The sequence below is a fragment of the Bacillus sp. MT94 genome, from assembly GCF_058792475.1.
This window is the reverse complement of record NZ_JBXAEZ010000001.1, coordinates 1043606-1101276: the sequence shown is the minus strand read 5'-3', so window position 1 is coordinate 1101276 and position 57671 is coordinate 1043606. Positions and strand designations below refer to the sequence as shown.

The 57671-nt window shown below is 33.0% G+C and carries 47 protein-coding genes and 1 pseudogene (1 of these 48 cut by a window edge); 34 read left to right on the top strand and 14 right to left on the bottom strand.

Annotation, left to right across the window (positions count from 1 at the left end):
• On the top strand, positions 1-405 hold the 3' portion of the coding sequence (locus tag AC1Q51_RS05330) for a Pr6Pr family membrane protein (protein ID WP_492331419.1). Its footprint begins 219 nt before the window's first position; only the last 405 of its 624 coding nucleotides appear in the window; the start codon falls outside the window, past its left edge; the stop codon is at positions 403-405.
• 48 nt (positions 406-453) lie between these two features.
• Here AC1Q51_RS05330 and AC1Q51_RS05325 read toward each other — a convergent pair whose 3' ends face one another.
• Entirely contained in the window at positions 454-786 is a 333-nt protein-coding gene (locus tag AC1Q51_RS05325; RefSeq protein WP_016512695.1) for a DUF3889 domain-containing protein, read from the bottom strand.
• 145 nt (positions 787-931) lie between these two features.
• Here AC1Q51_RS05325 and sleB point away from each other — a divergent pair, with 145 nt between their 5' ends.
• From sleB to AC1Q51_RS05290, 7 genes are all read left to right on the top strand, one after another.
• Positions 932-1711: a spore cortex-lytic enzyme gene (sleB, locus tag AC1Q51_RS05320; RefSeq protein ID WP_001249053.1), complete on the top strand. Its 780-nt coding sequence runs from the start codon at positions 932-934 to the stop codon at positions 1709-1711.
• A gap of 15 nt (positions 1712-1726) precedes the next feature.
• On the top strand, positions 1727-3067 hold the full coding sequence (gene ypeB, locus AC1Q51_RS05315; protein ID WP_492331418.1) for a germination protein YpeB: 1341 nt from the start codon (positions 1727-1729) through the stop codon (positions 3065-3067).
• 26 nt (positions 3068-3093) lie between these two features.
• Positions 3094-3690: a YhcN/YlaJ family sporulation lipoprotein gene (locus AC1Q51_RS05310; RefSeq protein ID WP_000854060.1), complete on the top strand. Its 597-nt coding sequence runs from the start codon at positions 3094-3096 to the stop codon at positions 3688-3690.
• A gap of 106 nt (positions 3691-3796) precedes the next feature.
• Positions 3797-4153, top strand: coding sequence for a hypothetical protein (locus AC1Q51_RS05305; RefSeq protein ID WP_016512697.1), 357 nt, complete (start codon positions 3797-3799; stop codon positions 4151-4153).
• Positions 4154-4164: 11 nt separating this feature from the next.
• Positions 4165-4677, top strand: coding sequence for a GNAT family N-acetyltransferase (locus AC1Q51_RS05300; RefSeq protein ID WP_072938688.1), 513 nt, complete (start codon positions 4165-4167; stop codon positions 4675-4677).
• 104 nt (positions 4678-4781) lie between these two features.
• Complete coding sequence (locus AC1Q51_RS05295) at positions 4782-5837, top strand: aromatic acid exporter family protein (RefSeq protein ID WP_492331417.1); 1056 nt, start codon at positions 4782-4784, stop codon at positions 5835-5837.
• Positions 5838-5866: 29 nt separating this feature from the next.
• Complete coding sequence (locus tag AC1Q51_RS05290) at positions 5867-6403, top strand: DUF1697 domain-containing protein (protein WP_492331416.1); 537 nt, start codon at positions 5867-5869, stop codon at positions 6401-6403.
• 44 nt (positions 6404-6447) lie between these two features.
• Here AC1Q51_RS05290 and AC1Q51_RS05285 read toward each other — a convergent pair whose 3' ends face one another.
• On the bottom strand, positions 6448-6852 hold the full coding sequence (locus tag AC1Q51_RS05285; RefSeq protein ID WP_065483919.1) for a hypothetical protein: 405 nt from the start codon (positions 6850-6852) through the stop codon (positions 6448-6450).
• 209 nt (positions 6853-7061) lie between these two features.
• On the opposite strand from AC1Q51_RS05285, the gene AC1Q51_RS05280 reads away from it, so the two are divergent.
• The gene (locus AC1Q51_RS05280; protein WP_000025622.1) at positions 7062-8231 is read left to right on the top strand and encodes a ParM/StbA family protein; all 1170 of its coding nucleotides are present in this window, start codon (positions 7062-7064) and stop codon (positions 8229-8231) included.
• A gap of 11 nt (positions 8232-8242) precedes the next feature.
• Positions 8243-8578, top strand: coding sequence for a hypothetical protein (locus tag AC1Q51_RS05275; protein ID WP_001257761.1), 336 nt, complete (start codon positions 8243-8245; stop codon positions 8576-8578).
• Positions 8579-8695: 117 nt separating this feature from the next.
• On the opposite strand, the gene mleBCA is transcribed toward AC1Q51_RS05275, so the two are convergent.
• A complete protein-coding gene (mleBCA, locus tag AC1Q51_RS05270) occupies positions 8696-9550 on the bottom strand; it encodes a BCA family alpha/beta fold macrolide esterase (protein ID WP_492331415.1) in 855 nt (284 codons plus the stop codon).
• Between the two features lie 256 nt (positions 9551-9806).
• Here mleBCA and AC1Q51_RS05265 point away from each other — a divergent pair, with 256 nt between their 5' ends.
• On the top strand, positions 9807-10733 hold the full coding sequence (locus AC1Q51_RS05265; RefSeq protein ID WP_492331414.1) for an NADP-dependent oxidoreductase: 927 nt from the start codon (positions 9807-9809) through the stop codon (positions 10731-10733).
• 127 nt (positions 10734-10860) lie between these two features.
• Here AC1Q51_RS05265 and pdxR read toward each other — a convergent pair whose 3' ends face one another.
• A complete protein-coding gene (pdxR, locus tag AC1Q51_RS05260) occupies positions 10861-12294 on the bottom strand; it encodes a MocR-like pyridoxine biosynthesis transcription factor PdxR (RefSeq protein WP_000706779.1) in 1434 nt (477 codons plus the stop codon).
• Positions 12295-12442: 148 nt separating this feature from the next.
• On the opposite strand from pdxR, the gene AC1Q51_RS05255 reads away from it, so the two are divergent.
• Positions 12443-13360, top strand: coding sequence for a DMT family transporter (locus AC1Q51_RS05255; RefSeq protein WP_000234339.1), 918 nt, complete (start codon positions 12443-12445; stop codon positions 13358-13360).
• Between the two features lie 85 nt (positions 13361-13445).
• On the opposite strand, the gene secY is transcribed toward AC1Q51_RS05255, so the two are convergent.
• The gene (gene secY / locus AC1Q51_RS05250; protein ID WP_492331413.1) at positions 13446-14750 is read right to left on the bottom strand and encodes a preprotein translocase subunit SecY; all 1305 of its coding nucleotides are present in this window, start codon (positions 14748-14750) and stop codon (positions 13446-13448) included.
• 579 nt (positions 14751-15329) lie between these two features.
• On the opposite strand from secY, the gene AC1Q51_RS05245 reads away from it, so the two are divergent.
• From AC1Q51_RS05245 to AC1Q51_RS05210, 8 genes are all read left to right on the top strand, one after another.
• Positions 15330-15818, top strand: coding sequence for an AraC family transcriptional regulator (locus AC1Q51_RS05245; protein WP_000869614.1), 489 nt, complete (start codon positions 15330-15332; stop codon positions 15816-15818).
• A gap of 117 nt (positions 15819-15935) precedes the next feature.
• The gene (locus tag AC1Q51_RS05240; RefSeq protein WP_000379380.1) at positions 15936-16451 is read left to right on the top strand and encodes a DinB family protein; all 516 of its coding nucleotides are present in this window, start codon (positions 15936-15938) and stop codon (positions 16449-16451) included.
• Positions 16452-16978: 527 nt separating this feature from the next.
• Entirely contained in the window at positions 16979-18931 is a 1953-nt protein-coding gene (locus AC1Q51_RS05235; protein ID WP_492331412.1) for a bifunctional metallophosphatase/5'-nucleotidase, read from the top strand.
• Between the two features lie 331 nt (positions 18932-19262).
• Complete coding sequence (locus AC1Q51_RS05230) at positions 19263-20966, top strand: M4 family metallopeptidase (protein WP_492331411.1); 1704 nt, start codon at positions 19263-19265, stop codon at positions 20964-20966.
• A 480-nt stretch (positions 20967-21446) separates the two neighbouring features.
• Entirely contained in the window at positions 21447-24005 is a 2559-nt protein-coding gene (gene pulA / locus AC1Q51_RS05225) for a type I pullulanase (protein WP_492331410.1), read from the top strand.
• Positions 24006-24876: 871 nt separating this feature from the next.
• On the top strand, positions 24877-25854 hold the full coding sequence (locus tag AC1Q51_RS05220; RefSeq protein WP_016512704.1) for a SagB/ThcOx family dehydrogenase: 978 nt from the start codon (positions 24877-24879) through the stop codon (positions 25852-25854).
• 32 nt (positions 25855-25886) lie between these two features.
• Positions 25887-32903 (top strand): amino acid adenylation domain-containing protein, encoded by a 7017-nt coding sequence (locus AC1Q51_RS05215; RefSeq protein WP_492331409.1) that lies wholly within the window; start codon positions 25887-25889, stop codon positions 32901-32903.
• Between the two features lie 55 nt (positions 32904-32958).
• Positions 32959-34413, top strand: a complete 1455-nt coding sequence (locus tag AC1Q51_RS05210) for an aromatic-L-amino-acid decarboxylase (protein ID WP_000162820.1) — start codon at positions 32959-32961, stop codon at positions 34411-34413.
• Positions 34414-34524: 111 nt separating this feature from the next.
• On the opposite strand, the gene AC1Q51_RS05205 is transcribed toward AC1Q51_RS05210, so the two are convergent.
• Complete coding sequence (locus AC1Q51_RS05205) at positions 34525-35481, bottom strand: alpha/beta hydrolase (RefSeq protein ID WP_000857937.1); 957 nt, start codon at positions 35479-35481, stop codon at positions 34525-34527.
• Between the two features lie 659 nt (positions 35482-36140).
• Positions 36141-37142 (bottom strand): annotated as a pseudogene (locus AC1Q51_RS05200) (alpha/beta hydrolase).
• A 578-nt stretch (positions 37143-37720) separates the two neighbouring features.
• Between AC1Q51_RS05200 and AC1Q51_RS05195 the strand changes: the two are divergent.
• On the top strand, positions 37721-39151 hold the full coding sequence (locus AC1Q51_RS05195; RefSeq protein ID WP_016512707.1) for an ABC transporter permease: 1431 nt from the start codon (positions 37721-37723) through the stop codon (positions 39149-39151).
• An 11-nt stretch (positions 39152-39162) separates the two neighbouring features.
• The gene (locus tag AC1Q51_RS05190; protein ID WP_000447851.1) at positions 39163-39840 is read left to right on the top strand and encodes an ABC transporter ATP-binding protein; all 678 of its coding nucleotides are present in this window, start codon (positions 39163-39165) and stop codon (positions 39838-39840) included.
• Between the two features lie 679 nt (positions 39841-40519).
• Here the strand turns inward: AC1Q51_RS05190 and AC1Q51_RS05185 are convergent.
• The 3 genes from AC1Q51_RS05185 to AC1Q51_RS05175 form a co-directional block, all read right to left on the bottom strand.
• The gene (locus AC1Q51_RS05185; protein WP_016512709.1) at positions 40520-41056 is read right to left on the bottom strand and encodes a DinB family protein; all 537 of its coding nucleotides are present in this window, start codon (positions 41054-41056) and stop codon (positions 40520-40522) included.
• A 208-nt stretch (positions 41057-41264) separates the two neighbouring features.
• Complete coding sequence (locus AC1Q51_RS05180; RefSeq protein ID WP_080126416.1) at positions 41265-42716, bottom strand: sensor histidine kinase; 1452 nt, start codon at positions 42714-42716, stop codon at positions 41265-41267.
• Between the two features lie 13 nt (positions 42717-42729).
• Positions 42730-43395 (bottom strand): response regulator transcription factor, encoded by a 666-nt coding sequence (locus tag AC1Q51_RS05175; RefSeq protein ID WP_000800746.1) that lies wholly within the window; start codon positions 43393-43395, stop codon positions 42730-42732.
• A 447-nt stretch (positions 43396-43842) separates the two neighbouring features.
• On the opposite strand from AC1Q51_RS05175, the gene AC1Q51_RS05170 reads away from it, so the two are divergent.
• From AC1Q51_RS05170 to AC1Q51_RS05155, 4 genes are all read left to right on the top strand, one after another.
• Positions 43843-44535: an HAD family hydrolase gene (locus AC1Q51_RS05170; protein WP_492331408.1), complete on the top strand. Its 693-nt coding sequence runs from the start codon at positions 43843-43845 to the stop codon at positions 44533-44535.
• A gap of 156 nt (positions 44536-44691) precedes the next feature.
• On the top strand, positions 44692-45060 hold the full coding sequence (locus AC1Q51_RS05165) for a DUF4180 domain-containing protein (RefSeq protein ID WP_090977891.1): 369 nt from the start codon (positions 44692-44694) through the stop codon (positions 45058-45060).
• Between the two features lie 108 nt (positions 45061-45168).
• Positions 45169-45672 carry a MepB family protein gene (locus AC1Q51_RS05160; RefSeq protein WP_142338390.1) on the top strand — a complete coding sequence of 168 codons (504 nt, stop codon included), beginning with the start codon at positions 45169-45171 and terminating at the stop codon, positions 45670-45672.
• Between the two features lie 190 nt (positions 45673-45862).
• Positions 45863-46630 (top strand): arylamine N-acetyltransferase family protein, encoded by a 768-nt coding sequence (locus AC1Q51_RS05155; protein ID WP_098235432.1) that lies wholly within the window; start codon positions 45863-45865, stop codon positions 46628-46630.
• Between the two features lie 20 nt (positions 46631-46650).
• Here AC1Q51_RS05155 and AC1Q51_RS05150 read toward each other — a convergent pair whose 3' ends face one another.
• A complete protein-coding gene (locus AC1Q51_RS05150; protein ID WP_001147158.1) occupies positions 46651-46833 on the bottom strand; it encodes a hypothetical protein in 183 nt (60 codons plus the stop codon).
• Positions 46834-46976: 143 nt separating this feature from the next.
• On the opposite strand from AC1Q51_RS05150, the gene AC1Q51_RS05145 reads away from it, so the two are divergent.
• The 4 genes from AC1Q51_RS05145 to AC1Q51_RS05130 all read left to right on the top strand — a co-directional run bounded on the left by AC1Q51_RS05145 (position 46977) and on the right by AC1Q51_RS05130 (position 50550).
• On the top strand, positions 46977-47630 hold the full coding sequence (locus tag AC1Q51_RS05145; protein ID WP_000110846.1) for a YdeI/OmpD-associated family protein: 654 nt from the start codon (positions 46977-46979) through the stop codon (positions 47628-47630).
• Positions 47631-47756: 126 nt separating this feature from the next.
• A complete protein-coding gene (locus tag AC1Q51_RS05140) occupies positions 47757-48872 on the top strand; it encodes an NAD(P)/FAD-dependent oxidoreductase (protein WP_000844382.1) in 1116 nt (371 codons plus the stop codon).
• Positions 48873-49088: 216 nt separating this feature from the next.
• Positions 49089-49529 carry an NUDIX hydrolase gene (locus tag AC1Q51_RS05135; protein WP_001202588.1) on the top strand — a complete coding sequence of 147 codons (441 nt, stop codon included), beginning with the start codon at positions 49089-49091 and terminating at the stop codon, positions 49527-49529.
• Between the two features lie 361 nt (positions 49530-49890).
• Entirely contained in the window at positions 49891-50550 is a 660-nt protein-coding gene (locus AC1Q51_RS05130; protein ID WP_097846080.1) for a protein kinase family protein, read from the top strand.
• Positions 50551-50827: 277 nt separating this feature from the next.
• On the opposite strand, the gene AC1Q51_RS05125 is transcribed toward AC1Q51_RS05130, so the two are convergent.
• Positions 50828-52045, bottom strand: coding sequence for a macrolide family glycosyltransferase (locus AC1Q51_RS05125; protein ID WP_088338180.1), 1218 nt, complete (start codon positions 52043-52045; stop codon positions 50828-50830).
• Positions 52046-52815: 770 nt separating this feature from the next.
• On the opposite strand from AC1Q51_RS05125, the gene AC1Q51_RS05120 reads away from it, so the two are divergent.
• Positions 52816-53985: a serine hydrolase domain-containing protein gene (locus AC1Q51_RS05120; protein ID WP_000702510.1), complete on the top strand. Its 1170-nt coding sequence runs from the start codon at positions 52816-52818 to the stop codon at positions 53983-53985.
• A gap of 215 nt (positions 53986-54200) precedes the next feature.
• On the opposite strand, the gene AC1Q51_RS05115 is transcribed toward AC1Q51_RS05120, so the two are convergent.
• Positions 54201-54380 (bottom strand): hypothetical protein, encoded by a 180-nt coding sequence (locus AC1Q51_RS05115; RefSeq protein WP_000026312.1) that lies wholly within the window; start codon positions 54378-54380, stop codon positions 54201-54203.
• A 91-nt stretch (positions 54381-54471) separates the two neighbouring features.
• Complete coding sequence (locus AC1Q51_RS05110; protein WP_000587696.1) at positions 54472-54729, bottom strand: hypothetical protein; 258 nt, start codon at positions 54727-54729, stop codon at positions 54472-54474.
• Positions 54730-54864: 135 nt separating this feature from the next.
• On the opposite strand from AC1Q51_RS05110, the gene AC1Q51_RS05105 reads away from it, so the two are divergent.
• The 3 genes from AC1Q51_RS05105 (at position 54865) to AC1Q51_RS05095 (ending at position 57656) form a co-directional block, all read left to right on the top strand.
• Positions 54865-56295, top strand: a complete 1431-nt coding sequence (locus tag AC1Q51_RS05105; protein WP_090977894.1) for a PQQ-dependent sugar dehydrogenase — start codon at positions 54865-54867, stop codon at positions 56293-56295.
• Between the two features lie 192 nt (positions 56296-56487).
• Positions 56488-57060 (top strand): hypothetical protein, encoded by a 573-nt coding sequence (locus tag AC1Q51_RS05100; protein ID WP_001079228.1) that lies wholly within the window; start codon positions 56488-56490, stop codon positions 57058-57060.
• Positions 57061-57092: 32 nt separating this feature from the next.
• The gene (locus AC1Q51_RS05095; RefSeq protein ID WP_090977896.1) at positions 57093-57656 is read left to right on the top strand and encodes a GNAT family N-acetyltransferase; all 564 of its coding nucleotides are present in this window, start codon (positions 57093-57095) and stop codon (positions 57654-57656) included.
• Positions 57657-57671 lie beyond the last annotated feature (15 nt).

Genomic DNA, 57671 nt, shown 5'->3' with positions numbered 1-57671 from the left:
ATACTTCGTGGTGCGGCAACGGTATACATACTTACGACAGGACTCGTTTATTTTTTGTTACTAAGAGGGTTAGAAGAGTCACTTCAAACGGCAATACCATGGGTAAATACTGTGCTACATTATATCATGCCGATTGCAATGCTTTTAGATTGGATTTTAAATCCACCTATTAAGAAAATCACTTGGAAACAAGCTGCAAGTTGGCTCTTATTCCCGTGTTTTTACGTTGTATATAGCTTAATACGTGGTCCAATCGTGAATTGGTATCCATATCCGTTTTTAGATCCGAGAATAGGTGGATATGGTAAAGTACTTTTATATAGTATAGGGATAGCTGTAGTAATTGGCGCTATTTGTATATTGGTAAGATTTTTAGGGAATCGAAACTTTAGGAAAGAATTTTAGAAATGCAAGGAACCCCACTGTTTCCATTTCTAACAGTGGGGTTTCACTTTATCTACTCGTCTTCTGAAACGACAACTTTATAAATTTCTCCGTCTTCGTTTCAAATTCTACATCAACAAAAACACCATATTCTTTTCCATCTTCACGTAACCACAATTTAAATTTTTCAACAGTTATTTGAACTGTTTTTGGTTTTCTACCTATATGAAGATAGTCAATAATTTCTGCTTTTGGGTATTGTTCTTTCGTCTTTTCTACGGCAAGTTTACCCCATTTGGCATACGGCGGCTGCGCATGAACAATTGATGAGTCTGTATATATATTTGAACATGTTGTTAGGAACAGAATGACGAGTGCGACACGTTTTAACGATTTCTTCATGATGAACTCCTTTCATCCTTTTTTTATATTGTTTACATATTTTTTCAACGATATTAGTTTGGATTTTTTTGTCTTCTTTACATAAAAGCGAGGCTTTTACAAAACATAACCAAGAAATCATTTCCGTAATTAAGGAGGGAAAATTATGCGCCAAAAAGCTATTTTTAAAATAGCAGTTTTACTTGCGTTCATAGGACTGTCTTTAATGGTCAGTAGTATACAACTAAAGAATGTAGAAGCTTTTTCTAATCAAGTTATTCAAAGAGGAGCATCTGGCGAAGATGTCATTGAACTGCAATCTCGTTTGAAATATAACGGATTTTATACGGGAAAAGTGGATGGTGTTTTCGGATGGGGTACATACTGGGCACTTCGGAATTTTCAAGAGAAATTCGGATTACCCGTTGATGGTTTAGCTGGAGCTAAAACGAAGCAAATGCTCGTGAAGGCAACGAAGTATGACAAGTCAACTGCTAATAAAGGGACAACAACGAATAAAGGAAATAGCGGCGGAACTGCACAAGAGAATAAACCACCTCAAAATAAAGGGACAAATGTTCCGAACGGTTATTCTCAAAATGATATTCAGCTTATGGCAAACGCAGTATACGGCGAATCACGTGGTGAACCGTATTTAGGACAAGTTGCAGTAGCTGCCGTTATTTTGAATCGTGTTACAAGTGCGTCATTCCCAAATACTGTTTCAGGTGTAATCTTTGAGCCTAGAGCATTTACAGCAGTAGCCGATGGACAAATATATTTAACGCCAAATGAAACAGCAAAAAAAGCAGTTTTAGATGCGATTAACGGATGGGATCCAACAGGAAATGCTTTATATTATTTCAATCCAGATACTGCGACTAGTAAATGGATTTGGACTCGTCCACAAATTAAAAAAATCGGTAAACATATTTTCTGTAAATAGAGCGGAGGTGGGACAATGTTACGAGGTATTATCATTGTATTATTAACAGTCGGTGTAGTAGGAACAGGCTATTGGGGCTATAAAGAGCACCAAGAGAAAAATGCGGTTTTAATTCGAGCGGAAAATAGCTATCAACGTGCATTCCATGATTTAGCATACGAAGTCGATTTATTACACGATAAAATTGGCACAACACTTGCGATGAATTCACGATCATCTTTATCACCTGCATTAGCGGATGTATGGCGTTTAACATCTGAAGCTCGCTCAGATGTTGGACAACTTCCTTTAACATTAATGCCATTTAATAAAACGGAAGAATTTTTAGCGAATATCGGTGATTTCAGTTACCGTGCAGCCATTCGTGATTTAGAAAAAGAGCCGTTAAATGAGCAAGAATATAAAACGCTACAAACTTTATATTCAAATGCAGGAAATATACAAGATGAACTAAGAAAAGTACAACATCTTGTTTTGAAAAATAATTTACGCTGGATGGATGTAGAAATGGCACTTGCATCAAATCGTGATCCAGCAGATAACACAATTATTGATGGATTGAAAACTGTAGAGAAAAACGTAACATCATATTCTTCTACAAACTTCGGACCGACCTTTACAAGTGCGCAAAAAAATAAAAAAGGCGGATTTGAAGCGGAAGGAAAGGCAATTTCTAAAGATGAAGCGGCGAAAATTGCCAAATCGTTTTTAAATTTAAAAGGAAATGAAAAAGTAGATGTAGAGAAAAGTGGAAAAGGTGCGAAAGAATCCTTCTATAGTGTGAAAATTAAAGATGAAGCAATGAACAATGAGTTCTATATGGATATTACCGGAAAAGGCGGATATCCAATTTGGGTTATGAATAACCGCGAAATTAAAGAACAGAAAGTTAGTTTAAACGATGCAGGTAGTAAAGGTTTAAAATTTTTAAAGGACCATAAGTTTAATAATATGGAGCTTTATGATAGCTCTCAATATGATAATGTTGGTGTATTTACGTATGTAGTAAATGAAAATGGAGTACGAATTTATCCAGAAGCAATCCAAATGAAAATTGCTTTAGATGACGGTTCTATCGTAGGGTTCTCCGCAAAAGAATATTTAGCGTCACATCAAAAACGAACAGTTCCATCGGCAAAGCTAACTGCAGCAGAAGCAAGAAAGAAAATCAATCCGGATGTAAAAGTAATGGAAGAACGTAAAGCTGTAGTAGTTAATGATTTGCATAATGAAGTACTTTGCTATGAATTTGTAGGTACTTTAGGAAAAGATACGTACCAAATATTCATTAATGCTAATAGCGGGGCCGAGGAAAAGGTAAAGAAAATGCAAGCTGTTGAAAAAATTTATGATTAAACCTTAAAAGTGAAGTGGTGAAAATAATGAAAACTCTAATATATATATTAATGCTTTGCTTCGTTATAACTGGATGCAGTATTGGAACAAAAGAAAACCCAAACGAAAAGCCGGAACAAAAAAATGTTTCAATGAAAAATGTTAATTATACGAATAAATCAAATAAGCCAAATGAAAAAGCGGCAGATCATTTAGCATCTTTAGCAGCAAGTGTGCCAGGTGTGAATGATGCGACAGCGGTCGTTGTTGGAAAATATGCTATTGTAGGTATAGACGTAAAAGCAAAACTTGATCGAACTCGTGTTGAATCAATTAAATATTCTGTTGCAGAAAGTTTAAAAAATGACCCTGACGGTGCTAATGCAGTCGTTGTAGCAGATGTTGATACGTATGAACGCCTCAAACAAATCGGAAAGCAAATTAAAAAAGGAAAAACAGGTGAAGGTATACTAGATGAATTAGCGGCTATTGTGGGACGAGTAATGCCACAAGTTCCAAATGATATGATTGAAAATCGAGAAACGAATCCAATTAAAGATAATGATAAACAATTACCAAAAGATGAAGAACAAGAGTTAAGAAAAGAACAGGATGATCAATCAAATAATCATTTGAATAAATGAAATTAGCCTCGTACTTAATTGTGCGAGGTTTTTAACTATAATATTAAATATTCAGTTTATTTTTAAGGGAATATATGGTTTAATTATGATGGGAGGGACAACTGTTATGATGAAAAAAAGCGCATGTATATTGTTTAGTTTATGCTTAGGTTTCAGTATGACAGCGTGTGAAAAGAGAAAAGAAGTGAAAAATCAAACAGCAACTTCTTCTACTGTGATGGAAAGGCAACAGAAAGAATCTATCAATATAAATCATTTCTCGAACATAAATGAAGGAATGACTTATACAGAAGTGAAAGATTTAATTGGTTTTGAAGGGGATTTACTTATAGAAGAAGGGGTAGAACATTCTACACAAATTAAACAAATTTTTGCTTGGAAAGGAAACAATCCAAATTCATTTGTTGAAATTACCTTTTTAGATGGAAGAGTGCATTCAAAAGCACAGCAAGGTATAAGTTAATAAGCTAAAAAATGGGAGAGTTTAGCATGAACATACACACAGGAGAAATTCAATTAGTTCCGTATAAGGAGAAATATAAAGAAGTTATACAAACATTTACTTTACCAAGTGAACAAGTTCAGTTTACAGCAGATCCAAGCGCATTACTGGAAAAAGCAAAAAGTGATCGTACAAAAAATGTGATTGTTATTTTAGATTACAATGGCGTACCGGTGGGTCTTTTCGCATTGGAAACGGGAGATAGAGTAAAGGAGTTCACAGATAATGAGGATGCTTTACTTTTAACGTCATTTTCTATTAATCACAATAGACAAAGAAAAGGATTCGCTAAAAAGTCATTGTTATTATTAGAAGAGTTTGTAAAACGCTATTTTCCAATAAAAAATGAAGTTGTACTTGCTGTGAATGAAAGAAATATTCCTGCGCAAAATTTATATGCAAAAGTGGGCTTCGAGGATAAAGGTTTTAGAAGAATGGGACCAATTGGCCAACAAATAATAATGCATTTACCTATAATGAAATAATGAGATAGAAAACTTACTCTTGAATATTCACGTAGTAGGTTTTTTTATTTTAGTAATATATAATATATGTATATAAAATGAAACAGAAATGAAGGATATAAAAAATGAATCAAGATAGAAAATGGAATATCGTTGGGGGAAGAGTCATTAAAACTGGGATTGCAGTTTTTCTTACAGTGTTAGTTTGTGAATTTTTTAACATTCCAACTATTTTTGCTGTAATAACAGCAATTGTTACAATTGAACCAACTGCAACAGACTCAATAAAAAAAGGGCTTATTCGCTTTCCGGCCTCAACAATTGGATCGGCATATGCCATGACGTTCACATTTTTCTTAGGTCATCAAGCAATTTCTTATGCATTAGCTGCGATGTTTACGATCGTTACATGTCAAAAACTAAGGTTACATGCGGGAACATTAGTCGCAACTTTAACTGCTGTAGCTATGATTCCAATTACGGCAGATCATTATTTCACTGCATTTTTAATTCGTTCAGCTACTACATCTACTGGTATTATAGTATCTACTTTAGTGAATTTTTTCATTTTCCCACCACACTACACGAAAACGATTTTTGGATGTACAGAGGATCTATTTGCTAAAACAGCAAATATTATGGAAGAATGGATTACTGCATTAGTTGCAGGAAAAGGTATGAAAAAGGAGACCGCTCAGGATTTATCTAAATTGACTGTATTATTGCATAAGGCGATACAATTTGTTCAATATGAGCAGAAAGATTGGAAATATCATCAACATACAAAGAAGGAAATGAGAAGCTTTTTAACCATGCAGAACCAACTTCATATATTACAGCAAATCATTTACCATATAGATAATTTAGCTCGAGTGTCAATTGAGAATTGTGACTGGTCACAAAGTGAAAGGGAAATATTACAACGAACAATTCATTCTATAATTGCTATATTGAGAAACCGTTGTAATGAAATTGATGAGGAACATTTGAAACTTATTGCTGAATTAGACAAGCAATTTTGGAGTTATAAAAATGATTTAAAAGATTATAAACCAAATCATTATCATCACCATTTTTCAAGTGAGTCTATTATTTTATTTGAGGTATTATCTATTCATGATATGTTAGAAGAATTAAAACAAATATCCGAGAAATATGAGTGGGAAAATCGATTCAATTGATAAGTTTATTTTATTGTGAGGGGAATAATATGACACTTTATATTGCATTACTAAGAGGAATCAATGTCGGTGGACATAAAGTAATCAAAATGGCTGATTTAAAACGAGTGTTTGAATCAATAGGGTTAAAACAAGTGAAAACATATATACAAAGTGGTAATATCGTGTTCGAATCTGAGGAAGATATAAACTTTCTAAAGGACCGAATACAATCTGAAATAAAAAATGAATTTGATTTCGATATTTCAGTCATGCTAAGAACATATGGTGAATTTATAAATATTATTAAACAATGTCCGTATGAAGTTCATTCATTGTTAGAAGGAGAAAGTGTTCATGTTGCTTTTTTAGCTAATGTACTTTCTGAAGAGGAAAGTAGTCAATTGCTTACATTTAAAAGTGAACTTGAAGATTGCTATATAGATGAGAAAGTTGTTTATTTGTTTTTCAAAAATAGCATTCGAAATTCTAAATTAATGAACCAGTTTCAGAAGTTACATACACCAGCTACAGTTAGGAATTGGCGGACTGTGAATAAATTAAAAGCAATTGTAGAGAGTATGTAAATATAAAAAGATGAGGTTTTCTACATGTAGAAAACCTCATCTTTTTACTTATATTGTTTTGCAACTATGAGTTCGACAATAGGATAAATAAAGAATGAAGAGCAAATTGCGATGAACAGAGGGAGGTTTTTTACTCCATCTAAATTAGCCCCCATAGAAAATCCTTCGGAGAAGATTAATAAAAGGAACATTACAACTACAAGAACAAAATACGCAATTTTAAAGCTTTTATATGTAATTTGTTGACCCATCTCATCTTGACTTTCTTCTGATACACCGTGGGGATTTCCCCAAGTAATGTGATTAATTAAATTACTAAGTATTAACGAAATAGCAAAAATCGTACCACCCAAAATAGAACCTTCAGTGATGTATTTATATGTGCCATGTACTAGTATTGCAATTAATGCTAAAACAATGATTATAAAAATAGTTTTTTTAGTATTCAATAAATAATTCCCCCCCTCGATTGTAAAAAACTCTTTACAAATATAAGTATAAAATTGGAAAAGCATCATGTCAAATACTTTTTACATATAATATGTAAGTATGCAATATTTTGGTTTTATGATAAATAAAAAATTACAATACATTTGAATGTAAAAGAATGGGCTCGCATATATTTGGAAGGGATGTCAGATTAATTTAGGGGGTAGTTATGTCTATACTTTTAAAAGCTGGTGCAGATGCAGGAAACAACGGTTTGAAGTTAATGGTGAAAGGGCAAGACCCTATTTTTATTCCGAGTATTTATTCTTTATATATAGGTGAGCCTACAGGACTCTTAGACGAGGTAGATGTTTCATTATCTGAATTAGAAAACCACATTGATGTGACTATAAGTTCGCCATCGTTAATGCTAAATAATGTACGATACATCGTTGGAGAAAAAGTCATTCAAGATCAATTAAAAGGTACTGAGGTAGAGAAGAAATCAAATAAGTCAACGGATGAGTTAATGGTTATTACAATACTATCAGGTTTGGCGGTAAGCGCTATGCGTCAAAGTCCAACTTCTAGCCATATTAATATTCGATATGATTTATCTGTCGCTCTTCCTATGCAGCTTATTACACAAGAAATAGCTGCTGAAAATGCAAAACGTTATATGGGAAATCATAAGGTTATTTTCCATTATCCGAACGGACGCGATGTGACAATTAATGTTTCAATTGAGTATTGTAAATGCCTGCCTGAGGGTGCTTCTGGGACGTGGGGCATTGTATACGATGAAGAAGGAAATGTTGTGAAACATAAAATAGAATGTGAGCAAAATCAAGTTTCTGAAATTGATTTTGTAGATAAAACTCTACTCTCTTTTGATATTGGTGCAGGGACGACAGAAGAAGTCGTTTCATTAGGGGTAAATTTCCGTCCGCAACTAAGTAAAGGTTTATCTTATGGTGTAAAAGAGACGTTACTACAAATCATTACGAGATGGAACCGGAAGTATCCAACTAAGACGATTGATAGTATTACAGAATTCAATCAAATTTATTTAAATGATAAGCATCCGAGAAATACCTTATTAGTTGAGGAATCACAGCCAGCGCTATTAGGTTTAGCAGCACGTGTTGCAACAGATATTATAAATAAAATTGATGATATGAAAGACGATCCATACGTGTTTATTTATGGCGGGGGTGCAGTAATTATTAAAAACAGTTTAAAAATGATTTTAAAGCAAAAAGGACGACTCAAAAATGTAATCTTTGTAGATAATCCGTTATTTACAAATGCACGAGGATTATTAGTTTATACTTGTTCGCCAAAATATAGAGAGCATAAGCAAAAAGAGTTAGGATTTACAAACTTAACGATAAGTTAGTTGGTGGAAGTATGCGATCTAGGCGATATAAACGTGGTGATCGAGTAAAAATCAATATTCATAAATCGGTATCACCTGAAATGCTTGCGTGGCTGAATAAACAATCAAATCCAACTAATTTCTTCTTTTTTGCTGCGCAGCAATTATTTAAACAAGTAGGAGATATTGACGTTTCAAAAGCTTTACCAAGCAGCCATGTTTTCTCATTATATGTGGAGCCTTCATCCTTATTAAAAGTCGAAGTAAACCCTTTTAAAAACATGACACTAGAAGCAAATACATCCACTGAAAATGCAAAAAAAAAATTATGGGAATCTGTTGATCAATTAGATTGTCCATTTTTTTAAACATAGAAAAATATAAGAAGTCCCATCACTATACATACGAATACAGTGATGGGTTTTTGTTTGTAAATGGAAGGGGCACAATACAAATTGTGCCCCTTCTGTTAATTATTTGTTTGTCTAAATTTCAGATGTATGTTTAGAAACCGCAGTAATTATGCTTTCCCAATCATTTGGATGATTTTCATGACCTGCCCCTTTAAGAGTTAATAGTACTGAGTTTGGAATTTCATCAATTAGTGCGAGGCCATGTTCAAATGGGAGTGCTGTATCGTCTGTTCCGTGAATAACCAATGTTGGTGCTTGTATGGAGTGAAGTACACCTTCATATGCATCATCACCTTGAAGTAAAGCGTGATTAAACATACTTAATAAATTGTTTGCGCGTTCTATTTCTTGTTTTACTTGTGTATAAACTCTATTTTCATCAAATATTCGTTCTGATCCACATAATAGACGAGATCCTGAAACTAAATACTCTGCCACATCATTTTTATTTGTCCAATCTATACTTGCGCTCTTTACATGATGTGTTAAAATCCTTTCATCCATTGGGGGTAAATCGCGAGTATTATTATCAGATCCTATTACACTAGTCGCTAGTAAAGTTAGCGTCAAAATTCTTTCGGGATGTTTTACAGCGGCAATTTGAGCAATCATACCACCTAATGACATACCAAAAAGATGGGCTTTATCAATATGATAAGCGTCTAATACCCCGATTGCATCTTCAGCCATATCTGTTACTGAATAATTTGAAGTGCCAGGTTCATATGTAACAGAGCGTCCAACATCGCGGTTATCAAAGCGAATAACAAATTTCCCTGTGTTCGCCAACTGTTCACAAAATTCTTCATCCCAATATATCATTGAACAAGTAGCTCCCATAATTAATAAAATAGCGGGATCATTAGAGTTACCGAAGCTTTCTGTACATATATCAATACCGTTTATTTTCAATATCTTTTCACTCATAAAGTTAGCCCCATTTCTTTTGAATTTAATTAATAATACAGTTTTGAATAATTCTAAGATGTGTGTAAGATTCTTTTTGAAATTCATCCCGCTATTTGCCGGGCAGTAAGAGCCCGATTGGTGAGGAATGATTAAAATTTTAATTTATAATGCTTTTTGCATCATTACCCCCAAAAATAAGTATATGGTAATTCAAGGCAAAAAATTTTGAGAAATAATTGTATGTTATTAAAATAAACAGCAAGGAGGAGAGGAAATGAAAGCAATTGTTATTGAACAATATGGTAGTGTTGAAGAATTAAAAGAAAGACAAGTTTTAAAACCGATTGTTAAGAATAATGAGGTATTAATACGTATTCATGCAACATCTGTTAATCCAGTTGATTGGAAAATAAGAAAAGGTGACTTACAAGAACAGTTACGCTTTTCATTTCCAATCACTTTAGGATTAGATGTAGCTGGAGTTATTGAAGAAGTTGGAGAAGATGTAGAGTGTTTCAATATAGGAAATAAAGTGTTTACGAAACCTGAAAATATAGGAAGCGGCTCTTATGCTGAATTCATTGCAGTACAATTAGATTTAGTATCACATATGCCTAATAATATTAGTTACGAAGAAGCAGCTTCTATTCCTCTTGCAGGACTTACAGCGTGGCAAAGTCTTGTAGATTACGCAAAAATAAAAGAAAATGACCGTGTATTCATTCATGCTGGAGCTGGTGGCGTTGGAAGTTTGGCAATCCAAATCGCAAAATCATTTGGAGCTTTTGTTGCCACGACTGCTAGTAGTAAAAATAAAGAATTTTTACAGTCTTTAGGAGCGGATCTCGTTATTGATTATAAAAAAGATAAATTTGAAGAACTAGTATCAGATTTTGATATTGTGTTAGATACAATAGGTGGCGAAGTGCAAGAAAAAAGTTTTCGAATTATTAAACCTGGTGGTGTTCTAGTTTCCATTGTTCATGAACCACTACAAAAAGTAGAAGGAATAAAATCAGGATTTTTATGGCTAAAACCAAATGGAAAACAATTAGAAGAATTATCAGCTTTAATTGTAAACGGAAAAATCAAACCAATCATAAGTAAAGTGGTGCCATTTAATGAAGCAGGAGTTCGAGAAGCTCATATTTTGAGTGAAGGACAACATGTTAGAGGAAAGATTGTAGTTAAAGTGGAATGATAATAAAGATTACAGCTTATAGAGTAACTAGATTTGAATAACGAAAAAGCTCAACAATAGATAATATCCCATACTATACATTTTCATTTGCGGGTATTATTTATTGTTGGCTATTGTGATATTACTTCTAACAAATACTGTTTCGTATTGTATCGTGTAATTTCTCTAATCCAATTTCCATATCTTTCTCGTTTAACATTGAATAGCTAATTCTTAATTGGTTATCATTTGTTTCGTAATTTAATAGACAAGCTGTTCCTGGTAAAAAAGAGACATCTACTTCATTTGCTTTTTGTAATAAGGTAAAGGGATCTATCGAATCAGGCAGTGTCACCCATAAATTAAAACCGCCATTTGGTATTTCAAAGTTTAGTTCTTTTAATGGCGATAATATATCAATTGTTAAATCACGTCTCATTTGTAAAGCTGTTCGTAATTTTTCTAAATGATTTTTCATACGTTCCGCACGTAAAAACGGTAGAAGTGCCTTTTGTGTTAATAAAGGACTACCGATATCCATCGAACCTTTCACTGCATATAGCCATTCAAAAATAGGGCCACCGGCAATAAGTGCTGCAATACGCAATCCTGGTGCTAACGTTTTACTAAATCCTTTTATATATATTACGTGGCCATCCTTATCAAAACTTTTGATTGGAGGTGGTACTACAGCATCTTCAAAATATATTTCTCCGAAAGAATCATCTTCAATGATAAAAAATTGATATAGCTCCGCTAGTTCTATAAGTTCCATTCTTCGTTCTTTACTCATTACTGTACCTGTCGGGTTTTGGAAGGTCGGATTCGTATACAATAAAACGGGATTTTTACTTTGACAAATATCATCAATTAAGTCGGAGCGAACTCCATGATTATCAAGAGAAACAGGAATGATTTGAACACCTTTATTGATGAAAACATCAAGCGCGGCACTGTAACACGGACTTTCTACTAATACAGTATCTCCAGGTTTTAATAATGTTTGAGCAATTAAATCAATTCCTTGTTGTGCTCCGCTTGTAATTAATAATTGAGATGGGTCCGTCACTAATTTCTGGTGTTCATTTAAGTAATTTGCTATTTCAACTCGCAATTCATAATCGCCTTGAACTGGCCCATAAGTTGCTAACAACATCGGATTTTTATCTAGCAATTTATGCATTTCGTCTGCCAAAAATGGATTTGGTAACAGACGGGGATACAGAATTGCTTGTGAAAAATCATAATATTTACGGTGTTTATTCATTGCATATTGAGAACGCATAACATTAATAGATCTTGATTGTTGCCATTTATACGGTATCGGTTTGAAATCTTTCTTTACACGTTTATATATGTAAGCACCTTTTCCTTGTTCGATGCGTATATACCCTTTCGTTTCTAACTGTTTATAAGCTTTACGAACAGTTAATACATTGATTTGTAAATCTGTGGCCATACAACGTAAAGAAGGAAGGGATTCACCATGTGAAAGCATACCACTTTGTACTCTTTCAACAATTTGCATATATATTTGCTTGTAATACGGTATGTTTGATTCTTTACGCAATACAATCTTCATAGGTTCACCTATTTTTCTTTTTAATTTAATTAAAGCGAAAAATATATAGGGAATCAACTACAACTTGAAGTAACTGTTATATGTACCGATACACTGTTATACACCATAGCCTCTATACTCATTTTAAGAGTAAAAAGGAGGAAGTAAAATGGTCATTTTTAATTACATTTTAGTATGTATTATTTTCGGGACAACATTTTTAACGATTAAAATTGGAATTGAAGCAGGGGCGCCACCGTTGTTTTCAGCAGGAATTCGCTTCTTTTTAGCGGGTATAATCCTTATGATTATTTTTAAATTAAAGCGAAAAGAAATTATGCCACATATATTTTCAAAACGTATTATGTATGCTGGATTTTGTTTAACATTTATGACATTCGCAAGTTTATATTGGTCAGAACAATATATTTCTTCGGGATTAGCTGCTGTTCTTTCTGCTACGGGACCAATGATGATTTTATTAATACAAGCAAAGAGGAATAGGGAGAAATTACAAAAGGAACAACTCGTTGCCTTAGTTATTGCACTAATAGGTGTTATATTTGTTTCTTTACCAGGAATGCATCAACAAGTAAGTTTCATATGGAGTATTGCTTGTATTGTTTTAGTTATAGGAGAGTTATTTTACGGAATAGGCTCTATTCGTTCGAAAGAAATACTTTCAGATTTATCAAATGTATCACCATTTCTTATTAACGGAATTCAAATGTTTTATGGAGGGATTTTACTATTAATCGCATCTATTATTGTAGAACAACCAAATGTAACTGTATTAACTTCATGGAGTGTACAATGGCCTATTTTATATCTCATATTTATCGGATCGATCGGTGGACACGGATTATATTACTGGCTCTTATCAAAAACAAACCCAGTATTTCCATCGACGTGGTTATATGTATCACCATTAATAGCAATTATCGTAGGTTATATCGTATTAGGAGAACCCTTAAATCCTACAATGGGAATGGGAGCTTGTCTTATATTGATTGGTGTATTTTTGGCCAATCGTTCAACACTACGGACTTATTTCAAAAAAGGGCGGTTATTAGAGAAGGAGATGTAGTTTAATAAAGCAACAGCCCTGTATATTACAGGACTGATAAAATCAAAAACACAGTTGGAAAAATAACCAACTGTGTTTTTGATAATTAATTCACTTTTTTAATAAAGCCTTTATAATGACGTTTTACAAGCTGGCTTTCTAAAGTCTTCATGGTTTCTAGTGCTACACCGACAATGATAAGTAAGCTTGTACCACCAATTTGAGCAGAAGGTGGTAACGTAGCAATTTTCGTGAATACGAGCGGTAATATAGAAATTGCACCTAAGAAAATTGCACCAATAAATGTTAAACGGTATAAAATTTTAGTTACATATTGTTCAGTTGCTTTACCAGGACGAATACCAGGAACATATCCATTTTGCTTTTTCAAATTCTCAGCCATTTGTTCAGGATTTACTTGAATAAATGCGTAGAAGTATGTGAAAGCAACGATAAGACCGACATAAATTGTCATTCCAATTGGATGTGCGAAATCAAGATTTGCAACTAACCATTTTGATACGCTTGAATCAGGGAAGAGCTGCGCAATTGTACGCGGCGTCATTAAAAATGCAGAAGCAAAGATAACTGGTATAACACCAGCACTATTTACTTTAAGCGGTAAATGAGTGTTTTTTGCTCCTTGATATTGATTGTTTCCTGAAACAGCTTTTGCATATTGGATCGGTATTTTACGTACAGCTTGTTGAATGTAAATAACACCAACAACTATCGCTAAAATTACGAGTCCAATTAAAACAATTTTTATTATGTGCATAAATAGCTGATCGCCAGCATTTTGGAATTGTTGTAAATAAATTTGATTTGCAACATTTGGAATCGCGGCAACGAGACCTGCGAAGATAATCATCGAAATACCATTACCAACTCCGTTAGCGGTAATTTGTTCGCCTAACCAAAGTAAAAATGCAGTACCTGCAGTTAAAACTGTCGCAATAAATAAGTATGTAGTCCAGCTTTGATCTGTTATTAATTGTCCACCTGCTATATTATTAAAGCCATAAGACATTCCGATGGCCTGTATGAATGCGAGAATGATTGTAAAGTATCGAGTGAATTGAGCTGATTTCTTACGCCCCATTTCTCCTTGCTTTGCCCATTCCGAAAACTTAGGTATAACATCCATTTGTAGTAATTGTACTATGATGGAAGCTGTAATATATGGTGTAATACCTACAGCAAAGATTGAGAAATGTTGCAATGCTCCTCCACCAAATACGTTTAACATACCTAGAACGTTAGCTTGATCTTGTACTTTTAATACCTCTGCGTTAGTATGAGGAACTGGAATAAACGTGCCAATTCGAAAAACGATTAACATCGCTAGTGTAAAAAGGATTTTCCTTCTTATCTCAGCTACTCTCATGAAATTTGAAATCGTACGAAACATTATGTCGCCTCCTATATTTTTATCAGTAAAAACTGATTATTATACCCTATGAAGTAACCACAAACCTCCTTCCGCACTAAATTCATTTGACAAATGGATTTTCATACACTTTGTAGTTTTCACGGATATAAAAATATAAGGTGTTATATAAGCGACCTTTACACTTTACGTAATCATTCAATACCCATAATATATCGAATAAATTAACAAATGTACATACATACGCATTAAAAATGAATAAATAGGGTCATTTTTTACATTTATTTAATGATAAATTGATAGGACATTATACTGGTAAATGCGCTTCGTATATTCCTTTAATCAATTAAAATCCTCCACCTTTTTATTTTCTTACAATTAATATATCGATTTAAAAAGAATGTAAAATCAAATAAAAGTATGAAAGTACATACTACTTTAGTAGTAGTAATAGTAATCAATTATATTTCAATTAAAATTCATCTCCCGCTGATTAAAGTTTCACTTTATATGATTAGAGAATTCTTTTAATTTAAGAAGGAATAAATGTTAAAAAAAGCTAATTAAACAGTGTACATATTTATAGGGGAGAAGATATAAATGAAAGTTGTTATAAAAAAATTACCACCATTAGAAGTAGCGTATATAAGACGAACTGGTAGCTACTTTGAACCGCAAGATCACTGGGGGAAGTTACTGAACTGGTCAATTGAAAATAAACTGTATCCACCAGAGCAATCATTTATCGGAATATCATTAGATAATCCTGAACTTGTTGCAAGTCATAAGTGCCGGCATGATGCATGTGTTACGATTCCTGAAAACTTCGATAAAGAAAAGTATCATGATGTGCAATTTAAAAGATTAGATGGAGGTACATATGGTCTATACCAGTTCTATGATGAACCTCATAAATTAAGTGAAGCGTATCAATACATGTATGCAGAGTGGCTACTAAATAGTGAGTATGGTGCAGATTATGATAGAGATAATTTAGAGTTTTGCTTAAATAATGTTGCTGAAGATCTAGAAGGAAAGTTAAAGGTTGATTTATTTGTGCCAATTAAAAACATACAAAAAAACAAATAACTTCATTTGTGGCTTTAAAATGAAATTGGAATAGTAGTGAAAGAAAATCTGTTTTCGAAGATAATATTTTTAGCGTAGAAATTTAAGTATGTAGGTTGCAATGAAAGGAGAATCCGCATGGATACATTTGTAAATGAAAAGTTTTATGAAACGAGAAATCAATTAGTTGAGGAAATTTCTTTGTTGAGTGATGCTCAATTTAATAGGAAACCAGATAAGGATAAATGGAGTATTGCACAAGTTTGTCATCATTTAGTTTTATTAGATGAGAGAGTGATAACAGTTATTTCCTCAGGGTTAAAAAAGTTAGATAGTACCCAAAATGTGCGTAAAGAAATTCATACTATTTTATTAGATAGAACGAAAAAGTTTATAGCTCCAGAAATGATTGAACCAAGTATAGAACCATTTGAAGTGGAGCAAATGCTCAATATGCTAAACGAATCAAGAAAAGAATTGATGCGTTTCCTGAGTACAATAGAAGATGAGTCTGTATTAGCGAAAAAATCAGTGATGCATCCAGCTCTTGGAGAATTGCCCCTTGATCAGTGGATAGAACTGATCTATTTGCATGAACAGCGTCATATGTTACAAATCAAAGAGATAAAATTGCTTTGTGAAATTGAAAAGTAAAAATTATTCCCTAGTTATTGATACGTATTATAAACAAGGAAAATGGTTGATTCATATTGATTCAGAAGAAAACAAAAATAGAATGAAATTAGTTGAAAGTGACCAATAAGCTTAAGAAAATATGAAACTATCCGATTTTCTGTATAAGTGTAACCCCGTCTTAAATGAAGAGCGGGGTTATTTTTTTTGAAAGTGTTTTTATTTAGAAGGAAATAAATCAGCAACGAAATTCAAAAAATTAATCATCATAACATATTGTATATGCCCGTTTTAATAAATTGAAATAATGATAAATGATATGTTCTTATTTTGAAAGTACACTTCACACGCTTAAGGAAGGAGTATTCTGTCAGAAAACGATAAAATACAATTCTGTTAGGGGATGTATGCAATTTATTCTCTTTATTTTTGCAACAGAACCACCTTCAAAATTATCTTTTGTAGTTGAAGTTTCCTGAATAATAAGTTACATTTTTAAAGTTCAAGCAACTTTATGAAAGTACAAAAAGGGGAGAAATATTATTATTATGCAAAAAATGAAATGGAAGAACTATGTATGTTACTTTGTAATTCTATTACTGCTTGGAACGGCAGTAATAGTCAAACCATCTATCTCTAAGGCTGAGGAATCTGAAGTTAATATTACATTGTTAGGTACTGCAGATATTCATGGTAGATTTATGCCTTGGGATTATGCGCTTGATGGAGCAAATATGAGTGGAAGTTTGACGCAGCTTTATACGGTTATAAAGAAGGTCCGTCAAGAAAATCCAAATACCATATTAGTAGATGCCGGGGATACAATTCAAGGAAACTCAGTAGAATTATTCAACGATAAGCCACAATCGCCAATGATGGTAGCGATGAATACAATGGGGTATGATGCCTGGGCATTTGGAAATCATGAATTCAACTTTGGATTAGATACATTGAAAAAAGTTAGTGAGCAATATAAGGGAAAAACGTTAGCAGGAAATATTTACAAGCGAAATGGAGAGCGCTTTCTTCCTGCATATACAATTGTAGAAAAAGATGGAATTAGAGTTGGGATTATTGGTATGAATACACCAATGATTAGTGATTTTGAAAAAGGGACAGATCACTTAGATGGTTTAGTGGTGAAAAATCCGGTAGAAGAGACGAAAAAGGCAATTAAGGAATTAGAAGGTAAAGTAGATGTAATGGTAGGAGTTATGCATATGGGATTAGAAAATGAGAATGGTATCCCTGGTACTGGTGTTCAAGATATTGCAAATGCTTGTCCGGAACTAAGCGCTATTTTTGCGGCTCACATGCATAAACTTGTAAAAAAAGAAGTTATAAATGGCGTAATTATTACAGAGCCAGATAAATATGGAACACATATTTCACGTATTGACCTTACTTTTACAAAGCAAGATGGGAAGTTGGTTTTTAAAGATAAAACTGCTACCGCTATACCTGTAAAAAATGCTGATGGAACAACGATATTATCTGATCCTACACTTGAAGAAACACTAACACCTTTTCACGAATATGCGAGAGGAGATGCAAATGTTGTAGTCGCTCAATTAAAGGGTAGAAATCTTGTTCCTGAAAATGAAATAAAGGGTATTCCAAGTGTTCAGATTCAAGAAACACCTTTATCAGATTTCTTTCATGAAGTCATGCTCTACTACAGTAAAGCAGATGTAGTAGCCCATCAAATTGATAATGATTATGCCCGTTTGGATACAGGTCCTATTAAGAAAAAAGATATTGCGTACAATTACCAATATGCCTTGGGAGAAATTACAGTATATAAGATTTCTGGAAAAGATTTAAAAGACTATATGGAATGGGCAGCAGGATATTTTAACTCATCTCGTGCCGGAGATGTAACCGTTAGCTTTGATAAAACCCGCCGTGCATCTAAATACAGTACGAACGATTTCTTTGGAGGCGTAAAATACGAAATTGACTTAACAAAACCATACGGAAGCAGAATTACAAATTTACGCTCTATTCGTACAAACAAACCAATCAAAATGAGCGATGTTATGACGCTGGGAATGAATGCATATAGAATGGAGGCTCTTCAGGCAAAAGGGGGAGCTTTAGAGGGGCGTAAGTTTGAACAAATTTGGTCATCTAAACAAGAGAATGCATTCGGAGAAACAGGTGGAACCATTCGTAACCTTGCTATTACATATTTAAAAGAAGTAAAGAACGGTGTATACACACCGAAAGTTATGCATAATTGGAAAATTACTGGTGTAGATTTACATTCTTCAGAGCATAAGGCTGTAGTTGATCTTGTGAATAAAGGGATTTTAGAAATTCCAAAAACAGAAGACGGAAAATACACAAATATAGCATCTATAAATACGAAAGATTCAATTACAAAAGAAGAGATTGTAGCACTCTCACAAAAAGCAAATATTAATCCAAATCAGTTTAAGCATATAAAAACAAAAGGTGAATTTTACAAAAAACTTAGTAGGATTACTAAAAAAATATAAATTATAAGGTTTCTTATAGTAATTGTTATTTTAATAGCATTAAACCCACTCTTAATAGTAAAGAGTGGGTTTTTATGTTGTTATTTAGATGTAAGTGCACTTTTATTAGAATGAATATAGATAATTAACCAATTGGATGAGCGCCTAAAAGGACTCTTTTTTATTCAAATTAATGTTCATATGTGTTCCGTTCATTATTTATAATATTGACCACAATTTATGTAATTTTGCATAATGTTACATAAATTGTGTATTTTCTCTTTTTTCCGACAGAAATAGACAGTATACTTTGTACAAGCTTTCTATTTCAAAAATTATACGAGGTGAAATAATGAAAAACACAAAGACATTAACTAAGGTAGCATTAACAACAGGATTAGCTTTAACAGCTGTGGCACCATATGGGGTAGGTCATGCAGAGGAAACAGATCAGTTACAAGTTCAAATTCAGGAGGAATCGTTCCGTTCGGGTGAACTTACACAACCGTCACAAAAGGCACCAGAAAATGTAGTAAAGGATGCACTTAAGGAGAAAACAGAGCAAGCTCTGTCCCAAAAACAAGTCAATGGAGAAGCAGGAGTAGATTATAAAGTCCTTCAAAAACGTGGTTCGTATGATGGAACTACACTTGTACGTATGCAGCAAACATACGAAGGAAAAGAAGTATATGGCCATCAATTAACTGCACATGTAGATAATAATGGTGTTATTAAAAGTGTTTCAGGTGATAGCGCGCAAAATTTAAAACAAGAAGAATTGAAAAAACCTATTAATCTATCAAAAGATGAAGCAAAACAATTTATTTATACGAAGTACGGGAACGATATCAAGTTTATTACTGAGCCAGAAGTTAAAGAGGTTATTTTTGTTGATGAAAATAATGGACAAGCAAAAAATGCATACCAAGTTACCTTTGAAGCTGCAACACCAAACTATGTTTCTGGTACTTATTTAGTAAATGCACAAAATGGTGATATGTTAAAAAATATGGTACAAGAATCTAACTTAAAAGCCAGTGACAAACTAGTTGGAGCTTTAAAGAAAAGTAAACAAAGCAGTCTTACATCATTAACCGGAACAGGAAAAGATGATTTAGGTATTTCTCGTTCATTTGGTATCTCTAAACAAAGTAATGGTAAATATGCTCTTGCTGATTATACAAGAGGGCAAGGAATTGAAACATATGATGTGAATTACAGAGATATTACTAAAGAAGAAAGCTATTATCCTGGTACATTAGCGACTAGTACTTCGGCAACATTTAACGATCCAAAAGCAGTAAGTGCTCATTACTTAGCAACAAAAGTATTTGATTTTTATAAAGATAAATACAAGCGTAATAGCTTTGATAATAAGGGACAAAAGGTAGTTTCAGTTGTACACGCTTGGGATTCTGAAGAGACGAATGATCCGAAAAATTGGCAGAATGCATTAAGTGCTAATAATGGAAGTATGCTTGTATATGGGGATCCTATTGTTAAAGCATATGACGTAGCTGGACATGAATTTACACACGCTGTTACTTCTAGCGAATCTAACCTTGAATATTTCGGGGAATCTGGTGCGATTAATGAGGCGCTATCTGATATTATGGGAACATCTATTGAGAAATACGTAAATAATGGAAAATTTAACTGGACAATGGGAGAACAAACGGGATCTGTTTTCCGTGATATGGAAAACCCAGCTTCTGTTCCATCTTCACTTGGAGTACCTTATCCAGATGATTACAGTGAATTTAACGATTTTAATGGATGGGATCAAGGCGGTGTTCATTTTAATTCAAGTATTATTAATAAAGTTGCGTATCTCATTGCAAAAGGCGGAACTCATAACGGAGTGACTGTTAAAGGAATTGGTGAAGATAAAATGTTTGATATTTTCTATTATGCAAATACTGATGAGTTAAACATGACTTCTAATTTCAAAGAATTGAGATCAGCATGTATTCGAGTGGCAACTAATAAATATGGTGCAAATACAGCTGAAGTTCAAGCAGTTCAAAAGGCATTTGATGCAGCGAAAATTAAGTAATTTAAAAATATAGTTATCATTCATATATTAATACATTATGAAAAGCAGCTAATATCATTTTAAGGATATTAGCTGTTTTTTTACTTAGCAATTTATTTTTGGAAATAAACTGACTAAGCAATAATTAGGTGCGTTATCTGTAAGAAGTTGCGATAAATAAGGTTTAAAGTGTGTAAAAACAGAAAATTAATAATATATTGACCTCTTGATAGAAAGCCTATAAAATGAAAGCGATAACAAACGATTGCTTTAAAATGATTTCCCTGACCTTTTAGCATTTACAAATATATGAGGGCATACACAAATCTATTTTTTTAAGCATTAATGCAAACGTTTTCGTATTAAAAGGTCATTGAAATACATACGTGAAAATAGCCAATATGGAGGTGAATTAAAAGAGATTTCTAGATTAATTTAAGCAGTGTTATTCAGTGTAAGCATAATAAATCGCTAGTAATATTTGAAGAAAGGGTGTATGTGGTGCAAATTACAAAAAGGTTAATTAACAAATCATTCTTATTACTTACCATAATCGTTATGTTATCATCTGTTTTCTCCTTTCAGAGTGTGAAGGCAATTTCAAATTCGAAAACAACTGACATTATCATTCATTACAAAGAGAAGCTTGGAAATACAAAAGACTGGAATCTTTGGTTATGGGGTGAAAATGCAAATGGTACATCTTATGAATTTACTGGTGAAGATGAATTTGGAAAATACGCTAAGATAAAAATAGACGGTGACTATAATCGTGTAGGATTTATAGTTCGAACAAATGAATGGGAAAAAGATGGTGGAGATCGTTGGATTGAAAATATAAAGGACGGTCGTGCTGAAGTATGGATTCTTTCGGGTGATGAAAAAGTATATAACTCTAAGCCTTCTTCAGATCTCTCAATTCAAAAAGCAACTATTGATAGTTTCCATGAAATTACTGTAACGACTAATGTCCCGTTTAATATTAGGGAAAAGAAAATTGAAATTGAAGGCATTAAAATTAAGAATATTAGTCCTTATGATATAAACAGTGGAGATATTACTAATAAGGTTAAAATAATTACGGAAAAGAAAATTGATTTAAAACAAACATACAAAGTTAAAATAGAAAACTTAGCTGATACGAATACTGAAATTGGTAAAGTCATTCGTAGCGAGGAATTTGATAATTTATTTTATTATAGTGGTAACGATTTAGGGAATACATATACCGCGCAACATACAAAGTTCCGTATATGGGCTCCTACTGCAAGTGAAGCGAAGTTAGTTACATATAAAAAATGGAACGATAAAATAGGTACTGAAATAAACATGCAACAAGGTGAAAAGGGAACTTGGACAGCAGAACTAAAAGGGAACCAAAAAGGGCTCTTTTATACGTATAAGGTCAAAATTGGTGATAAGTGGACTGAAGCAGTTGATCCATATGTGCGTGCTGCTTCTGTAAATGGGGATAAAGGTGCAGTCGTTAATTTAGAAGAAACAAATCCGAAAAAATGGAAAGCAAACAAAAAGCCAAAATTTAAAAATCCGGAAGATGCTATTATTTATGAGTTACATGTACGCGATCTTTCCATCCAACCTGAAAGTGGTATTAAACAGAAAGGGAAGTATTTAGGTGTAACAGAAAAAGGAACAAAAGGGCCAGAGGGTGTAAAAACAGGACTTGATCATATAAAGGATCTCGGTGTTACTCACGTTCAGTTTTTACCGATATTTGATTATGTTTCTGTAAATGAAGAGACTTTAAATGAACCGCAATATAACTGGGGATATGATCCTAAAAATTTCAACGTTCCAGAAGGCTCCTATTCTACAAATCCTTATGAGCCGACTGTGCGAATAACTGAATTGAAGCAAATGGTTCAAACACTACATGATAATAATCTTCGAGTAGTGATGGATGTAGTATATAACCATATGTATAACGCTGCTGAATCTAATTTCCATAAGTTAGTTCCAGGTTATTATTATCGTTACAATGAAGATGGAACATTTGCAAATGGAACTGGAGTAGGAAATGATACTGCTTCAGAAAGAAAAATGATGAGGAAATTTATGATAGATTCCGTCACATATTGGGCAAAAGAATACAATTTAGATGGATTCCGTTTTGATTTAATGGGTATTCATGATTATGAAACGATGAATGAAATACGTAAAGCTGTTAATCAAATTGACCCTTCTATTATACTACACGGAGAAGGATGGGATTTAAATACACCTCTTGCAGCTGAGCTGAAAGCAAATCAAAAAAATGCAGAGAAAATGAAAGGGATTGCTCATTTTAACGATAATATACGTGATGGGTTGAAAGGTAGTGTATTTGAGGAAAAGGAAAATGGTTTTATAAATGGAAAGGAAAACATGGAAGATCGTATTAAAAAAGGTATTACGGCAGGTATTGACTACGATACAAATTCGTCTACCTATCAAGATCCGGAACAGGTATTAACTTATGTGGAAGCACATGACAATCATACATTATGGGATAAACTTGAGTTAACTAATTCAGGTGACAGTGAAGAAGTGCGAAAACAAATGCACAAATTGTCTTCTTCAATTTTATTAACATCACAAGGAATTCCATTTTTACATGCAGGGCAAGAGTTTATGCGGACGAAATACGGTGATCATAATAGTTACAAATCTCCAGATTCAATTAACCAGATGGATTGGCTGCGCCGTGCAACGTTTAATAATGAAGTAGATTATATGAAGGGTTTAATAGAATTACGCAAAAAGTACTCAGCTTTTCGAATGACATCTGCAGAGCAAATAAAAACACACGTATCATTTATTGATGCTCCGAAAAATACTGTAGCTTATACAATAGAGGGGAATAAAAATGAATACTTTACAGTGGCTCACAATGCAAATAGAGAAGCTGTTGAAATAACACTTCCATCGAAAGGGCCTTGGAAAGTACTAGTAGACAGCAAGCAGGCGGGAAGTAAACCACTTTATGTTGTCCATGACAATAAAATTAAAGTTCCTGCATTAAGTTCATTTGTCTTAAAAACAGAGAAACCGATTAAATAAAAGCGAAGAATGTGGAAATAAATACTGCATTGAGCAAATTTAATAAGGATTGCAAATGAAAAAAGCGAAGTGAAGATTATTCTCACTTCGTTTTTAAAGTTAATGTAATATAATTTCACATACTGTAATTATATTACAATTTAACAAAAGAAATAAGCAATAGATTATTTCTTTTGTGGCAGTAGGAGAAGAAGATATCTTTGAGTTTATTTATAAAATTATCTGAAATACATTCGTAATTCAGATAATGTTTATTATATATTCGAACATATAACGAACTAGATGTTCGAGTTGTATTAATTCCTACAAATCGTTTAAAAATAACAAAGGCGTAAAAAGTATATGGAATTAAAATAGAGAAAAGACACCATTCAAGGTGTCTTTTCTCTATTTTGAATATGAAATGTAAGTAACTCGATTCTATGTAATAGTATGTGATATTTTCACACTAACTGATTAAGAAAAATTTAAAACTCTTTTCTTAATCTATTTGTAATAAATTACATCATAAAATTTTATCGATATAATAAATAAAACTTTCTCAACATTATTTGATTTAATAACTATATTCAACCGCTCTCCAATCCATTACAATAATTTCACATTGGAAATACATGAATATTCTCAATGTTATAAATGGTTTATACCTTATAGGATTACTATGGGAAAGGATGTGAAATATCCAAAAAAAAATCATTTTTTATGATGAAATAAAAAATTTTAATGAAGAAAAAGTTATTTCATTATTTTCAAGTTTCGTTAAAGTGCATGTATTTATAATCACTATGAGACAAGGAACAGAATTTTAAAAAATTTTTGAAGATTAGAAAATTGCATTTCAAAAATAAGTTAAACGTTTATGGAGGGTTATATGAGCGAGAAAATTTATTACTGGTCTCCGATTAAGCATTGGGAGAAGTTGCATAATGAAGTTTTGATAGGGGAAATGAGATTTACAGGTATTCTGTCTGAGTGGTTTCCTGATCTTTATTTTATGGCTCAAAAAGGTGTGAAAATCAGTGAACTAGTAGAGCGCTTTTCATTAGGAAATGTAGAAGAGACACAAAAAAACATAGAGCTCATGATAAAAAATCGTGTGTTAGTAAGTAACATATTACACCCAAGAGAAGTATTTTCTTCACAAGAAAAGATTTTTTCAAATCCATATAGCAACCAGATTCGCTTTTCTAAAGAAAAGTTAGATAAGTATATGAGTGAACAATTAAATCGCATGCACGTTGCTGCACGGTCGACCGAAATTCAACTTGAAACAACAAATGAGCTACCTACTATAATTAAGGAACGTAGATCTTGTCGTCAATTTGATATGGAAAAACATATTAGTTTTTCGGAATTTTCCCGATTCTTATCAACTCTAAAACAGGTTAGGGAAGAAAAAATATACTATCATTACGCAAGTGCAGGCGGGCTCTATCCCATTGATATCTTTGTTTATGTAAAACCAAAACGTATAGAGGGTATGAAAGCTGGATTTTATTATTATAACCCATCAAAAAATAGTCTTGTGATTGTAAACAGCATTGATCAAGTAATCAAAAGTGATCATGAGTTAATTAATCAGGATTTATTTACTCAATCTGCCTTCTCAGTTTATTTGGTTTATAATGCGAACGCTTCCATCCCGAAATACGGTTCAGATGGATATTTATTTGCTTGTATTGAGTCAGGCATTATCACTGCTACCTTAAATATGGTTGCTGAAACATTAAATTTAGGGGTTTGTTCAGTTGGTCATATGAAATTTGAAGATATTCAGCAATTTTTATGTTTGGATAATCATCAAGTGTTTCTCCATGGGCTTGAAGTTGGCTTAAAAATTAACGAGTAGAAGAAATGAATATTAGGGGGATAAAGATAAAAATGCACATTAAAGATCGAAGTTCAATTCATGAAAATAAAGAAGTAGAAGCGTTTTGGAAGGAGCAATTATCTTCCGAGATTCTCGATTTTTCTGTATTTAAATTTAATAGCGATTACCAACTAAATAAAGAAACACCTTGTGAGTACGTTCAAGTCATAGTAAATGTAGAATTTAGTAAAAGTATACAAAAAATAAGTAAGTCTCAAGATTTATTATTATTTAGCTGGTTTCAAGCCGCTTTAAGGGTTTGTTTGGCACATTATACAGATCAAGAAAGAATTACTATTGGTATTCCTATAATTGAAAAGAATCTTGAACAAAGTGAGAATCTTAATAAGTTGATTCCTTTAGGAAGTGAAATCCATCCGCATCACACCTTTAAACAATTAGTAAATGAGATTGAACAAACGACTTTATTCGGGTATGAAAATCAGGAGTATCCGCTCTCTGAATTATTAGTTAAACACAATTTAACTCCTTTTCAAATTGTAATCGGGATGGAAGGATTACATAATGAAAATTCGCTAGAAGAATACGCAGAGAATAATTTAGCCCTATGGATACGAAGAAAATGGAATGAAATACATAATGAATTTGAATTTCAAATTTCTTGTAAGTCCCGTTCATTTTCTTCTTTGCAACAGTTTGCCAATTCGTATTGTTATGTTTTAAAGCAAGTTTCACAAAATCCGAATTTGGCATTGAAAGATATTTGTATTATTGCAGAAGAAGAAAAAGAGTTGTTAGAAGGATTGAATACTTTTCAAACGGGCATAGACTTGTTTCAATCATTTCAAGATTTGTTTGAAGCGCAAGTATTAAAAACTCCAGATCAAATTGCTGTTGTTTGTAATGATCAATCTTTGACATATAGAGAATTGAATAAGAAAGCGAATCAATTGGCTTCTATTCTTCAAAGTAAAGGTGTTTCAAAAGAAAGTATTATTGGCGTTATGGTAGATCGGTCATTAGAAATGATTATTGGTATGATGGGGATTTTAAAAGCAGGAGCAGCGTATTTACCAATCGACCCTAACTACCCAACTGAACGAATTGAATATATGTTACAAGATAGTCAAGCAAAATATTTACTTAGTAAGCGAACAGAGGAAGTATTGCCGCAATTTGCGGGTGAAGTACTGTATCTTGATAAAGAATATCTTTTCCAAGGTGAAGAAAGTAATTTAGTACGAGAACATAATCCTAATGATTTGGCTTATGTTATTTACACATCAGGATCGACAGGAAATCCAAAAGGGGTAATGATAGAACAAAAATCGCTAGTTCATTTTTTAAATGTAATGAGAGAAAAAGTAAAAGCTAATCAATCATTCTTGTTTCTTGCTAGTGTATCTTTTGATATTTCCTTGTTAGAAATATGTCTTCCTTTAACGCAAGGTTCAAAAGTAGTAATTGCTATAGAGGAACAGTTTGCAACAAAAGAATTGGCTCATTTGGTCAAAAAACATAAGGTGGATTTATGGGAATCAACGCCATCGCGAATGGAAGTGATTTTGAGTGATCCAGAAGGGGCAAATTTTCTAAAAGATTTAAAATCTATTTTATTAGCAGGAGAAGCATTTTCCATTGATTTGGTTGAAAAAATTCGTTGTATCAGTGAAGCAACAATTTTAAATATTTATGGTCCCACAGAAACAACCATTTGCGCAACAGTAAAAGACTTGAGCACTTCCAAAGAAGTTACGATCGGCAAACCAAATCCGAATTATCATTCCTATATATTGAATAAGTATGGCCAATTAAAACCATTTGGAATTCCCGGTGAACTCTGCATTGCTGGAGTAGCGGTAGCACGAGGGTATCTTGGTAAAAGTAAACTGACAGATGAAAAATTTGTACAGAGTCCTTTTGCGGCAGGGGAAATGATGTATCATACAGGTGATCTCGTTCGTTGGTTGCCTAATGGGGAACTTGAGTATTTAGGTCGAATGGATCATCAAGTGAAAATTCGAGGGTATCGGATTGAATTAAGAGAAATCGAAACTCAATTAAGGGAATATCCAGAAATAAACCAGGCTATCGTTGTTGATCAAGTGTATGGAAATAGGAAATTATTAGCTGCCTACTATGTATCGGATAACAAGGTGTCTTTTGGTGAAATCAGAAAATATTTAAGTGATAAATTACCTGAGTTTATGATTCCTGAAAAAATGATTCAGGTAGAAGAGATTCCATTGAATCCAAATGGAAAAGTGGATAGAAAAAGGTTATTGGATATAACCCAAACGGATTATGTATCAATTCCATACGTTGCCCCGCGCAATGAAATTGAACAAAAATTGGTGCGTGCGTGGGAAAAAGTTATGGAGATTGAGGGAATCGGTATTCATGATAATTTTTTTGCATTAAAAGGAGAATCCATTAAAGCACTTCAGGTAATTAATTTATTAAGAAAAGACTGCTTAAAAATAAGTACAACAGATTTTTTTAAGCACCCTACAATCGCTCAACTGAGTTCTTGTGTAAAGTTAGAGCATAAAGAAGAAAACTTTGAAAGTAAACCAACTCATGTTAAAGATTTGTCTAATCCATTCTCCTTAACAGAAGTTCAGACAGCGTATATGTTAGGAAGGAATTCACAGTTTGAATTAAGTGGTATTTCCCCTCAAACATATTTTGAATATGAAACAGCATTGGATATCAATCGTCTTTCAAAAAGTTTTCAAAAGGTGATCCATCGTCATCCAATGTTGCGAGCTGTAATTTTACCAGAGGGAAAACAGCAAATATTACAAAGCGTTCCTGATTACGAGATTGAAATAGAGAGTCTCATAGATTTAGATGATAGGAATCAACATGCTCGCTTACAAGAAGAGCGGTCTCGAATGACTAACCATGTATTCCCTTTGGGGCAATGGCCTTTGTTTGAATTGAAAGCTTTTCTTTTAAAAGAAGACACGTATTTATTATGTTTTCGATACGATGCTTTGTTAATGGACGGAGCAAGCATGAACATTGTTGGACAGGATTTGTTGCATTATTATTATAAACCAAATCAAAAATTAGAATCTTTATCTTTTGATTTTCAAGATTATATGTTTATCTATGATGAAATGGAACAAAGCGAAGAATATAAAACAGCAAAAGATTATTGGACAAGTAAGCTTCCTGACTTTCCGTTTGCACCTTCTTTGCTGTTAAAAAAGGATCCAGCAGAGATTGCTACTCCTAAATTCCAATCACTTACAAAAATCCTGGATAATAAAAAATGGACAAAGCTACGAAAGTTAGCACAAGAGAAAGAGGTAACGCCTTCCGCTCTACTTTGTACAATATATGGTGATGTGTTGGCATATTGGAGTAATCAACGTCGATTAGCAATTAACTTGACTGTATTTAACCGTTATCCTGTACATGATGAAGTAGAACAGATTGTTGGAGATTTCACATCACTTATTTTATTGGATGTTGATGTAAAACCAGAGCAAACTTTCTTTACTAGAGTAAAAGAAACGCAAGCTACTTTATTAGATGGCCTTGAACATCGTCATTACGATGGAGTTAACTTTATTCGAGATTTTACTCGATATCATCAAATGACGCCAAAAGCAGTTATGCCAATCGTTTTCACCTCGATGTTAGCAGGTGCAGGTGCTTTCTCTTGGGAACAACTTGGTTCTCTTCGCTATATTCATGCTCGGACTCCACAAGTGTATTTGGATAATGTAGTAATTGAAAAAAATGGAGAGTTACTAATTAGCTGGAACTATGTTGAAGAGTTGTTTGATGTTGATGTAATAGAAGCAATGTTTTCCCAATTTGTTGACTTATTGGAACAATTGGTGAAACAAAGCGATATAACATCTTTGCAGATGAAAGAATCGGATCAAATTTTAATTAAGCAATACAATGAAACAACAGAAAAAATACCTTCAACTACTCTGTATCAATTATTTACAGACCAAGTAAAACGTACACCGGATGAAGTAGCAGTGGTATTTGAACAAGAATGGTTAACATACACGGAACTTCATAAACGCTCCAATCAAATTGCCCACTTCTTAAAAGAGCAAGGCATTGGTCTAGGTGACAAAGTGGGTCTTTTAGCAAAAAGGCGAGTTGACACAATTGTTAATATGTTAGGTATTTTAAAATCAGGTGCCGCTTATGTTCCGATTGATCCCGATCATCCTTTAGATCGCCAAACATATATTTTAAAAAATAGCTCATGCAAGCTTTTATTAGAACCTAGTCTTTATGAAGAAAATCATTTGTCATTTTATACAACAGAAGATATGCCCGCTATTGCTGGTCCAGAAGATATTGCCTATATTATATACACTTCAGGAAGTACAGGAAAACCAAAAGGAGTAATTATTACTCACCAAGCGGTTACAAATACTATTCAAGACATAAATCAAAAATATGAGGTGAATGAAGATGATCGTATTATTGGTATCTCTTCCATGTGTTTTGACCTATCTGTATACGATATTTTCGGAGCTTTAAGCACAGGTGCAATGTTAGTAATGATTCGTGATCCGAGAGACATGCAAGAATTAATCCGCACTGTCGAACGTAGAGGGATTACAATTTGGAATACAGTGCCTGCAATCATGGATTTGGCATTGGATCAAGTAGGTTCTCATTTTGAATATCCTTCTTTACGTTTAGTTTTACATAGTGGAGATTGGATTCCGCTTTCTTTACCAGAAAAAATAAAAAGACATTTTCCGATTGCAGAAGTAGTTTCACTAGGAGGGGCAACAGAAGCATCGATTTGGTCAATTTATTATCCGGTCAAACAGGTGGAATCACATTGGAATAGTATTCCATACGGGATGCCCTTGGCAAACCAAACGTATTATGTGTTGAACTATGAAAAGAAAATGTGCCCTGTTGGTGTAATTGGAGATTTATATATCGGGGGAGTGGGCCTTGCTAAAGGATATTTAAATGATGAAAAGAAAACAAATGAAGCGTTTGTTTCACATCCTGATTTTGGTCTTATATATAAAACAGGAGATTGTGGAAAAATGCATTCTGAGGGATATATTGAATTTTTAGGCCGCCAAGATTACCAAGTGAAAATTCAAGGATATCGAGTAGAGTTAGAAGAAATCTCTCATTGTCTTCTAACTTATAAACAAGTCGAACATGCTGTCGTAATTGATCAAACAGATGAGAACGGAATGAAATTTTTAGTTGCATATGTGGTAACTGAGCAAAATATTAGTACAACAGAACTACGAAAGCATTTGCGAGATCACTTGCCAAATTATATGATTCCTTCTTATTTTGTTTATTTGGACCAATTACCCCTGACTCCAAACGGGAAATTAGATAGAAAAGCGCTCCCTACTCCGGAGAAACAAAAAAATGAAGTATTTATTGCCCCAAAAACTGAAATGGAAAAAATATTAACTAGTATTTGGCAAGAAGTACTCAAAATAGATCAAGTTGGAGTAAATGATCATTTCTTCGCCTTAGGTGGAGATTCAATAAAAGCGATTCAAGTGTCCGTCAGACTGTATCGACAAGGATTCGAGCTTGAACCAAAAAATATATTTTCATTTCCTATATTAAGGGACATGGTTCAATTTGTTAAAAAGCTAGACCAGTTTTCAAGTTCACAAACAAATGATGTAAACATAATGAACGATAATAAAGCTACATTACTAAATGTTAAAGATAAACAACTTAATCAACATACACTTAACAAAATACAAGAAAAAATGCCGGATATAAAAATAGAACGTATTTACCCGTTAGCACCTTTCCAGGAAGTTATTTATGAGCATGCTACGAATGAACCTGATACAAATGCATATTTTGAACAAACAATTTGGGCACTTAAGGGGGAGCTGGATATTAAACTCTTTATTCAGTGTTTCCAACAATTAGTTGATCGTCATGATTCTTTAAGAACAATAATTGTGCAAGATGAACAAGCAAAACCTTGGCAAGCTGTTCTATATGATGTTCAAATAAATTCAGAAATAAAAAACTTGATTGAGATGACGAAACAAGAACAGCAAGAATTCCTAGATCAGTGGATGAATGAAAATTTAAGTCAAGGATTTAAAAATGGTGAACTTATGACCCGTCTCTGTATATTCCAACTAGGTAATAACGAGTATAAGGTAATTTGGAGTTCCCATCATCTATTATGTGATGGTTGGAGCGTCAGCATTTTGATAGACGAATTATTCCAGCTCTACGAAACTACAAATGCGGGAACTACGGCGGAGTTACCTATGGTAAAACCTTTTGAAACATTTATAGATTGGACTTTGGCACAAGATCATGAGAAAGCACGTCATTTTTGGCGAGATTATTTATCAGGATACAATCAGAAAATTAGTATTCCTAAAAAGAAAGTCCCATCTAAAAGTGAAGGGTTAAACTTCACTTTTATGGATTTAACATTAGACAAGGATTTGACTGATCAGTTACAGACATTTGTAACTAAAAATAATATAACTATGAATACGGCATTACTAGCTGTATGGGGAATATTGCTTGGCAAATTTAACGGAACGAGAGAAGTAGTATTGCCTAATCTAGTATCAGTCAGACCTCCCGAAGTAGAAGCAATTGAAAATATGTTCGGTCTGTTCACAAATATTTTGCCTATCCGATTAGCATGGACAGAAACGCAATCTTTTGTGGATTTTCTGCAAAAGGTACAACTAGAGACATTGAAATGTAATGAGTATGCATACTATTCATTTGTTGATATACAAAAGCAAAGTGAATTAAAAACTGAGTTGACTGACCATCTTTGGGTTTTTGAAAACTATCCAACTAATCCAGCAATCTTTTCTTCAAATGAAAACAGACATTTTGCTATCACGGATTACGAAGTTGTTGATGAGCCACATGTAAAGTATGGAATTATGTGCTTCCCTGAAGAAAGACTTACAATAAAGTTTGGATATGATCAAACGGTATATGAAGCAGAGAAAATACAGGGAATATTAAATCAGATCCATGGGTTAATCAACACGATTCTTCAAAATCCAATACAAACAATTTGTGATTACAAATTATAAAAAATGAAAAGGCGAGCAAGAACTCGCCTTTTTAAATAGAATAGGAGTAAATCAAATGACAAAAAAATTACAGTTATCAGCCGAAGAGATGCGTCAGTTAGGATATCAAGCGGTTGACTTGATTGTTGATCATATGAATCATTTAAAAAGTAAACCAGTTTCAGAAACGATTGATAGTAATATTTTTAGAGACAAGCTAATTGAAACGATTCCGGAAAACGGATCTAATCCAAAGGAATTACTTCATTTTCTTAATAACAATGTGTTTAATCAAATTACTCATGTGGATCATCCTCATTTTATGGCTTTTGTGCCAGGTCCTAATAATTATGTTGGTGTATTAGCAGATTTTTTAGCAAGTGGGTTTAATGTATTTCCTACAGCTTGGATAGTAGGTGCAGGTGCCGAACAAATTGAATTAACGACAATTAACTGGTTAAAATCAATGCTAGGATTCCCTGATTCAGCTGAAGGACTATTTGTCAGTGGTGGTTCCATGGCTAATTTGACTGCACTTACTGTAGCGAGACAGGTCAAGCTGAATAATGACATAGAAAATGCGATTGTTTATTTTTCTAACCAAACTCATTTTTCTGTAGATCGAGCACTTAAAGTATTAGGTTTTAAACAGCATCAAATTTGCCGAATTGAGACAGATGAAGACTTAAAAATTTCAGTTAGTACTTTAAGAAAACAAATAAAAGAAGATCGATTAAAAGGGAAAAAACCATTCTGTGTTATTGCTAATGCAGGGACAACGAATTGCGGAGCGGTGGACTCCCTCGATGAATTGGCTGATGTATGTGGTGATGAAGATATATGGCTACACGTGGATGGGGCTTATGGGGCTGCAGCAATTCTCAGTGAAAAAGGAAGGGAGTTATTAAGTGGAATTCATCGTGCCGATTCTTTAACGTTAGACCCGCATAAATGGCTTTTTCAGCCTTATGATGTTGGTTGTGTACTTATTCGAAATAGCCAATATTTAAGTGAAACATTCCGTATGATCCCAGAGTATATTAAGGATACAGAAACTAATATAGAAGAAAAAGTGAATTTTGGGGAGCGTGGAATTGAACTTTCTCGTAGATTTAGAGCATTAAAGGTATGGCTTTCTTTTAAAGCATTCGGAGTTACAGCTTTTCGTGAGGCAATTGATCATGGCATTATGCTAGCTGAACAAGTTGAAGAGTTTTTAAGGAAAGAAAAAGATTGGGAAGTAGTAACACCTGCCCAATTAGGAATTGTTACTTTTCGTTATATTCCATGTGAGCTAACATCTACAGATACAATTCATGAAATAAACAAAAAATTGGTGGAAGAAATTAATCAAAGAGGATTTGCTATGCTAAGTACGACTAAATTAAAAGAAAAAGTAGTAATTCGACTTTGCTCTATCAACCCAAGAACCACAAAAGAAGAAATACTTCAAATCATGATGAACATAAAAGCGTTAGCAGAGGAAATAAACACATCGCCTAAACATCTTATATCTGTTTCTCAACCTTAATATATTAGGCGGATTTTACATATTAATAGCCGATTCTTATTTAGAATCGGCTATTATATTTAAATGATAAATACATATATACTATTTATAAGTGTTTCTCTTGTAATGGGATTAAGCCTCAACCTTGGATACTCGTTTGAAACCAGTCTTTATTGCTTGTACTATTTCGTTCACAGCATAAATAGATACATCGGCATTTGGATTTAACCCTTCAAACCAGTGATAGGCATTTGGATATAAATGAAACTCCACATCAACACCAGCTTGTGCTAGTTTGCTTACATAGGTTAATGTTTCGCTGCGGAATGGATCTAATTGACCAACAAATGTGTAAGTATACGGTAAGTCACTATAATCCTCAGCTCGAGAAGGTGCTGCATAGGCAGGGATTTGATCTGTTCCATACATTTCTCCTAAATACATTTTCCAGCCAGCTTCATTTGCCTTTTGGTTCCAAACAAATCCCTCTTTAATTTCATTTGCTGAAGGTGTATCATTTCTGTCATCAATCATTGGATATAGTGGCATTTGTAAACAAATTGAAGGATATTTTCGATCTCGGGCTAATAATGATAATGCTGCTGTTAGTCCACCGCCAGCGCTTACTCCTGCAACCCCAATTCGATTCGAATCAATGTTTAATGACTTTGCATTATCAGCAATCCATTTTAAAGCTGAATAACAATCCTCAATTGGTGCTGGGTAAGGGTGTTCAGGTGCTAAGCGGTAGTCTACAGACACGACCACACAGCTAGCTTCTTTTGCAAACCTCATACAAGTATCATCGTTATCATCTATCGACCCTAAGATATAACCTCCACCATGTATCCATAATAAGACAGGTAAAGATTCATGATTTGATTTTGGACGATAAATTCGTAATGGTAACAGATTATCATCAGGCCCAACAATGACTTTATCTGTTAAAGAAAGAGAGTCATCAACAACGGTAGGTGGTCTCATTTGAGCTATTCCTTCTCTGATTGATTGCAAATTTTCTGGGCGTAAATCGAGATCCGGAAACATCTCTAACCCTTGTAATAATTCTGGATTTACTCTAGTTTTCATTTTAGCACCTCTATTTGTAATTGTTTTCAAATAAATGAAGTGTATTCTAAGTAGTTTAATTGTGAAAGAACACCACAATTAAATTGTAAATTGGATATGTTATAACGGTCAACAGAATATTCGGAAATTAAAACCTTTCTCAAGAAGGAGTTTCATGCAATTAATAATACAAGTAGCGGATTTAAGAGCAAAGTGGTTTAATGTCGTTGTAATTATGTACATTAGAAAAATTTCTTTTTGAGTCTAGAAAAGGATTAGATTCTTTTCTAGACTCATGAAGAATTATGAAAAGCAAAATTTTATAGATAGTTATTTTAAAAATAAACAAAAAGAGAAGAACTAACCAATGTTCTTCTCTCTTTTTCATATGTAATTAGGGTATCCATAAATGTAAATACGGATGGTATAGATTAATGGATGAATAATTTATTTTTAAATTAATAACGTAATAAATAAAGATTTTTGTATGTAATATTGCATATACAGGGACCACTGGTGAAAATGCTGAGCAATGTTTTTCCACATGGTAAATTAGTTCCTTAGTTATTTATTTTATTTCATTTTCAATCGTGTAAGGCTTGGGGCTAAGATTTACAAAGGTGACTAGTAAAAAATATAACAATATAAGTATAAGATTTTGTACTTAGTAATCTCACAATTTAAGACCTGTCATTGGATAAGTGCAGGGCGTTCAATCGATTTTGAATAAAATTGATAGTATCAGTTGCAATTTTTTTACGTTTAAGAACTATCCCGGCATGCCCACATGTATAAATATATCGTGTAGGCCTTTCCCAAGCTTCCCACAAGTAGTCTGTATCCTCAGAATGCACATATAGATCGTGCTTACCTGAAATTAATAAAATATTTTCTTTTTGTACTTTTGGTAATGCTTGACTCGGTTCAGTGATTTTCCAATAATCTATTAAATCATCATACGTAACACCATGATGTTCCAAGTCTTCTCTAATAAACTTACCTGGAGTTGTATTCCAAATTGAATAAGAGAGTCGATTTGCATAGAAAATGGATGCTAACACATCAATTTCTTCTTCAACAAGAGAGGTTAAGTTAGTAATAAATCCACCTAAACTAATTCCTATTAGAATGAGGGGACCATTTTTATTTGCTTTAATCCATTTAATCAAAGCTCGTAAATCAGCTACCGCTTGTCTAGTTGCTTGTACTGTTCGTTCAATATTTGCACTTACCATATACTCTCCACTGAATAAGGATTGATCGGGTTTTCTTTCAAAATGATAGGGTAGAGTGAAATAATACATATTCCACTTCAGGCTGGTCATATGATCGTGGAATATTTTTTTCACACGTTCGTTAGAATCCATTCTCCAACCGTGAACAAAGATAACATGAGGTGCATTTTCATTTTCATGTAAGAATAATTCCCCAGTTACAGAGTCGTTGCGTGAATCACCGGATTGAACCGAACTTTTATAGTTGAATTACCCAACCATGTATTCATTTTCCTGCTTTGAATGCTTAATGTCAAAATGAATATAGGATGGTTTTACTTTATAAAAAGATTCTATGTCCTTTATATTTAATGAAGTGTTAGATAGGGAAGTATACTGAAACGCTACACTTCTTTTTTTGTGTAAATCATATAAGGCGTACCGATCAATGAGTTTTGAAAAAATCAAATTAACCTCCTCCAAAATACATATTGTTTAAAACATGGACAAAATTTATGGTGTAAATTAATTATAAAATATTCTCTTTTCCTAATAGTAGGTGATAAATTTGTATATCATATTATAAAGCTTGCAATAAAATAAAACTATAAATAAATTATACTAAAATCTAAAAAGCAAGTTAATATTCTTATTCATATAAGAGAATATTAACTTGCTTATTTTCATATTAAAAGATGCACCTTTTAAAGCGACGTGATTTGTATGAGATACAGTAACTATATTAAAATCCCTATATAGATAAACAAATAGGTTTCTCTATATTTATTGTATAGAAATTATACAGTAAATATTTTTTGTGCTACATACATTAAATTAATCTTAACTTTTATATAAATTTATTAAACGGAATAACTCCTTACCAATATTCAAAAACGGCTGCGTTTTTGAATTTGTGTTCTAGCTTTTCTGAAACAGGTAAATAACTACACATAAACTCCTTATATCTCTAGTTAAACTACCGATTAGCTCCATATAAACTCTAGATAACCTATATAGAATACAAGATATCAAGGAGGTAAGAAAAAATGAATTTTATGAAACGAGCAATTCTCAGTATGAAAAAAAGGATAGGAACATCATTAATTTTGATGGCAGTTTTTCTGATTGTTACAAATTTGGTTCTTTCAGGTTTCACAATCCAAAATGCGTCAAAAAAAGCAGCGGATGCTGCGAGAAAAAAACTTGGTGCAGATGTTACTTTAGGTCTTGATTTCGACAAGTTAGGTCAAAAAGCTAAGGAAACTGGAGAAATGCCAAATCCACCGCAGCTCGATACAAAAGAAACAGATCAATTAGCGAAATCCAAGTATGTAAAAGACTATAATTACATAGCTAACACTTTTGGTATTTCTGATGGACTTAAACTAGTAGGAGCTTCAGAAGGAGAAGAAGAAGGAAAAGGTAAAGCCGGAATGGCGGCTGTGCGAGGCGGTTCAAGCTCTGGTACAGAAATAGATATGAATGCTTCTTTTATGATTGAGGGAGTTCGCAAGACTGCATTACAAGAAAGCTTTAAAAACGGAAAAAGTAAAATCATTGATGGAAAACCAATTACAGAGCAAATGAAGGATCAGAATGTAGCTTTAATGGAAAAACGATTAGCGGAATTAAACAATTTGAAAGTAGGAGACAAAGTTAAAGTGCAATCAGGGGATAAGAAGGAAACCCTTGAGGTTGAAATTATCGGTATTTACGAAACAAATGAGCAAGCAATGGGTCAACAGGCTCCTCCTATTATGGATCCAGCTAATAAACTATATATGCCGCATTCAACTATGAAAAAATTAGAAGTAGACCAAGGTATAAGTAGTGTTCAAGTCGTGTATTTCTTGAATGATCCACAATATATTGATGCATTTAAAAAAGAAGCAAAAAAATCTAATATTGATTTTAATTATTATAAATTAGATGCGCATGATTCATTGTACAAGCAAATGATTGGTCCTATCGAAAATATCTCTTCGACTTCTCAAATGATCATTTATATTGTATCGATTGCAGGTGCGATCATTTTAGGATTAATTATTATGCTATCAATTAAAGGGCGTCGTAAAGAAATGGGAATTCTATTGTCTATTGGAGAGAAAAAGTGGAAACTGATGGCGCAATTCGTAGTAGAAGTAGTGTGTGTCGCTATTTTAGCATTTGGATTATCCATAACAACAGGAGCTAAAGTTTCTCAATATATCGGGGATAATTTACTTTCGAATGAAATTGCTACTGCAAGCGAAGAAACAGATACCTCGCAACATGGTACTGTAATGATGGCTGGACCCGGTGGTACTCTACAAAATCAAAAAGAAGATCCAATTGATAAAATTGATGTAAGTGTAACAGGAGAAGATGTAGGAAAAATGGGTGGAATTGGACTAGCTATTGCTATAATAGCAACGCTTCTTCCAGCATTATCTATTCTACGTTTAAACCCAAAACAAATTCTTTTAAAAGATGAATGAGGAGGCTCGATATGGAGACGATTTTACAGTTTAAAAATTTGGATTATTATTATGAAAGTAACGGAAAAAATGTAGCGATACTAGATAATGTTAACTTTTCTTTTCAAAAAGGACATTTCTACACGATTTTAGGACCATCTGGATCTGGTAAAACTACAACTCTAAGTTTAGGTTGTGGACTAGATGTCCCTAAAAATGGTTATGTACTGTATAATGGCAAAGATATTAGAAAAATTGGTTTGGATCGATACCGTAATCAAAATGTATCTGTAATTTTCCAATCTTATAACTTAATTACCTATATGACCGCTCTTCAAAACGTCTTAACAGCAATGGAAATTACAGGTGTTAAAGTGCAAAATAAAACAGCAAGAGCATTAGAATTATTAGAGAGGGTAGGACTCTCAGAAGCTGAAGCGAAACGAAACGTCCTGCAACTAAGTGGCGGGCAACAACAGCGTGTAGCAATCGCTCGAGCACTATCTTGTAATGTTGATTTACTAATTGCAGATGAGCCGACAGGAAATCTCGACGAGGAAACCGCAATGGATATAATAGAACTGTTTCAAGAACTTGCACATAAAGAGAATAAATGCATTATTGTTGTGACTCACTCACAGGAGGTTGCTAAAAAATCAGATCGTGCAGTGTATTTAAGTAAGAAGAAGTTGGTCATAAATGAAATCTAATATAAATATCGTAGTTATTTAATTCACATAATTTTCAAAAACTAGATCTTTCAAAAGCTTATATTTGATTTAAAATGAAATCAAGCCATAATCAAAATGGTCTCCCTGTACTGAATGTTAAAATAGTTTGTTGTTCCCGTTTTAATAATATTTGAAAAAGAACTTGTAGAATATCCTACAAGTTCTTTTTATTATAATTGGTTACCGATATCATGGGATAATTACACATGAAAAACGAGACAATACCTAGATATATAATCTAAATGCTGTCCCGTTTACCTGTGTATCTGTATAGTTATTGCAGAATTAAACCTACAATCATAATTAAACTAAATACTATCATCCAACCAAACGCGCAATAGCCAAAAATTCTAATCCATTTAGGTAATTGATTCATGTTAATTTTATTTGAGGGAACTCCTTGCATAGAAAACATCATTTTTTGATCTCTATCTCTATTATTTTGTTATTCATACATACTATCATCACCTTTCCAGAACTATTGTGTTTATAGTATATCAGCCTAAAGAAAATTATGTACAGCATAAGAGGGGATAGCATATATATTATGTGGTGGACTTTATAAATAAATGCATTTAATTGCCATAGTTCTAAGCACTAATCCGTTATAAATACTGAAAAAGAGCACTACATAAATAGGACTCATTTTCTTCAAATGTTAAGTTGCTGGATATAAATCAGAACCAAGGTAACGTTCTTTTATAATTTGAAGATGATGAAGCTCATGACCAGCAATGATGTATGCTAATGCACGAACTGTAACTTCAGAATTATTCGCATTTCCTCTTTGTGACCAAGCTTCTTTATCTAAGCTTCTAAGTAAATACAGGGTAGATTGGCGAACAACTATTAAATTCTCAAGAAGATCTTGCATAGATTGCTTATCAAAAGCAGCTCTAAGAACATACATATCATCATTATAGCCTGGAAGTTCTGCTGTCTCGCCTCGAGCGATAGATAGCAATCGATACGCCATAATCCGTTCTGTATCTGCTATATGACCGATTACTTCTTTTATACTCCATTTAGTAGGAGCATACCGGAAAAGTCCCTCACTATTAGAAATTCCCTTTAATAAAAGATTCGTTTCCTTCATTTGTTGTTCTAGAATATGTATGATATTTCCGTCTGATACTAAGTTGGTATACGTTGCATAATAGGAGTTATATTCACTTACCTTTGGTCTTATTTGCATACGAATCATCCTTTATCTTTAATCTTTACATATAGCTTATCATAAAAGAATTCCAAATTAATCTGAAAAGTAGAAGATAAATATGTAAATTGAATACAGTTTGTCACTACTTATGATAATCGCCATTTAAGAAGCAGCATTTGTCCATTAAGTGAAAAACCTGTTAATAAGTTTATACTTACTACAAAAACAAACAAACTCGTCCTATTTAAAGGAGAGTTTGTTTGTTTTTGTGTTTAGATAATGGAATGCTCATGCGAAATTGCACACTATGTTCCATATTTTTTATTGAATACTTTATATCTAGCGTTTCAAGAATTTGTTTAACAATATATAACCCCAAACCACTTCCTCCAGTATTTCGATTTCTTGATTTTTCAATTCGATAAAATGGTTTGAAAATTTGTTGTAAATCTTCATCTTTAATATTGACACCTGTATTTATAATTTGCATTTCGATTTGACCTTGTTTCGAATCCTCACTTAACTTTATATAGACTTTTTCATTATGTGGTGAATACATAACCGCATTGTGAATAATATTTTTACATGCTTTTTCTAAAAGAGCACAATCTGTATAAATAGAAAGATCAGAATCAATTTCTTTTATTAATTCGATGCTCTTTTGAGAAGCAAAAAATTCGAGATCTTTTGTGATTGTACCTATTAACTTTGAAGGATTAACTTTCTCTACTTTTAGTTTGAAGGTGTGTTGTTCTAATTTCGATACGCTTAAAATTTCACGAACTAATTGTTCCATACTTTCAATAATTTGATGATTTTTCTTTAAATATTGATCGCGATTTTGATAAGGGCCAATATTGTAAATCATCCCTTCTAAGTAGCCTTTCATTACAGTAAGAGGGGACTTTAATTCATGTGCTACAATCGCAAAAAACTCTCTGCGTTTTGTTTCTATTTCTCTTTCTTTTTCAATATCATTTTTTAATTGTTCATTTGCTTTTTTTAAATCAAACATAGCTTGTTGTAAGTTAATAGACATGTCATTCAAACTATTAGACAATTCTCCTAACTCATCTGTAGAGCGAACCTCAATTTTTTCGGAGAAATCTAAATTTGCCATCTTTTGTGCACCTTCATTAATATAAATAAGTGGCTTTGTAATAAACCTGGAATAAAAATAAGCACTCCCTATACCAATTACGAGTACAATGATACTAATATAGGGGAGAAAGCGTACTAAAACCTGTGAAGCTTCATCAATCGGTTGAAATGTAGCAAAGACTATAAGCGTTAAACTACCATCTTGGAATTGAATTGGTTTCGTAACGTTATATGAATTGCTAAGGGTACTTGCATTCTCGAATCGTGTTGCTTTAGTAACTACTGTTTTTTGCGTACCACTTTGAATAAAAGAAAACGAAGGAGAGTAAATAATTACCCCTTCTTTATTTTGAAGGTAAAGCATCGCATTATTTTTTTTTGCGTATTCATCAAAAAGTGGTATCGCATCTTGAAACGTAAGATTTTTAGACTTATCAATGATTTCGTTTATCCCTGTTTGAAGTTGATCTGTTTTATATTGCTCATAAAATGTAGGGAGAAAGAAGTATAAAGTTAAATAAATCAATACTGCAAAGGATAACAAAATGAGAGATGTAGTCATAAAGAGTTTATAAGTGATTTGCTTCATTTTCATGAGTTTCACAATACTATTCATCAATTTTATAACCAATACCCTTTATTGTTTTAATATAAGGGATAGCTAATTTTTTGCGTAGGTTTTTAATATGTGTATCAATTATTCGTGTTTCTCCAAAATAATCGTACCCCCAAACTTTCTCTACGATATTTTCTCTTGTAAGTACTTTTCTCTCATTTTGAAATAGTAGTTGTAGAATTTCAAACTCTTTTGTCGTTAATATAATTTCAACGTCATTTACATACACTCTATATGCATCCACATCGATACGAACTTCTTTAAATATCAAATGATTATTTACATTTTTATCATAACTTCTTCTAAGTACAGCTTCGACTCGTCTAATCAAAACATGAAATGAAAAGGGTTTTGTTATATAATCATCGATCCCAAGATCGAATCCTTTCATTTGATCTTCCTCTTCTTCCAACGCAGTTAGCATAATAATTGGTACGTTTGACTGACTTCGAATCATTTTAGAAACTTCAAATCCATTAAGATTGGGCATCATGACATCTAGAAGAATTAAATCAAATGATTGCTTATTAAATTGTGTCATACCCTCTAGTCCATCTGAAGCGACTACCACTGTATAATGCTGTGTCATTAAAAATTGTTTAATTAATTCCTGAATTTCTCGATCGTCCTCAACCACGAGGATATGATAATTTTTCATAATATCACCTCTGGTAGTCATTATAGCCGTACAATCTGGAGTTTATGTGGAGATACAGTAGTAAACTTCATAGGACGTTTACTACCAAAAAGTATTATTAGCTATATTCCTTTTTTATGGAGAAATAATTGCTTAAAAAAACTTATCGTATGAATTGATGTACGATTAATATTTACGAAAAACTAATGTATAATAACGTGAATTGTATGTAGTTTCTTAAAATTCTCGAAAATATACTTTTGCTTCTTTACCAAAAGAGGAAAAGGAATTTCAATATAGAAGAAGCTACTGTAATACTAGAGTGTGTGCCAAGAACTATGAATTTCTTTCATCTAGTTTTTATTTAATCGTTAATCACTACATAACAATGTTCTTGCTAAACCAAAAGTTTAAAGGTACAAACTTGGAGAGATTTATATAATGCTAGAAAGGTTGTGAAATGATTTGATGGGTTATAAAGCGATGCTGTTTGATTTAGATGATACATTACTTGATAGGGATAAAGCAGTAGAGTCATTATTTTTAATTGTTTTAGAAAAGTGTTATGAAAATGTAGATAGTGCGGCTAAAAGCAACATGTTACAGAAATTCAAAGAACACGATAAAAGAGAATATGGCATAAGTAATAAAACGACAGTTTTAGAATCATTGTTTGATGAATTCACGCCGAAGTATAGATTGCCACGCAATTACATCCAAGATTTTTGGAATAATAATTTCCCTAGATGTTTTTCAATAGACCAAAATACTATTCATTTCTTAAATCAAATAAAGAAGCACTTTAAAGTTGGAATTATAACAAATGGCTCAACTCAGAGGCAAAAAGCTAAAATATTTAACACGAATTTAAATAAGTATTTTGAAACAATCATTATTTCTGAAGAAGTGGGATTTAGTAAACCTGATAAACGTATATTCGAACTAGCATTAAATAAGCTAAATTTACAGCCGGAAAATACTTTATTTGTTGGAGATGACTTAGAAAAGGATATTGCTGGTCCTCAAAATGCAAATATAAAAGGTGTGTGGTTTAACCCTCAGAAAATCAAGAATACTACCAAAATACAACCATATGCCGAGATTAACACTTTGAATAGTTTGTTAAGTTATGTTACTCCACAATATTTTTATAACAAGTAAAGGCAATTCCATATATATATTCAAAAATATAAAAAAGAGAAACTATCATTAATTTCATTGACCGTATTAGTAATAAAAAAATAGATACGATTTTAATATACGAAGTTTTGTAAAACAATTTTACTCATACTGTGTAAATTATAAAGGGGTGGGACTATGGAAATAAAGAAAGTAGTAATCGATGGAATCAATATTGCGCTCATTAGAAACGATAAGGTATTAATATCGGATGTTCAGTCTGCATTAGATACTATGGCAACAGTTCAATATGAGGTAGATGCGAAACATATTATTATCCATAAATCTTTAATAAGGGAAGATTTCTTTGATCTAAAAACACGGCTTGCGGGCGATATCCTTCAAAAGTTTATAAACTACAAGGTAAAGATTGCTATTGTTGGAGATTTCTCTATGTATACTAGTAAAAGCTTAAAGGATTTTATTTATGAATGTAATAAAGGGAATGACATTTTTTACTTAGCAACTGAACAACAAGCAATTGAAAAACTAAGTACATTAAAGTAATAATTATATTCTGCTAAATTCCCCCATTTCAATTAGTTCATAATTATATACGATATAGAAGAACTGATGTTTGTGGTAAACTAAGAGATGAATAAAGGGGGAGTTTTTTTGAACAATTTTAATAATATAATCCGAAATTTAAATAATATAGTTTACAAACCTAACAACTTAATGATTACGAATCTAAAAGAAGAAAAGCAAAACGCAGAATATGCCGGATGTTTATTCCACTTAAATAACAAAACCATTCGTTTTAGAAAATCAAAAGTTACTCCTAATAAAATTGGGCAATTTGTTTCTTTTTGGGAGAAAGATGAAAATATGCGAAATAGAGCTTTCTCTTATGAAGCTGCTCCTGATTTATTAGTAATCACTTGTATTGCTGATAATAAACTAGGGCAATTTATTTTCCCTAAAGAGATTCTTCTTAAAGAAAAAATATTGAGAACACCAAGTCAAACAGGGAAAATGGCAATGAGAATATATCCTGTTTGGGATACCACTGTTAGCAATCAAGCTAAAAAGAGCCAAACGTGGCAACTTCAATATTTTGTTGATTTAAGTGATATTAATAATTTGCCTATAGATAAACTATTAAATTTATATTCGTAGCTTTTGATTTGCCCCAAAAAGAAGTAATTACAGAAAAGACATTTGTAATGACGCCTTCTATTAATTTACCTCGTGAATCGTAATTTTTGTACCGGTACAGTTAAATGAAATGTACATTGTTACAGTGCCCCTTAAAATTTACAATCAGCATATATTATTTTAACTTATAAATTTTTAAGGGGTGCTAAATATGACAAGTTTACAAGATCAGCTTTTCACAAGATTAAATCTTAAAAAACGTAATGATGTAACGTTTGAAGAATTACCTACCATACTCTTTTCGTTTGCGCATACTATACCATTTGAGAATTTAGATGTTATAGCACGAAATACGAATCAAATCTCTCTGGAAAACTTACGAGAGAAAATTTTAACTAGTTCCCGTGGTGGACTTTGCTACGAATTAAACACTCTTTTTTACTATTTTTTAAGAGACTGTGGCTATGATGTACAACTGGCATTAGGTACGGTTTATAAAAACGATATAAATGCATGGGCACTTGAGGATGGCCATATAACAATTATTTTAACTTATAATAATGTACAGTATTTAATTGATGTAGGTATAGCTTCGTTAGTACCTCTTGTTCCTGTACCTTTTACTGGTGAATCTGTTTCTTCAAAAAATGGTTCGTACCGAGTGAGACAAAAAGCTACGAGTAGAGGAAATTATGTTTTAGAAAGAAAAGATGCTGCTGGAGAATGGAAAGTTTGTCATGCTTTTTATAAACATATTATTGATGAGATAGTAGTAAATGATGTTCAAAGAAGAGTGATAGAAGATGAGAAGTCTATTTTTAATAAGGGACCAATTGCAGTAAAGTTGACGAACTCTGGCCATATTTCATTAACGAATACAAGTTTAACCGAAATTATTCATGGGGAAAAAACTAAGCGTGAAATTACAGAAGATCAATATAAAGAGTTTTTATATACTTTATTTGCTATTAAGTTATGAATAATAAAGATAGCCGGTTCTTATTCAGAAGCGGCTATCTTTATTATTTTTGGTGTAAATGGTTTTCTTCTAATATGTTTCGGAAACTGCGGTATAGTTAATGTTTTTAATGTTTCCTCAGCTTCTTCATATGTATGAAAAATTGGTTCTTTTCCATCATCCCCTTGTAAAACTAGCCCTTCATCTCGGATTACATATGGCATAAAACCACCCCATCTAGTAAAGAATTGTGTTCTTTTGCAGCAGAATAATATGATTTAAAGTTTGATTTTCTTAATACATATAATACACTAGAACAGTACGAAAAAGTATGTACAATGAATTTTGAATGTAAAGGAAGATTATTATGTCAGTTATTGATAAATTGAAACTTAATAAGTATACAAATATGGTCGTTATTAACGAACCAAGTGATTATGACATTTTTACAGGTAAAGAAACTGCATTCTCAAAAGAACACGATGCTATCTTTATATTTGTAGAAACGCTTGATGAAATGGTGAAACAAACGAATTTTATTATTAGTAATGAAGAATTACTAATTGAAAAAGGTTACGTATTCTTCGCATATCCGAAAAAAGGTAATGCTCGTTATAGTACGTTTATTCACCGTGATGAGATGTTTCCGGCATTAAACGTTGGAGAAGATGGTTATGTGGGAGAAAGCGATATTAAATTTGCACGAATGGTAAGTATGGATGAAGTCTTTACTGTTGTTGGTTTAAAACGTGAAAAGAAAAAAACAACAAAAACATCTGCTATGAGTCAATGTGTTGCCGATTATGCAGATCGAATTAAAGATGTTGAAGCATTATTAACAAATCACCCGAATGAACTTAAGTTTTATCAAAGTTTAACGCCTGGATATCAGAAAGATTGGGCACGTAATCTTTTTTCTGTAAAACAAGAAAAAACACGTGAAAAACGTCTAGAGAAAATGATAGAAATCCTTTCACAAGGCTATAAAACAATTGAATTATTCCGTAAGAAGAAAAAATAATGATTAAGAAAGTCACAATGCTGCAACAATTAATTGTGATGAGTGCATTGAAAAAAGCATTCCTTCCATTATACTAAGGAATGTTCTTATATTTATATAATTAGCAAAAGAGAAAAGGTGTTTGAAATGAAATCGTATATTGTAGTTGGATCTGGAATTTTAGGAGCGTCTACTGCTTATCATCTTGCTAAGGCAGGTGCGAATGTTACTATCGTGGATCGCCAACAATTAGGGCAAGCAACTGATGCAGGAGCAGGTATTGTATGTCCATGGCTATCACAGCGTCGTAATAAAGCATGGTATAAAATCGTTAAAGGCGGTGCACGTTACTATTCTTCGTTAATTCAGCAATTAGAAGAAGACGGTGAAACTGACACAGGATATAATCGTGTAGGTGCAATTAGTTTACATACTGACGAGAAAAAGTTAGATCAAATGGAAGAGCGAGCTTATAAACGACGTGAAGATGCCCCAGAGATTGGTGAAATAACTCGCTTATCAGCTGAAGAAACAAAAAAATTATTCCCAGCATTATCAGACGAATATAGTTCTGTTCATATTAGTGGTGCTGCACGAGTGAATGGAAGATTATTACGCAATGCATTAATAAGTGCTGCGAAAAAACATGGTGCAACTTTTATAAAAGGCGATGCCATATTAGTCCGTGAAGGAAATCATATTACTGGAGTTACAGTAAACGATGAAACAATTTTAGCAGAAAAGGTTATTGTAACTGCAGGCGCATGGGCGAATGAAATCTTGAACCCATTAGGAATTAATTTCTTAGTTACATTCCAAAAAGGACAAATTGTTCATCTGCAAATTGAAAATACAGCAACAGAAAATATGCCAGTTGTTATGCCACCGAACGATCAATATATTTTAACGTTTGACAATGGTCATGTCGTAATTGGTGCAACACATGAGAATGATACTGGTTTCGATCATCGTGTAACAGCAGGTGGTTTACATGAAGTATTCCATAAGGCATTAGCAGTTGCACCTGGCTTAGAAAATGCTACAATGCTTGAAACGAGAGTTGGATTCAGACCATTCACACCAGGATTCTTACCTGTTATCGGGCCACTACCTAACTTTGAAGGAATTCTCGTTGCGAATGGATTAGGGGCTTCGGGTTTAACAGCTGGTCCATACTTAGGAGCGGAACTTGCCAAACTAGCGCTCGGACAACCGATTGAATTAGATTTAAATGATTATGACGTTGCTGGCGCAATTGAATAATATGGAGTACTGCTAACATTTATGAAAAACCATGCTAAACAAATTCGACAGAGAATAAGTAGTTTTTCCTCTGTTAAGAGTAAGCCTGTTTATGAAAAATAAAATTATTTAAAAATAGAGGGCCGACATTATAAACCTGCATTAATAATGTAGAATTGTGATGTCGGCTCTTTATTCATATTGCTTTAAAACTTATTTTCGAGAGGAGGTTAAGTAATGAGAGCGCCATATCAAGTATTGATATTTCCTTATATAAAAACTGCCGATTCTATTCAATATGCCATTTTTAACCGAAGTGATTATGGTTATTGGCAAGGAATAGCTGGTGGCGGAGAAGACGGTGAGATTCCTATTGAATCAGCAAAACGGGAAGCATTTGAAGAGGCTGGTATTACAAGAGAATGTCCATATATACAATTAGATTCTGTGTCTTCACTATCAGTAGAAGATGTAGTTGGAGGATTCCTTTGGGGAGAAGAGGTTTATGTAATAAAAGAATTTTCTTTTGGAGTTAAAGTCCCTACAAAAAACATATCATTATCTAAAGAACACTTCAATTATAAATGGTTATGCTTTGAGGAAGCAGTAACGTTTTTGAAATGGGATAGCAACAAAACAGCATTGTGGGAATTAAACAAAAGACTATTAAAACAATAAAAGTTTTAGCTAACAAAGATGGAACCATTAACAAACCTTTGCTACACTTCTAAACAATGTTTTAGATTATAAAATAGAGTAATATAGATTTTGTATAGGTAATTTACTAAGAGAACTTGTACTAAGAAAAGCCCTATACAGTTGACTCTGAAAAAATGAAAATAGTTAGAAATATTTTTATATCGTACGGTTTTTGGCTATGAATAACGGAATAAATATTAAGTATTCAACAGTTTAAATAAAATGAGTTAGCTTTTTATTTTAAGAAGAAAGATGACTCGTTTTATGCTAAAATTCGCTTAGTGTATATTTTCGTTAAAATGTGGGTGGGCCCCCTTTTAGCAAAACCGGAGTGGAAATGATGAGTATAAATAGTTTTGTGGGATTGATAAAGGACGAATTATTAAAAGAGGTAAGTATAAGAAGTGAGGATGAATTCGAGCCTGTAGTAGTTAAAGATATTCCTAGACTTTGGAAGTGTTTAGGAACAGGTAATTATGCCGCAGTATTCATGCACAAAGAATACAAAGATTGGGTAGTGAAAGTTTACGTGCGAGAAGGAGAAGGAATTGAAAAAGAGTCAGAAGTATACCGAAGAATTGGAGATCATCCTTCTTATTCAAAGCTTATATATAAAGGAGAAAATTTCATAGTATTGAAACGTTTAAAAGAAATTACCTTATACGATGCTATTCATAAGGGAATTAAAATTCCTAAGCAAGTAATACTTGATATTAATGAGGCTTTAGAGTATGCGAGGGAACAAGGGTTAACTCCTTGTGATGTTCACGGGAAAAATGTGATGATGGAAAAAGGAAGGGGATATGTAGTCGATGTATCTGATTTCTTAAAAACAAAAGAAGATAGTAAGTGGAGAGACCTAGAAAAGGCATATTTCACCTTTTATTTTCCTTTCATTTATAAATTGCCTTTCCCCGTTAAAATACCGTATTTTATGTTAAACATTGTTAGACGTTCGTACAGAAAATATAAGAAGCTTAAAAAGAAATTCAAATTATAAAAGGACCACATATGTTCCCAAAAACGAGTTGAATTCACATAAATTACTGTAGAAAAATTTAAATTTTTGTTTAGGGGCTACTTCAAGACCTTAGCTTGCTGGGTATGTGGTGCTACCCCATTACTATCAACTTAAGAATTGATAGTAATGGGGTATTTAATTTCTTATCTTGATGAGTATGGGATACTGCCAGCATTTCTTCTATCTTCTATATTCTTGTTGTAGGGTGTTATAAAATTCTTAAGTTAATAGGCCTTGAGTGGCATACATAGCAGAATTAACGAGTAAATGTAATAATCTCATCAACAGCTTTGATATAACCACCTGCCTCACGGAATGATTGACTAATTTTTTTGGCATTCTCTTTGTAAATCGAATGCTGCAACACTTCATTAACGGCATGTTTTAAATCCTCGGCCGATAATTGCTGGATATTTAACATAAATCCTGCGCCAAGTTCGTATACTCGCTCAGCAATCGTATGCTGATCATTTATAAATGGGAGCATAACTAGAGGTACTTCAAAATAAAGTGATTCACTTGTGCTATTCATTCCACAATGACTAATAAATACATCCGCTTGACGCAGTATATCTAATTGTGGAAGATAGTTACCAACAATAAAATTATCAGGTATATCTCCTAGCTGCTCCACTGTTAATTGTTTGCCTATACTAAGTACTACTTTCGCATTGAGATCTTTTAAACCGACGAAACATTTTTGATAGAATTCAGGCTGATTATTAATTATGGTTCCCATAGAAATATAAATCACACGTTCTCCTTTTAATTCATCAACCGAAAAATCATTTAGAGTTTCATTTTCAGCAATGGAAGGACCGATAAAAATATAGCCATCCTTAAAATCCTTGCTGTTTCTTTGGAAATAGCGAGAAGTAAAGACAATATTCAAATCGCCTGAACCCGGACAAAGTAAAAAATTATCAGATAGGGATACTTCATATTTTCCTTCTAAATATTGTTTCCTTTTTGCTATTTCTTCTAATTGCAAAAATGCTTGTAGCATGGCTAAACGTTCCTGTTTTTGTTCTATGTTTCTTGTTCCTGTCAGGTTCATATTTTCTTTTAGTTCTTGTGAAAAAGCAAACGTGGTCCAAGTTGCAATAGATGCTAAACCTCTATGGTGAGCAACCCATTTTCCAGGTAAAGACTGTGCATCATAGAGGATGTAATCGTATGTTTCTTTGGAGATTTCTTCAAAAATGGCATCAGTAATTCTTTCCATAGCATGAAGGAAGTGTAATAAGTACTCTTGAGGATGGGAAGTCATAAGATTCATAGTTTCCGAAAGCTCTCTTTGTGCCTCTTGATTGATGGGACGGAATTGCGCACCTGCTTTTTTGATTTTTTCTTCAAAATCATTTGATGAATAATAGACAATGTTGTCTCCACGTTGTACTAAATCCTGTACTAATCCTAATGTTGGATTTAAGTGTCCTTCTCCACCTATATTGATGTAAAGTGCTTTTTTCATCTTTATCCCCTCCAGTAAATTTGATATCGTTAAATGTAAAATATAAACGATTTTTTATTTTGTTTGAATTATAACAAACGAAGTGAATAAATGTCTATTTTTACTTTTGAATATTCTTAATTTTTAGAGGGTATTTTATTTAGATAACTTGCTGGATATGGCGAGACCCCACATCCAGCAAGTTAAGAAAAAGAAACACCCCAAAAAACAAAAAAATGAGATGACTTCTCAAAGTAACTAACTGTAGAGAAAGAAAAATTTCATTTAGTGGGTACTTCAAAACCTTAGCTTAATTGCGATGGGTTCACCATATCAAAACAAGAAAATTGTGCGTATAGACATATTTTTCAACCGCTTCCTGTACGTTAAGGGAATCGTTATTTTTTTACAGTTTTTTTATTATGAAATTCAAAATAACTAATTATAATAGGTGAAAAAATAATCAATAGTTGGGTTACGGAAAGGATTCGAATTTACATTCTTTCTCAATACATATTATGGATAAATAAAGTAAAATATGGGTTAGGGTTATGTCTCATGTTGTGTTAATACTAACAATAACTAAGGGTACATAATATGCTTTCATACCTTTGAATAATTTTGTTATAGGAGGGATGGAGATTTAAATGGCTCAAATTGTTGGTATTGATAAATACCTTTGTACTAGGGCTTTAATCTATATGCATGAGGGTCTTTCGCTAAGTCTTGTCAGGAAGTAAGGAACAGTAAGCAAACACTTATACAATATGAATAGAGGAGAGGAATGCCTTATGAAAATACGTAGTCAAATTACATGTGCAAGTCTGGCCCTTTTAATAGCTGGAAGTTCCCTGTTATATACAACACCAACCTCAATTGTAAAAGCAGAGCCCACTCAAAATGTATCTAGTTCGTTACAAACAAATACGCAACGAGATCGTACTTCCGTCAAGCAAGCAATGCGGGATACATTGCAACTTGGATACCCGGGGATACTTGCTAAAACTTCTGAGGGTGGAAAAACGTGGGGGTATGCCGCTGGAATAGCGGATCTGAGAACCAAGAAACCAATGAAAACAGATTTTCGCTTTCGCATTGGGAGTGTGACGAAGACGTTCACCGCAACAGTTGTACTTCAATTAGTTGGAGAGAATCGCCTGAAGCTAGACGACTACATCGAAGACTGGTTGCCTGGTGTCATTCAAGGAAATGGATATGATGGTAACAAGATTACTATCCGGGAGATATTGAACCATACAAGTGGTATCGCTGAATACTCAAGGTCAAAAGACGTTGATTTTACGGATACAAAAAAATCGTATACGGCTGAAGAGTTAGTGAAGATTGGGATCTCTCTTCCCCCAGACTTTGCTCCAGGAAAGGGCTGGTCTTATTCAAACACAGGATACGTATTACTGGGTATCCTTATTGAAAAAGTAACTGGAAACAGCTATGCGGAAGAGGTTGAAAATCGAATTATTGAACCACTTGAATTGTCGAATACATTCCTACCAGGCAACTCAAGTGTTATTCCAGGCACTAACCATGCCCGTGGGTATGTCCAACCAGACGGAGCAAGTGAGCTAAAAGACGTTACTTATTATAACCCAAGTGCAGCTAGCTCTGCTGGAGATATGATTTCTACGGCTGAAGACTTAAACAAATTCTTCTCTTACTTGCTCGGTGGCAAATTACTGAAAGAACAGCAACTAAAACAAATGCTTACTACAGTTCCTACAGGAAAAGAAGGAATCGATGGATATGGTCTTGGAATCTATGAAACTAAGCTTCCAAGCGGTGTCTCGATATGGGGACACACAGGTGGCATTCTAGGGTTTACTACTCTTGTTGGAGGTAAACTTGGAGGCAAGCATACGTTGGTCGTCAATTGGAATAGTTTGGGTAGAATTGGCAGTCCTAATCCTTTTAAAAAAATTTTACTTGCTGAATTTAGCAAGTAGGAAAAAAGGAGAAATTTATCGTAATTTTCATAGTTAAAAATATACTTTTCTGGTTCAAAAGCCCCAACTTATTTTCAAGAAAAATTTGGGGCTTTTTTTGTTTTGGTGGCATTTATTCTTAAGTTGATGGATGTGTGGTGCTACTCCAAAATAAAAAGATTAGGAGTGAATCCTAATCTTTTTATTTATACATATTTTTGTTATGAATATCACTATCAATTCCAAAACGGGATATTTTGAATAAAAGAAACCGTTAAAATAAGTGTTGATACGGAACCAGCAGTTACTAAAGTTACTATTTTTCGTCCATTCTGTTCTTTTGAAGGTTTTATAAGTTCTGTAATTAACACAATCCATATTATGATAGAGATTATTGAAATAATATTTATAGACATATGTAACACATCCCTTCTTGTTTTCACATAAATATTTCTTCTTTTATAAAATAAAAGCAATTTAACAAGAAAATATGTAACGCATTACAAATCAATATTTTCCTGTTAAACCACCTTTTTTAAATAGAAATACGACTGATAAAACGATAACAACAGCCTTCAAACTTCCCCAATATGGATAAATAGCATGATCTGTTAGACTAGCATATTGAAAAATATTCTCTAAACCGAAAATTCCTATCATGACTGCTAAAATGAATGAAGCTGATCCATACGTCCCGTTATGATAGAGGGTAAATAAATAGACTGCGAAAATTAGTGGTAAGATGATTTGTAGTACGATTATCATAGTTCGTCCCCCATATTATTTATAATTATATTATATACAAAATTGTAATAAAAAGGAATACGACTTATTTGATACTAACAGAACTACTCTAATCATATTCTTATATAAAAAGAAGAAAAAGGGGTGTACAGTTAATTGACAAAAGTTAAAGTTAGTTTACGACCCATTGTTCATAATATAAATTTACCAACCGTATTGAAAACAACAATACTTCCAGGCGAATCGACCGAAAGACTATTTATCGCAACCCAATTAGGAGAGATTTTTTACATAGGGAATGGAGTTATAAAGATATTTTTAGATATTCGTCACCTAATTATTAAATTAGGTACATTTGAAGAAGGTGTTTCTAGTAGCGGTTATGATGAACGCGGATTGCTAGGACTTGCGTTCCATCCACAATTTTATCAAAACAGGTTATTTTATCTACATTATTCAGTAGCCGGAACTCAAGGGCCAGGTGCACTTTCTGAACAATTTAAACCTAATCCTTGTGACCCTAAAACATTAAATTTAAAGTGGGTTAATAGAAATACGCAATATGATCACATTGATACTGTGGAAGAATGGACTTTACAACCTAATGGTCAAGCTCAAAAGCGACGAACATTACTGAATGTAAGAAGACCATTTTTTAATCATAACGGAGTCAATAGTTTAAACTTTTCACCTGAGACTGGAAAACTTGTTTTTACAAATGGAGATGGCGGATCAGGTTATGATCCATTTAACTTAAGCCAAGATAATTTAGAAATAGCAGGTAAAATAATTGAAATCGATGTAAGTAAAAATACATTTATAAATAACCCTCCTGTAGTTACACGCTTCGATGAACTTCCTTTATCTATACAAGAAACACTTACAGTAATTGCAAAAGGAGTACGTAATATAACTGGCATTTCATTTCAAAGGTTTTATAATCAATATATCAAATACGCCGGAAATGTCGGACAAGATATTGTAGAGTCTATTTTTTCATTTGTTCAATATAAACCTATACCGGTTACAGAACTTGTTCAAATGCATTTTATGAGTCTCACTCCCAATCAAGATGGGTTTATCAATTTTGGTTGGAGAGGATGGGAAGGGGATTTACCTACTTCTTTTATACGGCATTGTTCCGAAAATCAGACTTTGGATGAAAGAACAATGACTTATTATGATGAAACAATACAAACTTCAGCGAGGCGTATTCTGCCTCTACTTAGTTATTTTCATCAAGATTCCAGACCCGATAAGTTTGGAGGAACTTCCCTTACAGGAGTTCAGCCATATATGGGAAATGCAATTCCAAATTTAACAGGTAGCGTAGTGTTTACTGACCTTGCTAAGAAAGAAGATTTTCGACCGCCAGTTAAAGGTGTTTTAGCCTATACTAGAGCAGGTACAGACGGTAAACATGCTGACTTTCATGCTATTGAAACCAATTATGATTTTGGTACGCAAGCAGCTTATTATATGAGTTTAGGAACAAATTTGAATCAAACTAAATTATATTTAGGAGTTTACGGTTCTATGAAAGTAACTGATTTTAATAAAGGTACCATTTTTGAAATTATCCCTTAATACGATACAAATTATCAGTCTAAAAATATAATATAAGGAATTCATTCTGTTCCCAAAACGCACGACTTAACTTATCCCCCTAAAAATCTTCAATGTATGAGCATCTATTAACTTGCAGAAAGTAACTCATAAACCGTATGTGTACGAATAATATAGAAAGTAATGAATGAGGTGTCTTTAGGGGGGATTTTAATGAATCGGTTTGTACGTTATTGGTATCAACTGATGATAGAGCATGATATAAGCTTTGTTCATAAAAGAAAATTGTCCCTTGCGAATAAGTTAGTACTTACAGCTTTGATGAGTGCATTAGCCACCATGTTTCAAGCAGCGGGTAACTTAGTTCCTGGTATAGGTTTGCTCATTAGTCCATTTTCGACATTACCGATTTTTTTTGCTATTTTCTATTCTATTCGTGAGGGAATACTTTCTTATATTCTTACTATTTTTCTATTATTTATTATTGAGCCAAGTGAACTAATTATCTTTCCTTTTACTACAGGCTTATTAGGTCTAGCCTTAGGACTAGCCTTTTTAAAATTTAAGAGGAGAATTTGGATTGTTTCCTTTTCTGCGACTTGTCTACTTATAGGGATTATGATCGTTCTCGATGTTTTCCGTTTTCCGGTACTTGGTCCTACTGTTCATACAACTATGGACATAAAAATTATTTTATTAATATTTATACTGAGCTTTCTATATTGCTGGATTTATGCAGGTTTTTGCAGAATAATGATGAATAGATTATGTAAAGTGTTGTATTGACAATGGCATAATGAAGATTGGAGAATGTATTCATGACTAACGTTGCAGTTAGAAGACCGAATTTGAATGATGTAGATGAACTATATTTATTTTTCCGTATCGTTATTACGAATACATACAAAAATGAAGGATTATCACAACTATTGGATGACATAGAAAATGAAATTAACATGAAAAAGCAATATTTGAAAACAGATTTTGATAGTAATGGAGAAAAACGTTACTTTTTATTAGCAATTGATACAAATAACAATAAAATCATTGGAACAATTGAAGTTGGTCCAGCAAGTACATTGATTAATAGTTGTACAGGTGGTGTACTTAAGGATTTGTATGAAATAGGAACTGTATTTATACTTCCAGATTATCAAAGAAAGGGTATCGGGAGTTTACTGCTACATACAATGTTTCTTACGTTACTTAGCAGAGGAATAACAGAATTCTGTTTAGATAGTGGATACAGAAAAGCGCAAAGTATATGGACAAAGAAGTTTGGAGAGCCTAGTTATGTACTGAAAGATTATTGGGGAGAATCAAGTGATCATATGATTTGGAAGAAGAGTTTACATGATACACCTATAATATTTGAATTATAAAATGAAATATACCTA

Excerpts from the sequence above, each read along its gene's own strand:
- secY (WP_492331413.1), bottom strand. The coding sequence starts at position 14,750 with ATGTTTCGTACGATTTCAAATTTCATGAGAGTAGCTGAGATAAGAAGG.
- ypeB (WP_492331418.1), top strand. The coding sequence starts at position 1,727 with ATGTTACGAGGTATTATCATTGTATTATTAACAGTCGGTGTAGTAGGA.
- AC1Q51_RS05165 (WP_090977891.1), top strand. The coding sequence starts at position 44,692 with ATGGAAATAAAGAAAGTAGTAATCGATGGAATCAATATTGCGCTCATT.
- AC1Q51_RS05175 (WP_000800746.1), bottom strand. The coding sequence starts at position 43,395 with ATGAAAAATTATCATATCCTCGTGGTTGAGGACGATCGAGAAATTCAG.
- AC1Q51_RS05145 (WP_000110846.1), top strand. The coding sequence starts at position 46,977 with ATGTCAGTTATTGATAAATTGAAACTTAATAAGTATACAAATATGGTC.
- AC1Q51_RS05095 (WP_090977896.1), top strand. The coding sequence starts at position 57,093 with ATGACTAACGTTGCAGTTAGAAGACCGAATTTGAATGATGTAGATGAA.
- AC1Q51_RS05195 (WP_016512707.1), top strand. The coding sequence starts at position 37,721 with ATGAATTTTATGAAACGAGCAATTCTCAGTATGAAAAAAAGGATAGGA.
- AC1Q51_RS05310 (WP_000854060.1), top strand. The coding sequence starts at position 3,094 with ATGAAAACTCTAATATATATATTAATGCTTTGCTTCGTTATAACTGGA.
- AC1Q51_RS05215 (WP_492331409.1), top strand. The coding sequence starts at position 25,887 with ATGCACATTAAAGATCGAAGTTCAATTCATGAAAATAAAGAAGTAGAA.
- AC1Q51_RS05140 (WP_000844382.1), top strand. The coding sequence starts at position 47,757 with ATGAAATCGTATATTGTAGTTGGATCTGGAATTTTAGGAGCGTCTACT.
- AC1Q51_RS05235 (WP_492331412.1), top strand. The coding sequence starts at position 16,979 with ATGCAAAAAATGAAATGGAAGAACTATGTATGTTACTTTGTAATTCTA.
- AC1Q51_RS05180 (WP_080126416.1), bottom strand. The coding sequence starts at position 42,716 with ATGAAAATGAAGCAAATCACTTATAAACTCTTTATGACTACATCTCTC.
- AC1Q51_RS05255 (WP_000234339.1), top strand. The coding sequence starts at position 12,443 with ATGGTCATTTTTAATTACATTTTAGTATGTATTATTTTCGGGACAACA.
- AC1Q51_RS05205 (WP_000857937.1), bottom strand. The coding sequence starts at position 35,481 with ATGAAAACTAGAGTAAATCCAGAATTATTACAAGGGTTAGAGATGTTT.
- AC1Q51_RS05245 (WP_000869614.1), top strand. The coding sequence starts at position 15,330 with ATGAAAGTTGTTATAAAAAAATTACCACCATTAGAAGTAGCGTATATA.
- AC1Q51_RS05210 (WP_000162820.1), top strand. The coding sequence starts at position 32,959 with ATGACAAAAAAATTACAGTTATCAGCCGAAGAGATGCGTCAGTTAGGA.
- AC1Q51_RS05185 (WP_016512709.1), bottom strand. The coding sequence starts at position 41,056 with ATGCAAATAAGACCAAAGGTAAGTGAATATAACTCCTATTATGCAACG.
- AC1Q51_RS05275 (WP_001257761.1), top strand. The coding sequence starts at position 8,243 with ATGCGATCTAGGCGATATAAACGTGGTGATCGAGTAAAAATCAATATT.
- AC1Q51_RS05220 (WP_016512704.1), top strand. The coding sequence starts at position 24,877 with ATGAGCGAGAAAATTTATTACTGGTCTCCGATTAAGCATTGGGAGAAG.
- AC1Q51_RS05230 (WP_492331411.1), top strand. The coding sequence starts at position 19,263 with ATGAAAAACACAAAGACATTAACTAAGGTAGCATTAACAACAGGATTA.
- AC1Q51_RS05190 (WP_000447851.1), top strand. The coding sequence starts at position 39,163 with ATGGAGACGATTTTACAGTTTAAAAATTTGGATTATTATTATGAAAGT.
- AC1Q51_RS05265 (WP_492331414.1), top strand. The coding sequence starts at position 9,807 with ATGAAAGCAATTGTTATTGAACAATATGGTAGTGTTGAAGAATTAAAA.
- pdxR (WP_000706779.1), bottom strand. The coding sequence starts at position 12,294 with ATGAAGATTGTATTGCGTAAAGAATCAAACATACCGTATTACAAGCAA.
- AC1Q51_RS05295 (WP_492331417.1), top strand. The coding sequence starts at position 4,782 with ATGAATCAAGATAGAAAATGGAATATCGTTGGGGGAAGAGTCATTAAA.
- mleBCA (WP_492331415.1), bottom strand. The coding sequence starts at position 9,550 with ATGAGTGAAAAGATATTGAAAATAAACGGTATTGATATATGTACAGAA.
- sleB (WP_001249053.1), top strand. The coding sequence starts at position 932 with ATGCGCCAAAAAGCTATTTTTAAAATAGCAGTTTTACTTGCGTTCATA.
- AC1Q51_RS05120 (WP_000702510.1), top strand. The coding sequence starts at position 52,816 with ATGAAAATACGTAGTCAAATTACATGTGCAAGTCTGGCCCTTTTAATA.
- AC1Q51_RS05115 (WP_000026312.1), bottom strand. The coding sequence starts at position 54,380 with ATGTCTATAAATATTATTTCAATAATCTCTATCATAATATGGATTGTG.
- AC1Q51_RS05305 (WP_016512697.1), top strand. The coding sequence starts at position 3,797 with ATGATGAAAAAAAGCGCATGTATATTGTTTAGTTTATGCTTAGGTTTC.
- AC1Q51_RS05130 (WP_097846080.1), top strand. The coding sequence starts at position 49,891 with ATGAGTATAAATAGTTTTGTGGGATTGATAAAGGACGAATTATTAAAA.
- AC1Q51_RS05110 (WP_000587696.1), bottom strand. The coding sequence starts at position 54,729 with ATGATAATCGTACTACAAATCATCTTACCACTAATTTTCGCAGTCTAT.
- AC1Q51_RS05290 (WP_492331416.1), top strand. The coding sequence starts at position 5,867 with ATGACACTTTATATTGCATTACTAAGAGGAATCAATGTCGGTGGACAT.
- AC1Q51_RS05325 (WP_016512695.1), bottom strand. The coding sequence starts at position 786 with ATGAAGAAATCGTTAAAACGTGTCGCACTCGTCATTCTGTTCCTAACA.
- AC1Q51_RS05135 (WP_001202588.1), top strand. The coding sequence starts at position 49,089 with ATGAGAGCGCCATATCAAGTATTGATATTTCCTTATATAAAAACTGCC.
- AC1Q51_RS05170 (WP_492331408.1), top strand. The coding sequence starts at position 43,843 with ATGGGTTATAAAGCGATGCTGTTTGATTTAGATGATACATTACTTGAT.
- AC1Q51_RS05125 (WP_088338180.1), bottom strand. The coding sequence starts at position 52,045 with ATGAAAAAAGCACTTTACATCAATATAGGTGGAGAAGGACACTTAAAT.
- AC1Q51_RS05300 (WP_072938688.1), top strand. The coding sequence starts at position 4,165 with ATGGGAGAGTTTAGCATGAACATACACACAGGAGAAATTCAATTAGTT.
- AC1Q51_RS05240 (WP_000379380.1), top strand. The coding sequence starts at position 15,936 with ATGGATACATTTGTAAATGAAAAGTTTTATGAAACGAGAAATCAATTA.
- AC1Q51_RS05100 (WP_001079228.1), top strand. The coding sequence starts at position 56,488 with ATGAATCGGTTTGTACGTTATTGGTATCAACTGATGATAGAGCATGAT.
- AC1Q51_RS05150 (WP_001147158.1), bottom strand. The coding sequence starts at position 46,833 with ATGCCATATGTAATCCGAGATGAAGGGCTAGTTTTACAAGGGGATGAT.
- AC1Q51_RS05280 (WP_000025622.1), top strand. The coding sequence starts at position 7,062 with ATGTCTATACTTTTAAAAGCTGGTGCAGATGCAGGAAACAACGGTTTG.
- AC1Q51_RS05155 (WP_098235432.1), top strand. The coding sequence starts at position 45,863 with ATGACAAGTTTACAAGATCAGCTTTTCACAAGATTAAATCTTAAAAAA.